The sequence below is a fragment of the Lactobacillus sp. C449L genome, assembly GCF_059900815.1.
This window is the reverse complement of the sequence record NZ_JBWXGA010000003.1, coordinates 57672-115342: the sequence shown is the minus strand read 5'-3', so window position 1 is coordinate 115342 and position 57671 is coordinate 57672. Positions and strand designations below refer to the sequence as shown.

Genomic DNA, 57671 nt, shown 5'->3' with positions numbered 1-57671 from the left:
AGACGAGGAATCATAGCAACCAGTGTTGACTTAGAGGAACCAGTTTTGCCAATAATGCCCAAAGTTTCACCAGGTTGAATTTCTAAGTTAATGTCATTTAAAGCTAAATTCCTATCACCCTGATTGTATTTAAAATTAACATGATCAAAAATGATCTCGCCATTAGTAACATTAGTTAGAGGTTTACGTGGGTTTTCAATCGATGGTCTTTCGTTAATTACGTCGGCAATTCTACGACCACTAGAAGCTGAAACAATTAGTTGCGTGAAAACCATCGCCAGCATGTTCAAACTATTTAAAACCGAGTTTGAATATGAAAACATCGAAATCAACTGGCCTGTCTGTAGACCGCCACCAACAACTTCTTTTGCACCGAACCAGCAAATCGCCAGGTTTGAAATATTTAAAAGGGCTACAACAATCATTGAATCAAGTGACAAGACTTTTTGCGCAGCTGTAAATAGTCTGTAAATAACCCCAGAAGCATTTTCAAAAGTTTTAGTTTGCGAATCTTCTTGAACATAAGTCTTAACTTCCCGAATGCCACGGATATTCTCGCGAACAACCTGATTCATCCGGTCATAGCCTTTAAATACTTTTGGCAAATAAGGATAAACTGTTCTTATAACCATACCGACCGAAATGGCAAAAATTGGCATTAAAACGGCAAAAATCAAAGACAATCTTGGACTAATAATCACCGACATTACTATGGAGACAATTAGCATCATAGGCGCCCGAACGGCAATTCGAATTAAGATTTGATATGCCATTTGAACATTATTAACGTCAGTTGTCATTCTCGTAACTAAACTGGAACTGGAAAAACGGTCAATGTTTTCAAATGAAAAGTCTTGAACATGGTAAAACATATCTTTACGCAAATTAGCGGCAAAACCAGCTGCAGCATGAGCGGATAAATAACTCGCTCCAGCACCTAAAACCAGTGAAATCGCTGTAAAAATAAGTAATACGATTCCAGTTTTGACAATATATGACATATTGCCTTTCATGATCCCGTTATCAATTAAAATACCAACCAGATAAGGAATCAACATTTCAATGATAACTTCACAAGTAACAAAGATTGGCGACAATATAGACTGCTTCTTATATTGCCTAATTGATTTACCCAGCGTGTTAATCATTCAATACCTCTTTCTACTCAAGTGAAAAAAGAAACTCTTTTATGCGCCAAAATATTTTAAAAAGGATAAACAGACTCTATAAGTCTATTTATCCTCATAAATACATAGTTATTTCATTATAGCGCTTTTCTTGACGGAAATCACTTTATTTGTTTTTCTGCGCCGGATTAAACACTGAACCAATAATTTGATAATGACGGCGGAATAACCAACGCGCTCCATATACCAAAGCCGCAATGATAATGTCATAAATACCAGGTAACACCGGGTTGATCATTTTGAATATCGGTAGGGCCAAGAGATACGAGCAAACAAGAAGTGCCAAAACAAGACCAACTATCCCTATAAGCAGTTTCGACCAGGGAATTTTTCGGCCTTTGCCGGCCGCCGGCATTACCCAGTCATTATACTTGACCATAAAGACTCCCATTGTAGCACCAATTAGTACTAAAGTAATAATTCCCATCTGATTATTTTGGGTTGCCTGAGGACTAAAAAGAGCAATCAGACCAAAAAGACCAACAAAAATTGCAATATAAAGAAGAGCACCATCAACTGCATATTGCCAAAATGGAATATCTGTTGCCGTTTTCACTTTTGGTTTCAGCATATCAGCTGCCTTTAATTTGGGAGACATACCATAAAAAGTAGTTGCTGGCTGCCCATGGCGCTGAGCAATAACTAAGTCGGATAACAGTTCATCTACTCGACTAGTTGCATCTGCTGAGCTCATCTTGCCTTGAGATTCGAGCTCTTTTTGAAGCCGATACACGTAATCAGAGTTTTTATTGCTAAGTTGCTGGCGCAGCTCTGCTGGTGCCATTTCCTTAACTTCATCTTCCATATTCTGGTCGGCAACTTTTTCTTTAAGTTTTTCTTGCTTATTAATATCGATTTTTGCTTGTTCTTCAGTATTTTTTTCTGCCATTATGTTTTCCTAAACGTTAAATCTAAATTCAATAATATCGCCGTCTTGTACTTCATAGTCTTTGCCTTCGAGGCGCAATCTGCCAGCTTCTTTAACCTTTTGCATAGTTTCATACTTGTCAAGATCTTGATATGAAACCACTTCAGCCCTGATAAAGCCACGCTCAAAGTCGGAATGAATAACACCAGCAACTTGTGGAGCTTTCATTCCTTCATGAAAAGTCCAAGCACGGGTTTCTGGTCCACCCGCCGTAAAGAATGTTCTCAATCCCAAGATGTGATATGCAGCTCGGATTAATCGATCAAGACCAGACTCACTTACTCCTTCAGCCTCCAAAAATTCTGCCTTTTCATCATCATCAAGACCAGCAATTTCTTCTTCGGTGGCTGCTGAAATTCCTAAACACTCAGCATTTTCGCTTTCAGCGTGTTTCTTAACAATTTGGAAGTACTTATCATCTTCAGGATTAGCCATTGATGCTTCAGCAATGTTGGCAACGTAGATAACTGGCTTATCAGTCAAAAGGAATAAACCTTTGACAATTTTCTCCTCTTCTTCGTTAAAAGTGATTGAACGAACAGCTTTACCTTCTTCTAAAACCGGTTTAATTTTTTCAAGAACATTATATTCAGCTTTGGCTTCTTTATCATTTTGCTGAGCAATTTTCTTTACCTTAGCAATACGACGATTAACGGCATCAAGGTCGGCAATCGCAAGCTCCAAATTTATGGTATTAATATCTTCTTCTGGATCAACTTTACCAGTTACGGAAGTAATATTGTCATCATCAAAAGCACGTACGACGTGAACAATTGCATCAGTTTGGCGAATATTTTCTAAAAACTTGTTACCAAGGCCTTCACCTTTAGAAGCGCCTTTTACCAATCCAGCAATATCAGTAAATTCAAAGGTGGTATGGACAATCTTCTTGGCTGGAATTAATTCTTGAATTCGAGCAAGACGTTTATCCGGCACTTCAACCATCCCAACATTTGGTTCAATTGTAGCAAACGGGTAATTGGCCATTTCAGCTCCAGCCTTAGTAATTGCATTAAACAAAGTTGACTTACCAACATTAGGCAAGCCGACAATCCCAGCAGTTAATGACATCTTTATCCTCTTCTTTTAATAAAATTAATTGTTATCTTGATTGACACCCGGATAGGCAATATCAGCTTTTGGTACGTAAAATTCGCTTTTTGCATTAAGTGGATCATTTGCTCTAGTCAAAACTCGTTTCAAATTATGTACAAATTTTGAACGCGGCATCATTACAATGTGCCCACACCCCATACACTTGAGTCGAATGTCAGCACCAAGCCGTAAAACTTCCCAATTATTGGTTTTACAAGCATGCGGCTTTTTCATTAATACAGTATCGGCTAAATTGTAAACAACTTCCTTACTCATCGAGGTCCACGCCCAATATATCAAGGATACGATTCAATTCGTCCACTGAAGAAAAACCAATTGACAAGCGGCCGCTGCCTTTTTTACTTTCAGAAATATTAACTTCTGAACCCAGCTTGTCAGCTAATTGATGTTCGCTGGCACGAATAAATGCTGACTTTTTCACCACTTTCTTGCGCGGTTTCTTCGTATTCAGGTTAGCTACCAGCGCTTCAACTTTACGAACTGGCATGCTTTCTTTAACAACCTGTTTAGCAACCTCATCTATCTTGTCTTTATTTTTCAGGCCTAAAAGCGTTCTTGCTTGACCCATCGACAAGTCACCGTGTTGTAATAGGTGTTTAGTCTTGCTTGGCAAAGTTAGCAAGCGCAAATAGTTAGCAATGTATGGGCGCGACTTACCCATTCGTTTGGAAACTTCTTCTTGCGTCAAACCTAAATTCTTTTGAAGCATCTCATATGCTTGGGCTTCTTCAAGTGGTGTTAAATCCTCACGCTGCAAGTTCTCTAAAACAGCAACTTCCATCATTTGGCTTTCGGTAAAGTCACGAACAATTGCTGGCACCGTGCTTTTCTTAGCCATTTTAGAGGCACGATACCGACGCTCACCAGCAATGATTTCATAGCCATTAACCGACTTGCGCACAATAATCGGCTGGAATACACCATTTTCTTTAATAGAATCGGACAATTCCTTTAAAGCTTTATCGTCAAAGTTTTTACGTGGTTGATATGGGTTGGGTCTAATTTCACTTAAATCAAGATCCTGAATTTCTTCTTCAGTTTCATCAGCTTTTGGTTCGTCTTCAAATAAAGCTTCAATCCCACGGCCTAATCCGCCTTTTCGCTTAGTTTCTTTACTTCTTGAGTCTCTTTCCATGATTCTTTAACACCTCCTTAGCTAAATCATCGTATACTTTTGCCCCCCTTGAATTCGGAGCATATTCCGTAATTGCTTCACCATAACTTGGCGCTTCAGCCAGCTTAGTAATACGAGGAATAATCGTTTTATATACTTTATCTGTAAAATACGATTTCACTTCTTTAACAACTTCGGCTCCTAAGTTGGTTCGGGCGTCAAGCATTGTTAATAGCACTCCCTCTACATCTAAATCCTTGTTAAAGTGCTTTTGAACTAAACGAATGGTATTAAGCAGTTGCGTCAAACCTTCCATCGCATAATATTCACTTTGTACTGGAATTAAAATTGAGTTTGAAGCTGTAAAAGCATTAATTGATAGTTGTCCAAGTGAAGGCGGACAATCAATAAAAATAAAGTCATAATCGCCACTAACAGTGTCAATGGCTGACTTTAGGCGAGTTTCACGCGCCATCATATTAATCAACTCAGTTTCGGCGCCAGACAAGTTAATTGTAGCGGGGACTATATCAAGCTTTTGGGTTGTGGTATGAAAAATCGCATCTTTCAAAGGAACATCATTAATTAGTACGCTGTATATGTCTTGATCAATTTCCGATTTCTCAATTCCTAAACCAGAGGTCGCGTTTCCTTGAGGATCAATGTCAACAATTAGAGCTCGATAGCCACGTTCTGCAATTGAAGCAGCTAAATTGATCGTCGTTGTTGTTTTACCAACGCCACCCTTTTGGTTAGCAACCGAAATTACACTTACCATATTTTCCATGCCTAACCTACTTTCTCTTTAATTCAATCGTAATCATATAGTCGTCAGGATTATTATTTTCCTTAACCTTGACCTTGATTCCTGATTCTTTTGCCAGCTTAACTGCACGCTTAATCGTATTGATTTGAACTTTCAAATCCTTTGGAATGCGGTTAACAGCACGTTTAGTCTTTTCTTCTTTATCTGCTTCTGACTGATTTTTGTTCTCAAAATAGCCATCAACATCTTTAACTATCTCTTCTGTGTCACTGACACTTAAATTATTTGCTAAAATCTCGTCTAAAACGCGGCCTTGGTCTTTTTGACTTAGCCCAACAAGGCAGCGCCCATGACGAGATGAAATTTCACCACTTGCCAGATAGCTTTGCACTTTGGGCGACAGTTTAAGCAGACGCATCTTATTTGCAACATAAGATTGTGATTTACCGATATTTTTGGCAAGCATAGTTTGCGTCAAATTATTAAGTTTCATCAAGTTAGTATATGCCTGCGCTTCATCAATTGGATTCAGATTTTCACGCTGTAGGTTTTCAATTAATGCCAAAGAGGCAGCTTGTGCGTCATCCATATTATTGATAATGGCCGGGATTTTTTCCCAACCAAGTTGCTTTGCAGCTCGAAAACGACGCTCTCCGGCGACTATCTCAAAACTTTCGCCTTGCTCACGTACAACAATTGGTTGAAGCAAACCTTCTTTACTAAGCGTTGAAGCCAATTCACGGATTGATTCATCTGAAAACTCGCGTCTAGGTTGATATGAATTAGGCACGATTTTGGTTATATCAATATCCTGAATTTGTTTATCTTTAGGAATTTCATCATGATGACGTAAAGAAGATAAAAATGACATATATAAGTCTCCCTGATTAATGAATTGGTTTGCGTTGTGGCGTACCCGCTTGGCGTGGATATTTCTTAGGCGTAGGCTTAACTTTTTGAACAAGAATTAAAGTCCGTTCTTCCTCGCTATTTGGCAATTGTAACTCTTCTGACTCTAAGACCTCACCACCCAACAAGCTAACTGCTTTTTGGCCGTCCTTTAGTTCATTTGCCGCTTTTGGACCCTTAAGTGCAATAAAGTGTCCCCCTTTTTTAACTAAGGGTAAACAATATTCACTTAAAACTGCCATATTAGCTACAGCCCTCGCTGTGACAACTTCAAATTGCTCGCGGTAGAGTGCGTTTTGACCAACATCCTCAGCACGGCCGTGAACAAGGGCCACATTTTCTAAGCCTAACTGATCAATTAACTTCTGCAAAAAAGTTAACCTTTTTCCTAATGAATCAACAATTGTAACGTTAATTTGTGGTTTCAAGATTTTAAGGGGAATTGAGGGAAAACCAGCACCGGCGCCAACATCACAAAGGTTGCTGCATGATGCAAAAACACTATCAAAAACAAATAGCGGCGTGATACTGTCCCAAAAATGCTTCAAGTAAACATCGCTTTCTTCAGTTATCCGCGTAAGGTTAACGTTTTTATTCGCCTCAATCAAACTGGTAAAGTATTGGTTAAATTGGTTGATTTGTTTTTTATTTACTTTAAAATTACGCTTTGATAATTCTTGGACAAATTGTTCAGGATTCATTTTTCACCCGTGGAACCTTGTTTCACACTCTATAAATTTAACGCTAAAAATGGCTTATTGTAAAGCCATCGTATCTCTTTAATTATGAAATATTTTTCGACAGCAGTCAAAGCCTAAATCTTTAAAATAAGCTATAATATCGTCAAAGGAGATATCCATGATTGTTACTTTAATTGTTCTAGCATACTTAGCTTTGAAAACATACCGCGGCTACCAAACTGGTTTTACCAAATTAATAATTAATTTGGTTTTTTCCGCTATCGTTTTTGTGGCAGCTATTATTTTTCAAAATCCTTTTGGAAATTGGCTCTTTGCCCAATTTACCGGGCAAAGTTCTCAAAGCAATCTATCGCCTAATGCCAGCTTAATGATTTTTCGTTTTTTGGCTTTCTTCATTATTTTATTTGTCGGCAAAATGATTGTTAAGATTTTTAAAAGTTGGTTTCCAAATAACAATCCTCATTCATCCAGTTTTGGAAAACTGTTAAACGGTGTACTAGGTGGTGCTGTTTCATTTTTTGCCAGTTATTTCTTTGTTTATATCATTTTGTCAATGCTCAATGCTTTGCAAAATCAATGGTTTATGCAGCAAACCCTCGATTCATCACTTTTGCGTTTTATCATATACAATACTCCCGGCTTATCAAATGGTGTGTTTAATTATATATTTAGTATCAGTCGAACTGCTGCCTAAGTTAATAAATTTAGTAAAATTTCAACTTCAGTATTAGCTATTATACTGGAGTTTTTTGATTGACTAATTAGTGCCCTTTTAGTCATTTTCATCATTAAAGAGCTAAAAATTGTTAACAAGTTAAACTTTTTTGTTGTAAACTATCCTTGGCAAGAATTAATTTTTAGAATTGAGAGGATAACGTAAATAAAAAAACAATTTTAAAGAGAATTATGACTCTGTCAGTAGCGCTTATCATAACGATACCAGTTTGCGCAGCTAATTTAATTTCTGCCGCTAATGCCGCCGAAATTGAGCAATCAACTCAACAAACTCCAGCAATAACTGATCAAACAACAGAACCAGCAACGGATAAACAAAGTCCAGAAGAAACTGCTGCTTTAAACGCCAAAAAAGTTAAAACTTTTAAAATTGCAATTGTTAAGAAAAATTACGGTATTTATCAAGGCAACTTTGAAAATAAGATTTCTAGCGCTAAGTACTTCCATAAAACTTTTAATGTAAATCGAACCTTTACTCGTAATGGCAAAAAGTACTACTTGATTAGCAAAAAAGGTGAAGAGCCAATTGGCTATATTAATAAAAAAGCTGTAGCAACACCAAATCAAGCTAAAATCGTTGATACTCCATACGTCAGCCAATACGTTCCCATTAAAGCCCCTTGGGGTTGCGCTGGTGCTTCAATGGCTATGCTTTTGGGATCACAAGGGCAAAAGATCAATGCCAATTTCTTAAAGAAAGTTCAGGACAACTTGCCAATGCAACCTACTAAAGGTAGACAAAAAGGCAATGTTTATACTGGAGCCGGTTTTGGCTATGTTATTAAACCTAGTGCTCTTGCAAAATACGCACGTACTTTTAAGACAGGAAAAAATGTAATCAACATTTCCAACAAAAAGCTCACCTTAAATGACATTAGAATGTATGTCCAAGGTGGCAAGCCAGTTTTATACTACGGATTTTCTTCGTACCAAAAACCTGGCGACAACGTCCGTAATCACTGCAAAGTGATTGTCGGTTATGAAAAAGGCAAGTTCCTTGTTTACGATCCCCTGTACTACTCAAAACATGATAGAAGCGGCTCCGGTGGCAAGAACATGAACTATGATCATGGTGCAATTGCATGGTTACCAAAATCAACTATTCAGGCAGAGTTTGACCACAAAGCTTTGACGATTAACTAATTTAAACATATTAAAACCCGAAGCAATGCTACATGCATAAATTCGGGTTTTTGTATCTCTATTTTAAAAAGCTACTTACTTGTTCATTTTTTTAAGCAACTAAGTAAGTTATTTAGTAAAGTTATCATATTCAACATGTTCGTCATCGTAGACAAAGACGGCGCCAATTCGATCTGGATCATCGTGCCAACCATCGATTGGGTGACCCGCAAAAAATAGCCGCTTGCATTCAATTTCTGCTTGAACAGAGTTTTTAGTGAAGGTAGTAATACCTGCCAAATCAGTTTCAACGGGATACCCAGTTCTTGGGTCAATTAAATGATGATATTTATGACCATCAACTACCAAGTAGCGTTCATACGTGCCGCTGGTAACAGCAGAACATTCTGAAACCATCACCGATGAAATGTTATTACCTCGAAGCTCTTTTGGATCCTGAATACCAACCGACCACTGACCGTTAGACCGTTTAGGTGAATCTCCAACTAGCAAAATATTACCGCCAAGGTTAATAATACCTGCATGAACACCATAAGCTCGCCAAAAGTCACGAATGCGATCGGCTATCCAGCCCTTAGCAATACCACCTAAATCGAGTTCCATTCCTCTTTCTTCTAAAAAAACAGTCTGATTTAAGTCATCAAAAACAACTTTTTCTGGATTAATCAGTTTCATATTTCTTTTTATCTGATCGTCAGAAGGTACATGTGCATCTTTAAAACCGATTGACCATAGTTTTACCAGCGGACCAATTAAAGCATTAAAACCAAAATTTTCTCGGCTTTCTTTCACTGCTAATTTGACCAAATCGTAAACGGCACTTGAAACTTGAACGGGATGTTCCCCAGCGGCATGATTTATTTCCATTACTTCCGAATGATCTCGATTTACTGTTAATAGATCTTCGTAGTGGTCAATTAAATCAAAGGACTCATTAATCACGGTATCATCGGTTGTCCCAAAAATTTGTAAAGTAATCGATGTTCCTAAAGCGTGATGCTGGCCAACTGCTTGCTCTAAAGCTAAATTTTCAATCATTTGTTTATTTTTCCTATTTTTCTAAATAATTTTCTTTAATCGTTTCTTTCATTTGCTCATCAATTCCTAAGGCTTTATTGATGTACGAATCAAGACTGCCATAATTTTCTTTAATCGTAATCAAACTTGTGTCAAAAAAAGAATTGGAAACCGAACCCAAAACGCGCATATTGGCACGAAATTTATCGTTTTCACTGGCTTGTTTAAAACCCTCATCGCGCGTAGCTCGGTAATTATTAAGCATTAGGTTTGAATAAAGATAGTCCTGTCTGATTACTTCCAAATCAACCCCTAAAATATGCAATAGCACGATTGTTACTAAACCAGTGCGATCTTTTCCTTCCGAGCAGTGATACAGCACCGTTTCATTTTTTGAGTCAGCAATTAAAGTAATAATTTGGTGAAAACTCTGCTGCGCTGCCTTTGTAAGTATATGATTGCGATATCTACTACACATTCTGCGAAAACCAGCGTATTGGTCATGGCGGTATTCTTCAAACTCTTTATGCAAATCAAGCCCGTTGCCACCGGTATTATCCTCGGCGGACAGCGGACAATTAAAATGTTCTACTCCAACAATTTTTTTATCAGGATTCTGTTTGCATTCGGCCGGTGAGCGTAAATCGATGATTTTTGTTAAACCATAGCTAAGTAAAAATTGTTCGTCTTCAGGAGTTATCTCACTAATATTGCCTGTTCTAAGTAAACGACGTGCTTTAACTTTTCTGTCATTAAAGCCGACATAACCGCCGAGGTCACGCGGATTACGAACAGATCTAATTGGTAAAACAACTGGTTCAGCCATTACAACACCTTTCCTACTTCCTGATAAAAATAACCGGATAGTAACTCCTATCCGGCTATTTTACTCTTTGCTAGTTAATCTAGCAAAAGATTATTTATTTGCTTGTTCAACAAACTTGAAGAAATTGTCCATCATGCCATCTAATTGCTTGATGGTGGCTTCATCAGTTAGTTCGCCAGTTTCCTTGTCAAATTTGCTTGGAGCTTGTCCAATTAAGACTTCGTTACCTGGCAGAACATTTGCACTCATATCAGGTGAAAGCAAAATTTCACGGATATCTTCTTGAGCACGTCCTGTACCTTGACTACCATAAGAAGCACCTGCTACTGCAACAGGCTTCATCTTCATAACATTAGGACCTGCGTGTGAGCCTAACCATTCAAGGCTGCTCTTCAATGCAGCTGGAATAGTATGATCATATTCTGGTGTTGTAATTACGATACCATCAGCACTTTTGACATCTTCAATCCAAGCTTTGATGGAATCATCAGCCATTTCCGTTCTGCAGAAAGGGGTTAATTGATCGATTTCTTTTACTTCAATATCTGCCTTGTCACCATATCGTTTAGCAATAAAATTTGCTAAAAAACGGTTGTAAGAAAAAGCAGCATTTGTACCAACAATTGTTAATAATTTCATTCTTGGTCCCTCCTACTTAGTAACTTGTGCGTACCAATCATCAACTTCATCGAAGAAGTGACCTAAGAATTCAATAGAAGACTTATCAGCTAAGTCACCATTTTCATCAAATTGTTTCGGTGCCGTACCCAACATAAATTCATCGCCATTAAAAATCTTAGCACCAAACCCTGGTGCAGTCATCAGGCTCTTCAAACGGCTCTGTGAGCGTGAAGCACCCTGAGGCATTGGAGAAGTTGACACAATAGCAACTGGTTTGCCTTTAAACGGATGGGTTGCACTTGACAACCATTCTAAAGCACTGCTCAACGCACTAGTTACCGAGTGCTGTTGCTCTGGCGAACCAATCAATACTAAATCAGCTTGTTCAATCTCTTTTGTTAAAGCTTGAATAGCCTCAGGTGCATCTTCACCTTCTTTAAACATTGGCAATCCTTTAACGGACGCTAGTTTAAAATCATACTTGTCAGCAAATTGCTTAGAAATAAACTTAAGCAATGCTTCATTAAACGAATTATTGGCATTTGAGCCAGATAATGCAAGAATCTTCATATAAACCACCTTTCAGGAAACTATTTTATTGTTTAATTATAACATAACTACATTTTTTAAACATAAACTTACAATTAAATTATTTCAATTTTCTTGAATACTAAAAAAAGCGGCCTCACAGCGCGCTAATTTAAGCTTTATTTTTTGTAGTTTTTTTCTTGGCTGCTTTTTTACCATTATCCGTTTCAAACAAAGAAACCGAGCTCGATTCACTCAACCAATCATTTATAATTGCATCATTAACTTGCGCGGATAAAACGTTAATAATCTGCGTACGCGAGAAATTTGCAATATCGTTAATAATTAGTGAAGCAATTCCTATAGTAGTAATCCAGTTGGCAATTACAATATTTCTGATTTTCTCATCAGTATTATCAGTTTCTGGAAATTGTTCTTTAAATTTAACAATACCTAAGCTAATCAGCGTATCAGAAATTACCTTACTGCCAAATTTCCCATCAACAAACATTGCCCGAAAGAGACTCTCATGCTCCTTAGCAAAATCAATATAAGCCAAATCCATGTCTATCATTGGATCGCCTTCATATTCCTTTTGCAAAACACTATCTTTCAAATTTTCAGCGATTTTGCGTAATACCTCAGTTCGAATTTCATCCATACTGCTAAACTCAAGGTATAGCGGCTGCGTTGAAAAGTGACCGGCTTTCGCAATGTTTCGAGCAGTTAAACTTTCGATTCCGTCCTTAACCACCATTTTATAGGCGATATTTAATATCTTATCTCGGCCTATTTCTTTTTTTCTTGCCATTTGTTCTTTCCTTAACTAACTCTAATAACTGCTATTATTATTTTTCAGCCTAAAATCGGGTTTACAAATAAATAATTATTCACTTTCACTATTTAGGAATTCGTCATAATACGACGAAACCATGTCAGTTAAGTCTTCTTTAGTTAACCCTTCCGAAGCACAATATGAGAAAAAAGCAGCAGACAAAATATATCCTCTTTCTTCATCATCTGTTAAATTATCAGAGAAGTTAATGTTTATACTGTGGTTTTTATAATCGGTTGCCAATTCAATTGATTTATCTTCTGGTACCTGGCTCATTGTTTTACCTCAACTTTATCCTTTTATTATTAACATCATACTAACCCATATCAGTTATATATCAATTATTCCGTTCCGAAAAGCCTGTTTATCCATAATCTCATACTATATATACGATAAAAATAATAGCTAAAAGGTTAAGTAATATTTTAAAAGGAAATTAGATTTTTACTTTCTAACAATTACTTGGATACATGTTTTGATAAAATAACAACTGAATATCTAATAACTAGAATAGTAAACTTATAACTGTTTTGTCAAGCATTTACTAGTTTTTAATTATAGAATATTAGGATTGTTTCCTTAGGAAAGCACTTGTTCAATATGAAAATAAGATAAATAGCTACTGCCGATAAATTAAAAATAACTATGAACTAAAAAGAAAAGCCCAATTAATCTAATTTTGACAATTGGGCTTTGACAACATTGTTATAAATTATGCTAGTCCAGAATGCAATTTAGTTATATTTTTTAGACATTTTACCGTCCATCATTTCATAAATGCAATCAGCATACTTTTCTAGTCGGGGATCATGAGTTACCAAGATAACAGCTTTATTGTAGTCTTTGGCTAAGCTCTTAAATAGCTGTCCCACTTCATCAACATTTTTACTATCAAGCGAGGCTGTCGGTTCATCAGCTAATAAGACCTCTGGATTAGCGTACAGTGCTCGAGCAATCGCTGCACGCTGTTGTTGGCCACCTGATAATTCGCTAGGGTATTTATTTATTAAATCCGTAATTCCTAACTGTTTTAGTAGCTTTTGCATGATTTCTTGTTTGATATTGCCTTGTTTTTTAACCCGATCAACTAATTCAAACTGTTCTTTAACAGTTAAAAACGGTACTAAGTTATAAGCTTGCAAAACAAAACCAATTTTATTCAAGCGCAGGCTATTGCTTTCTTTAAGAGAAATTTTAGCAATGTCTTGACCGCTAACAAATACTTGTCCAGAAGTTGGCTTTTGTAGCGAACCAGCGATTGTCAAAAAAGTGCTTTTGCCAGCTCCAGAAGGGCCCATAATTAAAACCACTTCTCCTTGATTTGCAACAAAGTTAATATTCTTGAGTGCTTGAACTCTCGCTGCACCCTTGCCATAAACCTTTTGAACTTTTTTCAATTCAATGACTGCCATCTTATTCTCCTATTGCTTTGGCTGGATCAACTTTTAAAATTGACCTAACTGGAATTAAACTACCAATAATACCTGTTAGCAGCATTCCCACTGTTCCACTAATAATAATTTCAGGCGTGAAATCCATTGGCACAGCAGCGGGAAGAAGTCTTGCTGTTACCCACATGGCAAATAAGCCAATCACTACACCAATTGCAACCAAAATAATTGATTGACTAATTGTTGCTCCTATTAGGGTACTGCTTGGAATTCCCTGGGCACGCATAACAGCATAATTACGCATTTTTTGCATTGTTAGGATGTATAAAAAAACGGCAATAATAATCAAGGAAATTACAAACAGAAATCCAATCATTAACTGAAAAGTCATGTTCTGAGCAGTATAGCCCGGAAGCTTATTGATAAACTGGTTAATCGGATAAGTTTTACTATTGGCATGTTCATAATCATAGTTGGAATTGCGAGAAATAAGGGCGGAAGCTTGCATTTCGGGCATTCCTTGCCGTAGTACTTTCCAACTTGCAAGCGTACCGTAAATAATTGGGGCAATGTTAATTTTGGCATTTTTGGCAAAACCAACTATCTTATATTCACGTTTTGAGCCGTTTAACTCAAGTTTATCACCGATTTGATATCCTTTTTCCTTCAGGGCTTGATCAGCAACCACTTCATTGTTCTTATGAGCCTTACGACCAGCAATAATTTCTTGATTGCGATAAATAAACTGCTGCTGCTTAACTCCTATAAACTGCGCAGAAACTTGTGAACGTTTTTTACTCTTGACTACAACAGGTGTCTGTCCAACAAGTGCTTCGTTCTTACCGACTTTGGCACCCTTAAGATCACTTTTGTTTAGAATTGACTGGCTCATGCTAATGTTAGCATTTTTGTTTAAAACTACCTGCTGAGCGTCCCATGATTTAATTGCCTGCGTATTTTCCTCAGCAAGTCCAACCGCTAAGGATGATAGAACGAATATTAAGTAGCTAATCAGAAAAATCATTAAAATAATTAAACCGTAGCGCAATTTTTCTTTTTTAATTTCTTTAATTGCTAAAAACACGAATTTGACTCCTTTTTAACATTTCTATATCCGCTTTAAAGTTCTCCGAATTGTGCCATGAATTTGAATCAATGGCACTTCAGTTTTTAAGTTCAACATAACTAGCACCATTTGGTAAAAAGGCGACGTAATTAGAATCTCACTATATAACATATGCATTTTAACCAGTTTGGCATACTTACTGCACGAAGTTTGCTCAACAAAGTTAACTGTAGTCAGATAAAACTCTTGTAGATCAAAGCTTGAGCCTAATTCCTCAAATTTATAAGCTTCCTGTATTGCATTTCTATATAAATATTAATTAAGTATCAGTTAAACCACTAAAATGTTCATAAAATAATCCGCGAAAAATCTTAGCTTCTTTAACAATATATGTCACTTAAGCTTTTGAAGAGGATAGCTCGGTTCAATGATGGAATCAAATAAAAAGCTCCCGTAAGAGAGCTTCTTTCAAAAAATTATTCAAAGGCCAAAAGACGATTATAGTAATTCGTGCGCGGCATATGATCCCGATACGAAATCTTTGCTAAAGCACAATTATCCATCGTTTCAAATGCATTAATGTCGCCATTTGAAAAATAGTGCGCAAACATCATTCGAATTAATGTTCCATGGCAAATTACTAGCACTTTTTTAGTTAAATACTTTGTCTGTATTTCATCCAGAAAATCGCCACAACGTTCGTTTAGCTCCGCAAAAGTTTCACCACTTGGCGCATATTTAACGTAAGCAACTGACGCCTTTCCCCACGGGTCAACTGCATCAGGATGCTCTCTACCTAATTTTGATAAGTCTTGTCCATCCCATTCACCAAAATTAAATTCAATTAAGCGATCATCGCAATTAATCTTCTTTTGCCCCTTAGTGAAGATTTGAGCAGTAGTCAAAGCTCTTTTCATTGGGCTCGAGAAAACTACATCAAATTCACTTGGGTCAAAGTTAAGTGCTGCCTTTTCAGCATATGCACGACCATCTTTATCGAGATCGTGGTCAAACAGAGCGCCTTGAATTTTTCCAGTCTTATTTAAATCTGTCAAACCATGACGTATAAAAACAATTTCCATATTCAACCTCATTTTTTAATATGCTTATTCTACTATTACTGACAGCTGCTTGCTAATGCCGTTTGAAATCGAATTTAGTTCTAAAGACATAGTTATCAGCGGTACTATCTTTTGACATGAATTCAAACCCAAAATCGTTGAACTGAGTTATTTCTTCTGGTCTAGTCAATTGATTTTCAGCAATAAAGCGCACCATTTCTCCACGAGCCATTTTGGCGTGAACTCCAACTGTTTTCCACTTGTCATTTTTTAATTCTTGGAAATCAATATTAATCATTTTTCGCTTCCCAGATAGATATGGAGCAATGCATTTGGAATATTCTTTCGAGGCAAGATTAATGACCACACCGTCTGCTTTAAAAAGATAGTTAGCTAGTTCATCACCCCAATAATGATATAGATTGGGTTCGCTAAAGCCTTTAATTCTATTTTTCATTTCTAAGCGATACGGACACACCCCATCAAATGGACGCAAAATTCCATATAGTCCCGATAAGATGCACACATTTTTCTGAATATAATCAAGTGCAGGCTTAGTAAACAGGTCAGGAGCCATGTACTGGTACTGAACACCAAAATACGAAATAACTGCTGGAGTTAAGTTGTTTTTTTGAGTTAAATCCAGTTCACTAATCTGCTTTTGGCCCTCTTTTGTTGTACGCTGGCTTGACTGCCAGATACTCTGTAATTCGTTAAAACTACACTGTTTGAGAAAACCAGCCAGTTCTTTTGCCTGTTTTAGAAATTGAGGATGTGATCTAACAGGAAATGATTCACAGTCGACCTTCATTTTCATTGCTGGCGAGATAATAATTTTCATTTTTATATTTACCGCCTTTTGGGTTAAACTAAATAAGAATAAGTACTGAGGAGAAAAACCGATGAATCCCGATTTTGCCATTATCCTAAATTTTAAACTAAAAAGCACTAAAGATGTAGATGTTGATTTTTTAGTAAAAACTGCCCGCGACGTTGGTGTTAGAGCTGTCGCCACTGATGCCCTGCAAGCTAGCTTTCAAAAAGCTTGTGCTAAGTACACGATTGCCTTGACCAAAAGCCAAGATGGTCTCGACCTAAAAGCTGATAATGTAATCAATCAAATGGTTAAAAAGCGCAAGAATGGAGAACAAATTTTTATTAATGTTCAAGTAAAAACTGACGGTTCACTTAATGAGATGATGCAAAAGATGCTTGATCAGATTAATAACTGGATGCACATATATGGACATGCTTTTAATGAAAGCGAGCCCTGCAAGCTCTCAATTCAGCCAGATAGTTTTGTTCTTCAAAATCGGCACATGAACTATCAAAAGTATGTTTTTGTGAAAAAGCCCCTTCCGCAACAAGTGGAAATTTCAGGTTTTAATACTGCACCTAACCGAGTTGAAATGATTGAAAAAAGGATTGAACCCGCATTTGATTATGATAATGGCAAAGTTACTATTGATTTATCAAAAATTAAAAGTGATTTTGAATGGCAAGTTATCAGGATTCAGGAGCATCGACCAGAAGATGACCTTATCGAAACCAAGTTTTAAATAAAATGCGCCTAGTAATACTTACTAAGCGCATTTTTTAATGTTCTTATTGTTTCAAATATTCTATTACTTTTGCAATTCCTTCTTCTTTTTTTCTTTGCGATATTTCGCTGTTTTTCAGAATATCAATTGCTTGTTGAACAATCGAATAAATTTGCTTGTCATTATCGTTATCAATTAACAAATAATCAAGCTTAAAGTAGGACTCTAAATCGGTCGTGTCATTTTCCTCCAGTGCTTTTTTAATCAGATAGCGAAAAATGATTTTTGTACTACGTGTCCTTTTACGTCTTTCTTGTCTTTTATCGTAAACTGGTAAAAATAAAGCAACGCTCACTGCGGCAATTTCTGCAAAAGCTGTTACCCACTCAGATAATGATCCTATCTCCATGTTCTCACCTCAAGATCCATTATACTATCAGCCAAAAAGACTAACACTTTTAATGCTAATAATATATTTTCACAGGGTAAATGCGGTTGCCTTATACACCAACTATTTTCTAGCTCAATTCGGTATAGCGAGTTAAATGAATATCTTTTTGAGCAATTTCATCACGAATACGTGGATCGCACAAGAAATCTACCTCTTGAGTTCGTGGAATAGTCAGACTGGATTGTCGTAGGATACTTTGGTCCAGAAAACCGGGATGACAGACCATCATCGGTACATCATTATTAGAAGAATTGAGAGCAAATTCTTCTGCGTCATCAAAAGTTTTATACGGATCATATTTAGGTTTCATACTATCCATAAAACTAACAACCGTAGTTTCTTTTTTAAATCGAACAGGATCTAAGTTCAAATCAAATGGCAACAATGGTAAATTATATTTATCAGCGACGATTTCTAGACCTTTTAGCAGATTATTGCTATATACAGCATGAGCTTCAAAGTAATCTGGTTTTTTACCAACTATTTTTAAGAAATATCTATACTGTGCTTCAATTTCAATGACAACTTCATTTAAATTAACTAGATCATGATCAGTCTGACGATATGCTTTAGAAGGTTTAAAATTACCTTCTTTTGTTACAAGACTTGGAATCAGTTTAGGATCCGTAATCGGTCTGCCCGCACAAATTACCGTATGCATACCAATATCAAAGTCCAAGCCTTTTAGCAAATCCAAACCATGCAAGGTATCTTTCATATTAACCATTACACCGACATTATTAATTATGCCATTTTTTATGCTCTCGTAGATACCATAGTTGACGCCTTTAGAATAGCCAAGATCGTCAGCTCTAATTATCATGTTATTCATTGCTGCTTCTCTCCTAATCTTTCTTTGGTTCAACACCAATAATGTATGTTGCAATTGCCGCCACTAATAATGCGATTACACCACTAATGACACCATTAATCAAATTAGCTGAGGAGCCACCAACATAGCCTGTTAAACACATAAAGTTAGCCACTGGAACAACTACATAAGCAGACACGTGAGTAACCGCTGCATAAATCCCACCGGCAAAGCCGCCGAGCATCATTCCCAAGAATGGTTTGCGATACTTAATGCCCAAACCATATAACGCCGGTTCAGTAACCCCACCAATAATATTTGCGATAAAATAGCTGAATGCCAATGATTTTTCCTTTTTATCTTTTAATCGTAAAGAAGCGCCTAAGCTCATCCCAGCAACCGCCATACTCGCAGCAATTGAGCCAAGCATTATGAAGTTGTCATGACCTGTTTGAGCAACTATTGTAATCATTGCACTAATCATTACTAAATGCATTCCAGTCATTACTAAAACTTCCCAAAATGCGCCAATTAGTCCAACTCCAATAATTGCAGCTAGTCCACCAAGTTGACCAAATGATATTATCCCCTTTGAAACATATTCACCTAAGAATCCGCCTAAAGGACCTAATACGCACAAAGAAATCGGTAACATTATTGCTATTGTTAAAGTTGGTGCAAAAATTGTCCGTAACGAAGCAGTTATATGCCTATTAAAGAAACGTTCTATGTAAGACATTATCCAAACAGATAGCAAAATCGGGACAACAGTACTGCCATAATTAGTTAAGTGCATTGGAATACCATAAACTGTAAATGGCTTTCCAGCTGCAACAATTTTTACTAATCCAGGATCTAGCATAATTGCACCAAGAAAAATTCCTAAAATTGGTGAAGTGTTAAATTGCTTTGCAGCTGTGTAACCAATAGCAACTGGAAAAAAGTAGAAACCCGCATCACCAACAAAAGAAAACAGTTGATAAAGATCACTATTAGTCGAGATTACGTTAAGCATTGTTGGTCCTAAAACAGCAACAAGCATCTTGAACATCGATGCAGCAATCAGCATTGGAATCAAAGGTGTCAAGCTACCCGCAATTTTATTTAAAACGGTATTACCAACAGATTTCCATGTCATCTTTTCATGTGCCTTATTTGCTTGATCAATATTTTCATTAATTGGAGCTGCTTCTGTCAAATTTCCAACAGCTACAACTGCATCATAAACTTCATTAACTGTCTGACCTATAATAATCTGATATTGCCCGCCGGAACGAGCCACACCAAGTACACCAGTAATGTTTTTAATCTCATCATCTTTTGGAACACTCATGTCTTTTAGATTAAAACGTAATCTAGTCATACAGTGAGTCACACTAACCACATTAGTTTTTCCTCCAACTTTTTGCACAATTCGTTGAGCCATATCTTGATAGTCTTTACTCATTTTTTTCTCCTTTTTTTTGGTTTGTCTGCGATATCATTCTTTGAACATAAATCATTAAATAAAAGACTTCGTCATCCGTACTAACTGTTTTTAATTTTTTATCAATCTGATTAACAATATCTACTGTACATTGATAAACTCTAGGGTAGCTCTGCTTGAAACTTGATCTAATCAATTTGCTTGATCCATCATCAATTTGTTCATTGCTTTCAACTCGCTTCAGGTAATATCTCAAATGCGTCACAAATCTGTTGTAAATAAACCCACTTCTATTAATTTCTAAACTAAATTGTTTTTCAATTTCTCTAATTGCTAATTCAGTAACAGAATTAAAACTTGCTTCACTTAGCTGCAACGTAGTTACTATCTGTGAGTTAATAAAGTGCATGGCAATTGCAATTTTTTCTTCTTGTGGCAGTTGAACATATAGCTTATCCTTTATTAACATCAAAGCCAGCTCTCCTATTTGATATTCATCAGGGTAAAACGAACGAATATCATAAGAAAAAGGATAGTTAACTTTTATATTATTTTTTGATCGCTCAATAGCAAAACTAATATGATCAGCCAAACTAAATAGAATGTTCTGATTCAGGTCATGCTTAAGCGTATATTGAGCTTTTTGAATAATTTCGGCACTCACATCTAAAATGTTCTCGGGAATTTCTTTCATCAACTTGAAATTATGTGTATCAATTCGATAAAAGGTCATCCTTATTTTGCTCAAATCAGTTAATTCATATGGAATTTTTGGAAAGCCTATTCCCTTACCAAATGCGACTAATTCATCATGATTTTGATCTAAGCAAACTGCCACGTTATTATTGATTTTTTTAATAACTCGCATTTTGCTCCTCTAAGTTTTATAAATGTCATTGCTTAATTATTTCGTCTTGTTCAGCTATTTGGTCGCCAAACTCTTTAACAATACTCCAATTTTGATGATCGGGGCCTAGCTTAGTTAGAATAACCATCGTAGTTAAATCTACTTTTTCATCATTTAAGGCTTCACGATCAAGTTTAACAAGCACTTGTCCTCGTTTGACTTTATTACCTTGTTTTACTTCAGTCGTAAATCCTCTCCCCTGTAAGTTGACTGTATCAATTCCAATATGAAGCAAGATTTCATCACCATCATCGGTAATCAAGCCAACTGCATGCTTACTTTCAGGTAAGGAAGCTACTTCCGCTTCTATAGGAGCATAAATAGTATCTTCTTCATTATTCAATTTGACTGCAAAACCATCACCCATTAGTTTTTGTGAAAAAACAGGGTCATTTACATCGTTAAGATTAATTAATGTGCCTTTAGCTGGTGATGTTATTTTGAATTTTTGTTTATTCTTCTTTAAAAACCGAAACAAAATTATCCTCCAAACAAAAATACTCCTTGAAACACTACTAATCAGAAAGTACGCAAAATACTTCGTCTAATGGTAATGCCTCAAAGAGTAACAATCCACTTTTAATAATTTATATGTATATTATACCTAATAGTTTATTTTATGCAAGCGCTTTTTAAATCGATTTAAATACCAAACAGTTCTCTTTTTAGTTTTTAATTGCCACCTTCAGCTCTTGACTTATAGGTGCCTTCAGTAGTGTTGATTACCAGTTCTTCGCCTTCTTTGATGAAGTCTGGAACTTGAACAACTAAACCAGTTTGCATTGTAGCTGGTTTGCCTGAACCGGTAACAGTTGCCCCCTTGATACCTGGCTCAGTATGTTCAACTTTCATTGTTACAGTTGCTGGAAGCTCAACTCCCAGCAATTTGCTATCGTTAGCAAACTCTAACTGAACTTCAATATTGGGCATCAAGTAAAGTCGGTCGTCACCAAGTTGCTCACTTGAAACTTCATATTGCTCATAGGTTTCAGTATCCATGAAAGTATAAACGTCACCTTCATTATAAAGAAATTGGGCTTTTTTCTTAGTAATCTCAACTAATTCAACCTTTTCCGTTGGGCGCATTGTTTTGTGCACCACAGCACCACTTTCAATATTACGCAAATCCATTTGCATAACAGTGTTGCCTTTTCCTGGTTTATGGTGATTAGCCTTCAAAACGCGAATTAATTTTCCATCTTGACTAAAAACCATACCTTTTTTCAAGTTAATTGCCTGTACCATGTTTTTCTCCTTTTAAATCATCAAAATTATCTATGTCAAAAGAATTGTCGCTGGAGGCAAAGCAAATTTTTTAATTAGTAATAAATAAATCTTGTTCATAGTGTTTAGTATAGCAAAGTTACTTCCGAGCCGATACAGAAAATTAGCTAACTTGTACAACGGCTTAAATATAGAAGGCTAGAACTGTCGCAAATAAATTTCATCAATACGATGACCGCTAGCTTTATGCAAAATCAAGCTAGCGCGCTGCTTTGTAGGCGCAATGTACTCACGTAGGTTAACTAAATTGACCATCTGCCATGTATCTTGCGCTAAGCGCAAGGCATCCTTACGTGGGCCATTAGCCATTTCATAATAAAAATTATCTGGATTATTCTTATTCAGTTCTAGTACGCGAACAAATCGCTGCATAAACCATTTTTCAATCAGATCTTCTTCAGCATCAATATAAATTGAAAAGTCGAAAAAATCACTGGTCACAATGTGCCCATTTGTAGGTAATTGTAAGGTATTAATTCCTTCTACGATTAAAATATCAGGCCGCTCTACATGACCGTATTCACCTGGTATTATGTCACTTAGTTCTTGAGAATATAATGGATAGGCAATGTTTTCCTTACCAGCTAGCACATCTTTAAGAAAGTCTCGAAGTAAGTTCATATTGTAGCTTTCTGGGAAACCTTTGCGGTCGAATAAGCCACGTCGCTTTAGTTCATCATTGGGATAAATAAAACCATCCGTTGTCATTAAGTGCACCTTTAAATTCGCAAAAGTTCTACTAATTAAAACCTGTAACAGCCGAGCGGTAGTGGATTTACCAACAGCAACAGAGCCTGAGATGCCAATAATAAAAGGTGCTGCAGTTACTTTTTGGCGTAAAAACTCACCTTGCTTTTTCTGCAATGCACGCTTTTCTTGATACACTAAATAAAGGTAATTAATTAAACTACCGTATATTTCCTGAACATCTGTCAGGTTAATTACATCCCCCAGCGACTTAATGCTTGCCAATTCTTCTTTAGTGATTTTAACTGGATCATTAGAAGAAAATGACGCCCATTCGTCGCGCTTAAACCGCAAGTAATTCTTCATCTTAAGCCATCCCTTAGTTCATTTTCTATTTATTATAAAGTATAAAATAAAGCTCCTAAGCGTAATTTTCCGACTGTTAACTAAAACGTAAGAAACAAAAATTCTAAGGCTATAGCCACGTCGCTATGTTTTTAAATTGCTATTGTAATAATTAAAAACTCGTGCTTAACCGCACGAGCTTTTTATAAATCGTAATACATCATAACGTGTTTGACGCCTGCCTCAGTGAAAACTTCTCCTTGAGTTTGGTAGCCTAAATAATCATAAAAAGGCTTGGCCTGCATTTGCGCGTGGCAGTATAATCGCTTAACACCATTTTTCTTGAGATAATCATGTACCTGATCCATCATCGCCGTCCCTAAGTTCTGACCACGTGCGTGCTTGCTGACCGCAACCCGGCCAAGCATCCACTTGCCATCTTCTTCAAATATCCGGCAGACAGCTAAAGCGTTAGTCTTTTTTGGATTAAGCAGAAAAACTTGAATGGCATCTAAATCTTGATCATCAAGTTCAGGAGCCGTAATTTTTTGTTCGGTAACAAACGTGTCAATTCTTAGACGCGCAATACAATAAACTTCTCGAGCCGTCATATCGTCAATTTTCTTAAAAACAAATTGTTTTATTTCAGGCACAATAATTCACCTACTTTTCTTCAAAAGTTTGTTTGTCAACTGCTAATAGTGGACTTTTTTCTCCAGTATAAATCACATCAAGCTTATACATTGCTCGCGAAGTAATCGTATAAACCAGCTGGGTTTCATCAACGCGATGGTAAGTTTTCTTTGATGCATCCCACATAATAACCGCATCAAACTCCAGCCCTTTAGCCAGGTATGAAGGCACAACCAAAGTTCCTTCAACAAGACGCTGATTAGCTGTAGCAATTAACGTCACTTTAATATTCCTTTTGTTTAGATTTTCAAATACTTGTTTAGCGCTGTTAAGGTCTTTAGTAATTACTGCCGTAGTCAATTTTTGCTGATTATTATCCCGTAATACTTGATTTAACACTTCTATTGCTTCACTATCATTATTACGTTTCCAAATAACCGGCTTGGGTCCTTGGCGATTGAATGATTCAATTTTTTCACCTTGGCGTAAAACTTGTTTAGTAAAGTTAGTTAGTTGCTTTGTCGAGCGGTATGACTTAGTCAACTGAACAACATCAGTTTTGTCGTGATCAAACAAACTACTAATTTGTTTTAGTAAACTTCTGCTTTCATCTTTGGTAAAAATAGCCTGGTTCAAATCACCTAGCATCGTGAACTTAGCACGTGGGAAATTATACTTAAGGTAACAAATTTGAAAAGGCGTGTAATCTTGAATTTCATCAATAAAAACATAGCGCATCTCAAAGTCAACATGACGACCGGTAATTAGGTCGTAAAGATATAAATAGGCGGAAACATCATTTATATGCATATAGTGCTTTAAGAAGCTTTCTTTGACGCTCTCAATATGTTTTCCCCAGTCTTCTTCACTAACTCCCCATTTGCCAAGATCCGTCATTTTGGGAACCGTACGCAAAAAATTCAGATATTGCGCGCGCATGTTGATAAAATTATTGCGCCTAATCTGTTGGAATACTTTATTTAAAGCCTTGATAACTATCTTACGACTTAAAAATCGTTCTTCTTTTTCCTCAGAATCAAATTCCTGATCTGGGCGATCATAGAGCTCATTTAGTTGCTCTTGGTTCAAACTTTGAATTGTATCTGCAACCCAAGCCTTTTTACTCTCAGAATTAATTTTACGGTTGAGCAGCTTAATCAATTCTTCACGAGTAGCATCGATGCGATTGCTTAAACTGTAATTAGCGTTAAAAGAATAATATATTTCACTGATTTTTTCTTTTTCAAAAAATGGTTTCTTTTTATTGCGAAAATAAATATTTTTAAAAATTACTCCGCCTTGATTCAAGTGTTTAGCATAGCGACTTAATAAATCAAAAAAAGTAGTTGAGTCTTTAAACCGACTAATGGCTGTGTCGGCCGCACTATCTTCAAACTGATCAAATAAGTTTTCCACTGTCATCCCGGGCAACCGGCGCGAAGCAAACTGCCAATAAGTCATTTGAACCATATTTTGTTCACCCATTTCCGGCAGAACATTCTTAATGTAATCATTAAAAAGCTGGTTCGGGCTAAACATAACAACATCACTACTAGTCAAATTTCCTCGGTAGCGATATAGTAAATATGCAATGCGTTGTAAAATAGCAGAAGTTTTGCCAGATCCTGCTGCTCCCTGCACAAATAGCAAGTCAGCACTGGTATTTCTGATGATTTTATTTTGCTCGCGTTGGATTGTAGTCACAATTGACTTCATCTGCGTACTAGATTTTTCGCCGAGAACTTCTAAAAGCATCTGATCACCAATTGACTCATTGGTGTCAAACATATTCACGATTTGCCCATTTTCAATCATGAACTGCCTTTTTTTAGTCATTTCAACGGTAATTTCACCTTCAGGTGACATGTAAGAAACTTTGCCAAGTTTACCGTCGTAATAGATAGAAGAAATTGGTGCCCGCCAATCATAAATCAAAAAATGATTGTTTTTGTCGGCAAACGAGCCAAGACCAATATATATGGTCTCAGGCTTTTGGTTATTTTCTTTAAAATCAATCCGGGCGAAATATGGCTTTTCTTCTAATTTTTGTACCGTACTCAGCTGCCTAGCTTCATGTTGCCAGGCATTTTCTCGTTCATCAAGTAATTGCTGTTGCTGATGAATGGACAAAGCTGTTTCCATCGAGGTAGAGTAGCCATCATAATCTAATTTAACGTCATCAAAAAAGTGAGAATTAAGGTTTTTTGCTTCACCCTCAGCAGACTTAATTGATGAAGATAATTCTGCTTTTTTTGCCCTAATCATTTTTAAGATTTGATCAAGATGCTTTTGCTCAATTTGTTTATCATTCATCGCGTTTGTCATAAAGTCACCTATTTTTCCAAAACTTGCATACTATTTTAACATGAAATCGGATTTATATATAATTCTTGGGCTTATTTGAATATTTTGAAGATAATTCATGATTTTAAAAGTGTTTGCGTTTATAATTGAATTGACGGGACGTGAGTATTTACTGATTATCTTTTATAAAGAATCGGAGCTACTAGATTATGAGTAAATTTCGTTGTTTTTTAAATAAATTGGCCTATTCAGTAATTGCAGCAATTGCAATTAGTAGTTATACTGGTACTATTGCCAACAGCTTTTTATCGACAGGTGCAACTAGCCAAATCGTTTATGCAAAAAAAACGAAGATTCGCAAGGAAGCGGTTGAAAATGCCAAAACATCAGCCAACTGGCGCTGGAAAAAACCAAAAGCAACCGTTTATGTTAACTTAAAAGGAAATCGTAATCTTACTTCGGCCACTAACGCGGCAATTGCAGCTTGGAATGACACCGGCGCCTTCACTTTTACCAAAACTAAAAACAAAAAGAAGGCTGATATTACAATTGGACAAGTGTACAGTCCCAATATTGATTACGCCGGCTATACTACACTTCACTATTACGTGAGTTCCGGATTCCTAATTTCGGCCACTACCAAACTAAACACTTATTATCTTGATAACCATTCAACTTATCATTATAACCGGGAACGAATCATAAATACGGTTGAGCACGAGTTAGGACACGCTTTAGGGCTTAAGCATAATACAGGAACCTCAGTTATGTATCCTACAGGATCAATTTTTTCAATTCAACCAGATGATGTTATGGCAGTCGAAGCGTTATACAAAAACTAAATCTATTAAGAATACGAGCAAATAAGCAAATGAAGAGAATATATATTATTCGGCATGGCCAAACATACATTAATCGCTACAACAAAATGCAAGGCTGGTGTGATACGCCATTAACCGAAAGAGGAGTTAAAGAAGCCGAAACAATCGGTGAAACATTGAAAAGTGTTCCTTTTGATATTGCTTTATCAAGTGATTTAAAACGCGCTAGCGACACTTGCAATTTGATAATCGAACGCAACATTAATCATAATGAAATTCAACATCTTGCCAGTCCACTATTTCGTGAACAATTTTACGGCTATTTTGAAGGCATGGACATAGACATGAGTTGGCAAATGATTGGTGGTCCCCATGGCTATAAAAATCACTACGATTTGTTTAAGAATGAACCACTCGACACAGTCAAAGACTGGATTAAAGAAGCCGACCCATTCCATGATGCTGAAAATGCCAAAGAATACTGGGAAAGACTTAACCAAGGCTTAAAACTAATCACGCAGCTCGATGGAGCTGACAATATTTTACTTGTCACACACGGCTTTACCATTCGCAGTATCGCAGCTAAATTCAGTGACTACGACATTAACGAAGGTCCTCGCAACGCCTCAATTACAGTTATGAATATGACTGATAAGCTTAAAAAAGTTGTTTCTTATAACAAAATGGAAATATAAGCTTTGCTAATAGCAAATATAACTGAACTAATTTAAATCACTTGTTCTAAAAATCAAATTAAAGCCCACTCACTAATTAGGTGAGTGGGCTTTAATTTGTATTTTTCCTATTTTAACTACTCTCTTTAAAATTTACTTTTACTATTTTATTGCTATAATTATTATTAGTATTAAAAATGGAGTCAAAAAATGAAAAAAAAACACCGTATTATCAATAAACTAATCTATGCTATATTAGCGGCAGTAACAATCGGCAGTGCCTATACGGTAACTGATACTAGCACTTCATCTACTGCTCCTAATCATGTTGTTTCGGCAAAAAGCACGAAGCACCGACGATGGAAAAACGCTAGAGCAACTATTTACCTGGATTTAGGTAAAAATAAGGATTTAATTGCTGAAACAAATGACGCTATTAAAGCTTGGAACTCAACTGGTGCTTTTACCTTCGTGAAAACCAAAAAGAGATCTAAGGCTAAAATTGTCGTAGTTCCTTGGTATAATACAAAAACTGATTATTCTGGATACACCACTTGGAATTACAGTCTAAAAACCAAATTAATGTATAATGCGGTCATTCAACTAAATCAATACTACCTGCAAAACTATGCAAATTCGGAAACACTGACTTCCGATGATTGCGTTAACTTAATCGAACATGAATTAGGTCATGCAATTGGTCTTAACCATGTTACTAACCAAGACTCCGTGATGAATCCTACGGTTAAGTGCTCTATTCAGGCAATTGATATTAAAAACGCTAAAAAGATTTATCATAAATAATTTTTCTTTACGTAAACTGTAAAAAGACTCTTAACAACGAATTATCATATTTGTTAAGAGCCTTTTTCTTTGTTTTTTGCTTGTATTATTTGATTTTGAATGAATTGCTTACCTTACCGTTTGTCAGTTCTTCTGTCGCAATCGGCTTTTCAGGATTATGATTCTTGTCAACTGTTATTTTTCCAGCAACGCCGTTAAAATCTTTGATTTTAGCTAAGTTGGCCGCAATCTTGGTCGAGTCGTCTGATTTACCCATTTCGATTGCTTCTTTAATCATGTACACGGCATCATAAGCTAAAGCAGAAAATGTGGGAGCTTCTTCATGATAATGAGCCCGATATGCTTTCATAAATTTCGCAGCAGTTGGATCTTTTGCTGCTACTCGAGTCGAAAACGGTGTTGTATAGAAAATTCTTGAAGCATTTTTAGCACCAGCAATTTGTGCAAGTTTAGGGTCAGCCATTCCGTCACTACCAACAATTGGTACTTTGATACCCATTTGACGAGCTTGCTTGACAATCAAACCAACCTCAGTATAGTATCCCGGAACATAAATTGCATCCACATTTTTGGCTTTAAATGAAGTTAAAACTGCATTGAAATCCTTATCGCCTGCTGAAAAAGTTTGGCTATCAACAATTTTTCCTTTAAATGCATTTTTAAAGGCTTTCGCTAAACCCGTACCATAGTCACTGGAATTATCCGCAAATACGGCAACACGCTTTGATTTTAGCTGATCAAAAACAAATTTTGCAGCACTACCGCCTTGAAAATTGTTCTGATAACAGGCGCGGAAAACAAATGGTTGAACTTTACCATTCTTTTGCATGGTATATTTGGGATCTGTTGCTGAAGGACTGACACTTGGGACAGAGGCTTTAGTGATGTTAGGAATTTGTGCTGTACCAGCATTTGTAGTGGCTGGTCCGACAATAGCTGCAACTTTGTCCTTAGTAGTCAATTGAGAAGCAACCGAAGCCGAAGTAGCTATTGCCGTCTTATTATCCCTGATAATTATCTTAATCTTTTTCTTATGGCCATTAACCTTGATTCCACCGGCTTCATTAATTTCATGAACTGCTAGCTGAATTCCCTGCTTTTCAGACTCGCCATATCCGGCAGCTGCACCAGATAACTCCATGTTTACACCAATTTTGATAGTACCATTATCTTGCTTGGTCCCTGAATTGCTACTGTTTTTAGCAACACTGCAGCCTGCAATCATCATTGCAGCTGCTCCCAGCGTGACAGCGCTCATCACTTTTTTGGCAATTTTATTCATAATCTTCTCCTTCTAACTAACCTTTTTAAACTATTCAATGGCTATAAAAAAACCCCGTTCAACTTAATGAACGAGGCACAGATTAGTTATTGGTTAAGCCCCATTCATCAAGACGCAAATAAGGGCTTAACTTAAATAAATTACAAATTGCAATTCACAGCTAAGTCCTTCTTGACAACAACAAGGCTAACAAATTTTGAGTTTTAGTTACTTCAATGTTTATTTTATTATTAATATTTTTGTTTTTCATTAAAACATCCTCCTCAAAATTTAATTTTATGTTTAGAATTATATGCTTGCTTTGTTTTGATGTCAACCCTAAATCTAAACTATGGAAAATAGTGAAAAAGGCTAACTTTTGTTTTGGGTTTCAATTAACCACCAAAATATACCTTTTGTACTTCGGAATTGGCTAAAAGATCCTGACCCGTACCAGTTAGTTGAACTGATCCAGTCGCAAGAACATAACCACGATTGGCAATTGAGAGAGCCTGTTTGGCGTTTTGCTCAATCAGAAGAATAGTCGTGCCTTTTTGGTTTAACTCTTTTATAATCGTAAAGATATCTTTAATAAATAGAGGTGATAAACCCATTGATGGTTCATCAAGCAGCAACAATTTTGGCTTAGCCATAAGAGCACGTCCGATTGCTAACATTTGCTGCTCGCCTCCAGACAAAGTTGCAGCGTCTTGGTTTTTGCGCTTTTTCAAAATTGGAAAACGAGCAAAAATTTCTTGATAGCTTTCTGCAGCTTCACTACTATTCTTTTGCAAAAAAGCACCCATTTGTAAATTTTCCATGACGGTCATTCCGGCAAAGATATGACGTCCTTCAGGAACCTGAGAAATCCCATCCATCACAATTTGCGGTGCTTTTTCGCGTGTGATGTCTTCTCCCTGATAAATAATCTGACCTTCTCTAGGCTTCAGCAAACCGGAGATGGTTTTAACAATGGTGGACTTGCCAGCACCATTAGCTCCGATTAAGGTAACAATTTCGCCTTCATTAATTTCAAAGCTAACATTTTTAACCGCTTGAATAACACCATAGTTAACAGAAAGATCTTTCACTTCTAGCATTGCCATCTAGTCTTCACCCTCTCCCAAATAAGCCTCAATTACTTTCGGATTTGACTTAATTTCTTCTGGAGCACCAGTAGCAAGTAACTGTCCTTGATCAAGCACATAAATGCGCTCCGCTAAATTCATTACCAATGACATATCATGTTCAATTAATAATACCGTAATTTGAAATTCTTTTTGAATGCGTTTAATAAGATTAGTCAAGTCGGCAGTTTCTTCGGGGTTCATTCCCGCCGCTGGTTCATCTAAAAACAAAACCTGAGGATGTGTAGCCAGTGCACGAACAATCTCTAAACGTCTTTGGGTACCATATGGCAAGTTTTTAGCCAGCGTTGATTCATGAGCAGTTAAGTTAAATATCTCAAGTAACTTTTCAGCAGCGTCTCGCATTTCTTTTTCCGTCTTATAAAAACTAGGTAAACGAAAAACCGTTGTTAAAAATCCTTCTTGATACTCATTGGTCATTGCGGTAAGTACATTATCCATTACGGTTAAATTTTTAAACAGGCGAATATTCTGAAAAGTTCTTGACAAACCTAAATCAGCAATCTGGACAGGGCTCTTACGGGTCAAGTCGTAGCTTTTGCCTTTAACTTGTAAATCAATCTTGCCACTGGTTACTTTAACCATACCCGTGAGAAGGTTAAATAAAGTGGTTTTACCGGCACCATTAGGGCCAATTAGAGCAACTAATTCATGATTGTCTAAGTATAATGAAACGTCATCAACGGCAGTTAATCCGCCAAATTTACGCACTACATGCTCAACTTGCAATAAATGTTCCATGCTCTAGCCTCTTTCCTTTTTTCCAAAATGTCTGGTCAGATTTTTTAATGAAAACTCCCAGTTGCCCAGAAGGCCAGAAGGCTTGAAAATCATAATTAAAATCAGCGCAATAGCATAGATAACCATTCGCAGCGCACCAAAATTCTGTAAAACAGTATCAAGGATGCCAAGCACAATTGCAGCTAAGAAAGTTCCAGTCATACTACCCACTCCACCTAAAACAACTATTACTAAAATCGAAATAGATTCCATAATCCCGAAATTTGTTGGTGAAATAGTTTGTATGTACGAAGCCTGCAAGCTACCCGCAATTGCTGCAGTGGCACCACCTAAAACAAAGGCTGCTAACTTCCATTTAGTAGTATTAATTCCCATTGCCTCAGCAGCAATTTCGTCTTCACGAACTGCCTTGATTGCTCGACCATCGCGTGCTCTAATAAAATTCAATAAAACGACTGTCGTTACACAAACCAAGATATAAACTGTTGGCCATGAACACAGTTGCGGAATATTGAACATTCCGGCCGATCCACCCGTAATTTTTAAATTATTAATTATGTTACGAATAATTTCAGCGGCACCTAATGTAGCGATTGCCAAGTAGTCCCCTTTAAGCCTAATAAAAGTAGCCGTGCCAATGACACCTGAAATAATAACCGCAATTACAATTCCAATTAGCATTGAAATTAAAAAGCCGAGTTCATCACTCATATACTGAGTAATAATTGCCGTAGTATAGGCTCCAATTGCCATAAAACCAGCATGTCCCAGTGAAAATTGACCACTAAAACCAATAATCAGATTCAATCCGGTAGCCAAAATAATGTTAATTCCAATTGCAACCAACATGTTCTCAATAAAATCATCAATCACGCCAACCATAATCAAAGTATTGATTAGATAAAAACCAGCGATCATAATTGCTGTCCAAGATAAAATGTATTTCCAATTTGCTTTCATTTTGCCACCTAGACCTTTTCCTTAGTATTTTTGCCAAAAATACCAGCAGGTAAAAAGAGCAAAATTACAATTAAAACAAAGTAGACGACAGCATCTTTATACGCAGATAAGCCGATAGACTGAAAGAAAGTTTCCAAGATTCCGATTAAGAAGCCCCCTAAAGATGCACCCGGGACAGAGCCAATTCCACCTAAAACAGCGGCAACAAAAGCTTTGATGCCAGGAGTCATTCCCATTAACGGATCAATTTGGTTATAGTACATTCCAATTAAAACACCTGCAGCACCAGCAAGAGCTGAACCTAGAGCAAAAGTGAAAGAGATTGTGTGGTTAACATTAACACCAACCAATTCAGCGGCATCAGGATCAACTGAAACAGCTCGCATTGCCCGACCCATTTTGGTGTTTTTGATGATAATTTGTAGTAAGACCATCAAAATTAAAGCCGTTGCTAAAATTAGAACTTGGATATTAGAAATTAAAATTCCACCTACGTTATAGTTAACCTGCTCAATAACCTGCGGAAAGCTGCGGGCATTGGAGCCGACAAGGTATGACATACCGTTTTCCAATAGAAATGAAACTCCGATAGCGGTGATTAAAACAGCGATACGCGGTGATTTGCGCAACGGCCGGTAAGCAAAATACTCAATCACTACGCCAGAAATTGCACCGACTATCATTGCAGAAAGTAAGGCAATAATGAAGTTAAAGTGCCATAAACTAATTGCATAATATGCAAAGAATGCGCCTAGCATGTAAATATCACCATGAGCAAAGTTAATTAACTTGATAATGCCGTAAACCATGCTATAACCTAATGCCAGCAAGGCGTATATTGAGCCTAGCGACAGGGCGTTTATGATTTGCTGTAAGACTGTTTGCAAATTTGATCGCTCCTTTGAATAAATCTGCTAATTGAATCGGTTTGAATTACTCAATACTGTATGAATTAGTAATCTTACCATTAGTCATTTCTTCAGTGACAATTGGTTTTTCAGGGTTGTGTTCTTTATCGATTGTAATTCTACCGGTAACGCCCTTGAAGTCTTTAATCTTAGCCAAAGCTTCGGCAATCTTAGCTGAATCATCTGATTTTGCTAATTCGATTGCTTCTTTAACCATGTACACGGAATCATATGCTAAAGCAGAAAAGGCTGGAGCTTCTGAGTGATAACGTGCCTCAAATGCTTTCATAAACTTAGAAGCAACTGGATCTTTAGCAGCTACACGAGTTGAAAATGGAGTGGTGTAGAAAATCTTCGTAGCGTTTTTCGGTCCAGCAATTTGTGCAAGCTTAGGATCAGCCATACCGTCTCCACCAACAATTGGCACATTGATTCCCATTTGACGAGCTTGCTTGATAATTAAGCCAATTTCAGTGTAGTAGCCTGGAACGTAGATTGCATCAACGTTCTTTGATTTGAATGAAGTTAAAACAGCGTTGAAGTCTTTGTCACCGGCTGAATATGTTTGACTATCTACAACTTTACCTTTGTATGTTTTCTTAAATGCCTTAGCTAATCCAGTACCATAGTCACTAGAGTTGTCTGCATAAATTGCTACTCGCTTAGCTTTCAGTTTTTGCGTTACAAACTTAGCTGCACTTTCGCCCTGGAAGTTATTTTGGAAACATGCCCGAAAGACATATTTTTGTACTTGACCGTTTTTCTGCAGAGTAAATTTTGGATCGGTTGCTGAAGGACTAACACTTGGAACTGCCGCTTTAGTGATATTTGGAATTTGAGCAGTACCGGCGTTTGTCGTTGCAGGTCCAACAATTGCTGCAACTTTATCCTTGGTGGTTAATTGCGATGCAACTGAAGAAGAAGTTGCAATTGATGACTTATTGTCTCGCATAATCAACTTAATCTTCTTCTTATGTCCATTGACGTCGATTCCGCCAGATTTGTTAATTTCGTTAACAGCTAATAAGATACCCTGCTTTTCCGCGTTACCGTAACCAGCAACTGAACCAGACAGTTCCATATTGACACCGATTTTAACAGTATCCTTATCCTGCTTGGTACCGGAATTGTCGCTGCCGTTTTTGGCAACTGAACATCCGGCCAACATCAAAGCTGCTGCTCCCGCAGTGAGAGCACTCATCACTTTTTTGGTAAATTTATTCATTCTCTCTCTTCTCCTCTTTAACACATGCCTACAAAAAACCTCATTCAACTCGATGAATGAGGTTTAAGTTAGTTATTAGTTAAACCCCATTATCAAGACGTAAACAAGGGCTTAACTTCTACAAATTACTATTTGTAATTTACTTTGGCTAAGTCCTTTTCGACAACAAGGCAATAATTATATTTTGAGCAGCAACCAATTTAACTTTTACTTGTTTATTCGTATGTTCAATTTTCATTAAAGCTGCCTCCTCAAAATTTAATTTAATACTTAGAATTATAAGGATTAAGTAAATACATGTCAAGAAAATTTTACTGTTTTTCTAATCAATTTTGCTTAAACTAACAGAATATATTATTTAAGTTGCATCAAAATAGAATAATCATAATATTATGATAGAAAAATCAGATTTTAAATTACTGATATTACTTTAAATATTCATGTGATGTTTTTAACTTTATGGTAAAATAGGATAGGATGATAGGAGGCAAAAGATGTTTGCAACGGTTTTTTATTGGATTATAATTGCTGCCACCGGATTATGGGGAACATGGTCAGCTGTCTGGTCAATCATTTATATAATTAAGCGTGAAAATGGAAACTTATGGATTTTTGCAATTATCAATGCTCTGGTTTTAGGTTTGCTAGGATTAGTTGACTTAATTTATAGCACTGAAGGAAATCAGTGGTATTGGTTTGCTTCTTCGCGAACAGATATCAGTTTTTTGGTTTATGTGCTTTGGGCTTATTGCGTTCTTGTTATTTTTCAATTTATTTGTGGCTTCACTCGTAGGCCAAAAAAGGCATAATAATTATTTTATCTTGCTCAGCTCATCATGATTGAGCTGAGTTTTTTAATTTCACCGATTTTTTATTAACTTGCACTTTCAATTGCGTAAACTAATATTTCCTAGTTAACATTTCTTGTACTAAACGCTTTATTTCAGAACACTCAACGTATTTTGCAAAATATTTATTTAAAATATCTAGGGCTTGGGTTGTAAACTCATTTGCTAAATCCTGCGCGTATTTTATACCACCAAGATCGTTAACTAATTTATCAATTTTAACTAGTTGATCAAAAGATAACTTTTTCCCAATCTTAACTAGATTCTCTAACTCGCCTGTTTTATCTTTTTTTAAGGCAAATATTAAGGGACCGGTATAGACCCCGTTTACTACATCTAGCAACACTGGTTTTTTAAATTCATCTTCAGTTGCCGTGTAATCTAAAATATCATCACGTAACTGGAAAGCCTGACCAAACAAAAGCCCCACTTGTTGCGCTTTTGTTGCTAATAGTTTACTAAGTCCTCCTTCAAGTGCACCAATATAGCAAGCATAGCCAAAAAGGCTAGCAGTTTTCCCACGAATTTGCTCCAGATAATCTTGCTCTGTAATTGCAAGGTTGTATTCATTGCTATACTGTAGAGTTTCGCCTGATAAAATTCTCTGCATTGTGCCTCCATTAATGCGCATATTTGTAATCCGTGATGTGTTTTCACTAAGTAGCTGTAAAGAAAGGGCAAATAAATAGTCGCCTGAATATAAGGCAATTGTTTTACCAAACTTAGCCTGAACAGATTTTCTTCCACGCCTTGTACTAGAATTATCAACAATATCGTCATGAATTAATGTTGCATTATGCAGAATCTCAACGGAACTAGCAATATTATAAATTCTCTGCAAATTTTGTGTTTCTCCCATTTCACCAAAGAGAATTACAAAACTGGGACGTAATTGCTTACCAGGCAAAGAAAAGGCGTATTTAAGTGCTGCACCTAATTCTCCTTTCGGTGAAGTTATGTTTTGACAAATTATCTTTTGTACCTGTTCTAGTTGCTTTTCTAACTTCGTCATACTAATTTCCCTTGCCAATCATGTTTTTAATAAAACTAAATGCCCCAACATAGTGCAGAAGAAAACTACTAATTAGACCAACCAACATTCCAGATATTATTCCGAAAACTGTTAACAGTGGCAGATACAAAAAAAGAGATTTACTCTGTGAAAATGCTACAGCAACAACCAGTTGACCAAAGTTGTGGCTCACGCCTCCAATAATCGATACACCAACTAAACTGAGAATTTTTGGCACCAAGGGCAAAAATAGCTTCATTAGGAATAAGCTTAAAAAAGAGCCTGCTGCAGCATATAAAAAAGTTCCAGTTCCGCCAGTCATTAATGCGCTTAAAACAAGCCTAAGAAATGTGAGCAAGCAGCAATCTTTAAATGGCAAAATCGCTAAAGCTACTAAAGTAATTATGTTTGTCAACCCTAATCTTGCCCCTGGAGCAAAGACAAATGGAGAGGGTAACATCTGCTCAACAATACTAAGAATAATTCCCTGAGAACATAAAATTCCTGTAAATACATAATTTCTTAGATAGTTATTTGCTTTATTCATTACTGTCATCTTTAAGTTCAACTAGAAATTTGTGTGGCAAGCAAACAATTGTTTCTTCACTCTTGCTTTTCCACCCTTCTTTAACACATATTTGGTCTTTACAATTTGCATCAATTATTTTAATTTTATGGTCTTTCACCTGAATCACATTAAGCTTGTTGCCATGCCGATATTTCCAAATTACATCATGATCTAAGGGTAACTTTTTTACCTGCCGATTATTAACTTTAATTATAGCAGTAACACTATTACTTACTTTCTTTGGCGATAATAAAGTGTATAAGGGAACAAAACTAGCAATCAATAAAATTATAGTAACGAGCAAATCGCCTGGTTTTATATGTTTACCTTTCATCATAAAAAATCCTCATTGACAAATTAAATTAAAAAAGGCTTATAGATTAGACTATAAGACCTTTTAAAAATCTTATCATTAGTTCTTTATCCCATTTTTATCAACATGATAAATAGGCTTTAGAATGCCGTAACGCCATTTTGTAAGTTTGTTTTCCAGCCATGGCACAAACCACATGTCCAAGCCAAATGATCTACCAGAACCATTCATAACTGCCAATGCTGCAAAAATCATCCATACATTTACCCAGTAGTTCATTCCTGATAAGCAGAAGATAGCTACAAATACTGCACTCATCCCACCAGCTAACCATGTACAAAATCCTAAAACCAACATAATCCCAAGAGCAATTTCAAGACACGTCATAGTTTTTTGCGCCACCAATGCCGCCTCTTTGTTGGGAATCAAAACCTTAGTCATTGCTTGTACCCAACTTGGCATTTTTTCAAAAACCGCCATAGGTGAATGACCATAATCATAGTTTAAAGAAAATAGTGCCGGAGCAGCGCTAGTTGCTGCCTTTCCACTAGCAGCTGTAGTTGCCGCAGCTTTCTGTGAAGCACCACTAGTAGCAGCTTGTATCAACCACGGAAATTGCAATTGTAATTTATCAGTAAACCATGAGCCACTGCCTTGGACCTTATACCAGCAATCTATTAACCACATCATTCCTAGATATATTCGTAATGGTACTGTCCACAGAACATTGCCATATCTATTAAGATTGCCGCGCCATAATGTTGGTCTCTTAACTCTGAACCATTCATCCATCACATAGTGGAAAAGATAATGACCTGAGTATATTTCCATGAAATAGATCATGTCAACAATATCTTTCATCAAAATAGCAAAAAAACCACTTAAATGAAAGGTATTGACTAAAGAAGCAACACCCCAGGCTGGGCCCAGTGATACCATAAATCCTGAATAAGTACCCTTGAATTTAACAAGCTCACCAGTATTAATTTGATTATAGATATTTCTTAGTGCACATTTCCCAGCAGATTCAGCACCCTGAACCACTTGTGGTTCACCACGACCACTTCCGTCAGTGTCATATAACGCAACATCTCCAATAACATATATATGGGGATCAGTTGGAATTTGCGAATACTCATTAACTATTATTCTGCCAGCTCGTCCAGTTTCAAAGCCAAAGTCTCTTGCGGCATCAACAGCTTTAACACCAGCAGTCCAAATTAGGGTTCTAGTTGGAAAAGTGGAGCCATCTTTAAGATCGACATAGTTTTCGTGAACGCCGACCACACCAGTATTAGTCTTAATTTCAACGCCCTGTTTTAAAAGATACTCCTCGGCTTTTTTAGCATCAGAGCGGTCAAGCATATTCATGACCGATGGTGCCATTTCCATCATAGTGATCTTAATTTCATCCTTCGGCAAGTTATATTTCTTAGCTAATTCACCACGCCAGGAATTTAATTCACCAGCCATTTCCGTACCGGTAAACCCTGTGCCTACAATAACAAAATTTAAATACTGCGCTTTCTTCTTAGGATCACGTTCCTTTGAACCCAAGTGTACCATCAAATCAATATGATCACGAATTTTTTCAGCATCGTCCAGATTGCCTAAAGTATAACCATATTCTCTGACTCCAGGCGTTCCAAAATCATTTGGCTGCGAGCCAATAGCCAAAACAACATAGTCATAAGGATAGACACCGTTATCAGCTACTACTTTTTTATCAGACTGGTCAATTTTCGTTACATTATCAGTTACAACATCGACATTTTTCCTACGGGAAAATAAACGCTGCAAGTCATATTTAAGACTTTTCGCTTCCACGCGATTAGCCGCTACTTCATGTAGCGATGTCATCATCGTCATATAAGGATTTTTATCAATCAGTGTAATTTTAACATCTTGTCTTTTTAACTTTTTGGCAAGATGCTTAGTCGTATAGAGTCCGCCGAAGCCTCCTCCAATCACAACAATATTTGTTTCAGCCACTTTAAGCACCCCTTCAAGAGTAATCACTTTACGTACTTATTATACTAAACTTTATATACTTGGTAAAGTGGCTTATTTCACAAACATTTATTTAATACTATTAATACGCTTTCTTTGCTATTTTATCAATTTTTTAAAATAAAATATTATTATTGCATTACTTAATTTACTATTTTATAATTTAACTAAGTGAACTATTACACAAATTCTATTGTTTACTAATGAGGGAGATATTTATGAAACAAAATAAAATTATTTATAGTACAGCTATGTTAGCTTTGTCTACTTTGTTGTTAGGCGCTTGTTCAACAACAGCTAGTAATGAATCTTCAAACAATTCTAAACCCAAGGAAAGTAAAGTTGCTAAGAAAAAAATTCCTAAGCAAATTGCTGGTGGTGAGTTAAAAGATGGCGACTATAAATTAGTAGAAGATAATTATTCCAATGGCTACCGATTAAAAATGGCAATGACCGTTAAGGAAGGTAAAGTAACTAATACTAGCTACGATTACGTTAATAAAGATGGTAAGTCAAAAGCAAATGACTCTAAGTATGAAGAACAAATGAAGAAGTACTCTAAAGAAAAAATTGGACCAAAAGAGTTTATTCCTCAACTACAAAAATCATTTGCTAAAAATGGAGCTAATTCAGATGGAATTCAAGTCGTATCCGGTGCGACTGGCTCAAGCATGACTTTGAAGAACTATGTTAACCAGCTGACTCAAGCAGCACAAAATGGTAAAACCGGAACTATTCATATCAACAATGATAAAAAGATGAAAGACGGTACTTATAAGCTAGAAGAGCAAAATTACAGCCATGATTATCGTCAAGTATTTACAATGATAGTTAAAAACGGCAAAATTAGTAAGTTCAAATACGACCAAATTAACAAGAAGGGTATTTCTAAAACCCAGAACTCTTCTTACGAAAAGCAGATGAAAAAAGTTAATAAGATTGGACCTAAGGAGTACATTCCAAAATTACAAGAAGAGTTTTTAAAGTCAAAAGGTAATACTGAAAAAGTTCAAGTAGTATCTGGTGCAACAGAATCTTCTAATTCTTTCATTGCATACGTTAGTCAGTTAATTAATGCTGCTCAAAAGGGTGACAGCGGAACAATTAAAGTAGATAATATTGTTTATCAAGAATAAAGTTCAATCAATTTAAAAAGAGAGGGACGTTTAAGCCGCTCTTTTTTGTTAAGGAAATTAGAATGAATAAACAAATTTGCAAGATTCTACTAATAATAGAACTATTATTAGCTGCAACTAATTTGACAGCTTGCTCGACACAAAGTAAACACTCTGAGCCAACAAAAGCTGAAATTACAACCAAACCAAGTTCTGATACCAAGTTTTTAATGGGAACAGTTTGCACAATTAAAATATATAATAAAAATAAGCGGAAAGCGTTACAAGCTGGATTTGACCGAATATCAACACTAGCAAAAGAAACTACTGTTAATCAAAAAGGTAGTGAAATAGACAAAATTAACCAAAATGCAGGTATTAAGCCAGTTAAAGTAACACCAACAATTTACAGAATGTGTAAAGACGCTTACCATTACAGTAAAGTATCTGCAGGTACTTTTGACTTTACCATTGGACCAATTACGAGCTTATGGAGAATTGGCTTTCCCGATGCACACAAACCAAAAGCAAGTACGATAAAAAAACGACTTTCCTTAGTAAACTACCGCAATGTTGTATTTAATGATCGAAGACAAACCGTTTTTCTCAAAAAACGTGGTATGAAGCTTGACCTTGGAGGAATGGCTAAAGGCTTTATTTCTGATGAGATCATGAAAGTACTAAAAAAAGAAGGTGTAACTAGTGCCATCATTGACTTAGGTGGTAATGTTTACGTACTAGGAAAATCACCAACAAACGGTGGCAGTTGGTCAGTGGGAATTCAAGATCCTAAAGCCGGTCGTGGAACAGCAATCGGATCACTTCCTGAGCAAAATGCTACAGCAGTAACTTCTGGAATTTATGAGCGCTATCTTAAAGTTGGCAATAAAATATATAGTCACCTAATGAATCCTAAGACTGGTTACCCTTGTCAAAACAACCTATTAAGTGTAACAATTATTGCCAAACGATCAGCAACTGGCGATGGCTTATCCACTGCTGTCTTTAATCGTGGACTAAAGAAAGGATATCAATACATTGAAGATCAGCCTGGCACAGAAGCAATCTTTATTACTAAAAAGAAAAAAGTATACATTACTTCAGGACTTGCAGGCAAATTCAAACTATTCTCAGACAGTGGCTACCATTTAGCCAAAATTGAAACAGTAAATTAGCCTAAGAAGGGAAAATAAAGTGAAAGCCCAAAAACAATATAATCGCTTCACGATGACTGACTTTTTTGAATTAGTGCGTCTTAATACCAAATTAAACAGCTTAATGCCTTACTTATTAGGTGTGCTATTTGCGTGTTTTTGTTTTCATACATTTAATTGGGAAAATTCCCTGATTTATTTAATTGCTCAAGGAGCAATTGCACTTTTTGTCACAGGCTTTAATAACGTTCAAGACTATCGTCTTGCTAAAAGTCAGAAATATCAAAAAGAGCACAACTTAATTGGTAAGCGAAATCTATCACCTAAAACATCTTTAATAGTGATGCTTATGTTGCTTTTTATCGCTGGAGTTTTAGGCATTTGGCTAACTATTCGAACTAATCTTTTTATTTTATTGATTGGAGCTCCGGGACTTTTCGTCGCAGTTTTTTATACCTATGGACCAGTGCCTTTCTCGCGAGTTCCTCTAGGAGAAATTCTAGCTGGCCTATTTGAAGGCTTGGGTATAACGTTTTTGGCGGTTTATATTAATGCCCCATTTTCTCAACTAGCAAGTTTATCTTTTAACTGGCCAAAATTTTCATTGACTGGTAATTTAGCTAACTTATTGATGGTACTTTGGATTGCTCTGCCCCAAGCTTTTTTTAACGCTGCTACAATGCTTGCTGACAACACTTGTGATTTAAAACAAGATTTGGAAAATGGCCGCCATACCTTACCGTCATATATTGGTGTTCCAAAATCTTTAAACCTTTTCAGCTTCTTAACTCTATTTCCATATGTAATGGTTCTTGTTAGTGTAGTTCTTAAGCTCTTACCTGTATGGCAGCTCTTAGTGCTCATAACTCTACCAAAACTATTGAAAAATGTTCAATCTTTCAGAAAAAAACAAACTAAAGATATAGCCTTCTGGGTGGACAAGGATAATATTAAACATAAAATACCAACTACCTTTGACTTGGCTCCACAGAATTTATTTTGGTTTCAATTAATGCAAGTCTTTGCATTGATTATTGGAATTTTATTTAAATAAACCTTTACTTGACTTTAAAAGCTAAAACCATTTAAGTTGCAGCTTTTAGGTCTGCTTAGTTATCTTTATCAACTTAAAACAATTTTTTCATACAGCTTAACTGTTAGCAGATAGTAAAAGAGATAAAGAACAATAAAGATGGTAAAGGGAATCCAAATTCGACTATATGGATTACCAAAGAATACTCTAAAAAGTTTTAGACCAAAGAGAACATCAATTACACCAAGAACACCTGGCAGTAAAAACAGCATACCTATTTCACTTTTAATTGAGTCTTGCAAAGTCTGACTGCGCACACCCATTTGATAAAGCATTTGGTAGCGCAGCTTATCACTTGCAGCGCCACTTAGAACTTTAAACATTAATGTCGAAGCAAGCATTGCCAAAAAAGCGAAACCTAAGAAAAAGCCCATGAATTCAAAACCACTACTAAAATTACTAATTTCTTTATAACTAACTGGTTTACTGGAATTATATATGTCAGTATATTTAGTATTTTCTTTTAACTGCTGATCTTGAATTTTTAGCAAAAGCGGATAATCTTTTTCAAAGTTCTTAACAATTATCAAAGAGATAAACTCATGAGTACCCTTTTGCCTCAGCCATTGTGCCTTTGACATAAGTTTGATTTTTTTAGAAAATCCATTCGGAACAAGTGCGCTTAACGCAATGTTCGCTTTAGTATGGGGCTTGTCTAGTTCTTTAGTCGACATCGTCTTTACTTTATATTGCGGTAAATTATTTTTTAAATAAAATTGCACGCTTTTAATTGGTTGACTTGAAAATTCGTCTACCATGAAATAAATGTGCCCTTTATTTTCTTTATAATGGTACGTTTGCTTGCGCGCAATACTTAATTTAGCAACCTCATTTTTTACCACCGAAGATTTGCTAACAATCGTCGTGTCATAATAAGTACTGTCTTTTACCTGATCTTTTAGCGAATCAAAATTGAGTCCAACCGTAATTGCTCCAAGAGCTAAAGCAAACAGCAGGGAAATAACCGTTAAAATTTTAGTGTAATCATGCAGGCGAAACTTGAGCTGTCCTAAAGTGAACATGCGAATCTTGTGATAAGAAAAGCTCTTTCTTTTAATCAAGAAATTAATAATCACGCTGAAAAAAGAATTAAAAGTAAAATATGAGCCAAGAACGATAGTAAAAAGTGCTGCTGGGATAATGAAAAAGATCATTCCTGCCGATAAGTTCATAATGAAATAGCCAGCACCTAGTAAGACCACCCCGAGAACAGCTTCGATAGTATAACCAGCTGGATGCGAGTTGATTTTAACGGGATTTTGGTCTTCTTTGAGTAAACTAATCACTTGCGTATGTGTTAGCTTACGAACATTTCGCAGTGCGCCTAAAAAGAACATTATAATAAAGAAAATAAACGTCCATAAAATCGCTCTTGAAAAAATCACTTGAAAGTGAGAGACAGCTAAATTCAACTGAGTTATTAATAAGTGCGAAACTATGGCGGTTAATCCAAATCCTAACAAAATTCCTAATGCAGTTGCTACGATACCGGTAAGCAAAGTTTCGCTAAAAATTAACAGACCAATTCGTGAACTTTTTGCCCCAAGGGACATGAACATTCCGTAGTCATGTTTGCGCATGCTTAATAAAAATGAATTGGCATAGGTCAAATAGACAAAAGTGATAATCACTAATAAAACAATTCCAAAGCCAAACGTGAAATTAAGATAATTGGTTGACGAGTTAACATCTTTTGAAATAAATGCGGGATTAATCGCAATTGTCAAAAACATATAGAAAACCATACTGGCTACTGTCAACCCAGAAAATAAGACCAAATAGTCTTTTAACCGGCTCTTAACTCCAGTTAGTGATAACTTCCAAATCATGATTCTTACCCCCTATTCAAAAGTGCCAATACGGTCAATTAATAAGTGGTAAAATTCTTGTCTTGTCAGCTTGTTTTTAAGTAGCTGTTCACCTATTCTGCCATCTTTAATAAACAAAATTCTACTGGCAAAACTAGCAGCAAGTGGATCGTGAGTAACCATTAAAGTAGTGATACCATCATTTTCATTTAGATCAGCCATTGTATTAAGTAGTTCGCGCGCACTCTTTGAATCTAACGCTCCAGTTGGTTCGTCCGCCAGCAATATTGCTGGCTCATGAACCAAGGCCCGAGCCGCTGCAACTCGTTGCTTTTGACCACCCGATACTTCAGCTGGGTATTTATTGAGAATCGCTTCAATACTCAACCTGGTAGCAATTTTTTCAACCAGTGGATCAACCCGACCAGTTGAAATACCCTGTAAAGTCAATGGTAAGGCAATGTTCTCTCGATTAGTTAGATTTTCTAGTAAGTTAAAATCTTGAAAAATAAATCCAATTTGTTTACTCCTAAAATCGGCCATTTGGTTGGCATTCAGAGTGCTGTTATCTTCATGATTAATAAAAACATTACCCGTAGTTGGTTTGTCTAAAGTTGACAAAATATTCAGCAGCGTTGTCTTGCCTGAGCCCGATGCTCCCATGATTGCAACAAATTCTCCTGACCCAACGGCAAAGTCAACACCTTTAAGTGCCTGGTATTGTTTCTCACCTTTTTTACCATAAGTTTTAGTAACTCGATCTACTCGTAAAATTTCTGTCATAGCCTTTCCTCTCTTTATATATTTATGTACTATTTAACTAATACACTAATATAATATTCAATTTTTGTCAAACTAAAATAAGCCCTTTTTGATAAAAAGGCTTATCAATCGTCAATTGCTATACGAACATCTATCAATTGAGAATATTTAACTTTTTAAAAAGGCAGTAGTTAGCTTAATCTGCTCATAACAGTCTTTAGCGGTGTCACAATGACTGGCGTAATAATTGCTGTGAAAAGTGCTTCAATTATTCCATTCATCCCGAGTGTAATAATCAAGACTTCAATTAAAGGTGTCCCACTAGCAAAATTGCCCATATAACTAATTATGCGATTCGGATTACCCATAAAAATCAAACTAGTTAAAGCAATTACCAAAATCGTATTAGTCAGAGAAGTTACTGCACCGGCAATTGCGTATCGGGCTGGCGAAGCAGTGCCTTTAGTTTGAAAACCAACTCTTCCAATTAAGCCCGGCAGCAAACCAGCAAAAATACTTGGAATAAGTGAGATAAAAATATTTTGGAACAGGAGCAGACTAATCATATCCCCGGGTTGTGTGTATGCTAAAAACAGGCGCAAAAAGCCCCAAAAAATCCCAAAAAAAGTACCCGCAATTGGTCCCATCAATGTTGAATACACGGCAACCGTCAATGGAACTGTTGTAATTGCTGGCAATCCTGGCAAAATACGAATATAGCCAATATTGGGAACAAAAGTCTGCAATAAAAAAATGGCCACAAATAAAGCAGTAATTGCTAAATCTCTAGTTTGCTCTCGATGCATCTAACTTCTCCTTAAACAACATTTTGTCATTATATTGCTAAACTCTTTTAGTCGCAAATAATCGCTCCGAATACTATCAGAATAGGCAATACTGGGTTAAGCAAAAGCTATATTAGATTACATTTAAAACTATTATTTGTCCAATCGAGACCCGTTTTCAAAAAATGTTCTAAACTGCCTTGCTTCATCAATTAACTTTTCTTCGTTATCAACTTGTGACAATTTATAGCCGACAAAGTATGGCGAAGCTGAAAAACGCGCAATTAACTTGGCACAAATGCCGTCATTTTCTCGCGGGTAAAAAAACAGGTTATATGAATCGCAACGCCCATTAGACAATACCTGAAGCATGTATTTTGCACCGCTTTGGATCCAGTCTGCCCACAAGTTTTGAGCAGAATTTTTTTGTAAATTCACATTTAATTCAACATAGCCTTGAATGGGGTGAGTTGAAACATTCACCTCAACATTGTCTTGGTTAAAAAGAGTAATTCCTGTGAAATTTGCTTCTGAAACATATTGGTAACCGTCCTGTTTTTTTAGTCCGACAATTTGCATATGAGGATGAACTAATGAACCTCCAGATTGAGGCCCAAAATTCTTGTACCATAACACAGACTCAAACTCACCTTGTTTATTCATTTTCCTAAAACAAGCTAACGCAAAGCTCATTAGTTTCCGGTTGTACTCGGGAGAATAGGTTGTAATATCGCCACTGTGGTCACTAGATTCAATTAATACCGTTTGCAGTGTATCACGCAGCGTTGGATACTTGTTGCGCAGCCAAATCATCTTGCCTTGGCGTTCATAAATATCACTTAAGTCAGCGGTTAAACAAAAAGGACAACCCAAGTTGTTCTTTACTTTACGATAGGAGTTAGGTTTTTCTTTAGCAATATTAATATCAAAAACAAGTGGATTATTATCCATGGCGAATCCTCCAAAAAGTGCTCTTCTTAACTATTGTATTTTACTAGCACAACAATAGATGATAAACTGAAACCGCAATTATTTTTTTAAAAAGTAATATACAGTAGGTAAATATATGCAATCAAGAGAAGACTTAAGAAAACACAATAGCCGAAATAACCTTTACTTAATTATTATCGGAATTGTTTTAATTTTAGCAGTTATTTTAGGTATGGTTTTATATAATCGCCACATTGAATCGCAAAAAGAAGCAAAGGCTTTCGCCGTTGATCATTTTAATCCTAACGTAACCATTTACGGTGTCAACGTCGGAAATCTCACGGTTAATCGCGCAACAGCTAAAATTAACAGCCAAGCTAACAACATTGTTACACTCGAAAACGGTAAAGTCTCAATTGAGCGCGATCCAAGTACTAGCACAATTGACAAGCAAACTGTTGCCAATTACTTTGATAAACAGCACACTACGATGCCTGATAAACGAAATTATACATATCGCTACAAAGCCTTAGACAGCGCCAATAAAAAACTGCAAGCTGCTAGTCAAGCTACGATTACCTATCAGGTGGCTGGCAAATCATACCAACTAAAGGCAAAGAATATGCTTAACAAAGTTGTATTTGAAAACGACAAGTATTCTTTTGTTGATTCTGAAAACCTAGTAGCTGAACTTAACAAAATTGATAAAGAAGTTTCAACGCTTCATAAAAGTTACCAATTTAACGTGCCTACTAAAAACAAGGTTAAGGGCAAAGAAATTACTATAAAAAATGAAAGCTATGGCTGGGGAGTTCACGTTAAAAAAGCTCAAACGGCAATTGAGCAAGGCTTTTTAAACGGCAAGAAAATTCTTGATGGTGCGGACTATATCTATGGTTTAGGCTACAGTACTTACGGCCTTGGATATGGCAAGACCAATCATGGTATTGGCGAGGACTATATTGTTGTCTCCTTGAAGCGGCAAGAGCTCTGGGTTGTCAGAAAAGGAAAACTGGCAGTTCATCTAAAAGATGTAGTTACTGGCACCAAAGACGGCACCAAAGGAAACAAAACCCCAATCGGCGTTTGGTATGTCGAATATAAGCAGTCTCCGGCAACATTGCGTGGACGCAATAGTGATGGCTCTAAATATGCCTCTCCAGTTAAATATTGGATGCCATTCACTTTAACTGGATGCGGTTTTCACGATGCTGGCTGGCGCGGCGACTGGAGTAAAACAGCATACTTACGCGGCGGTTCTCATGGCTGTGTCAACATTAAGCCTAATGAAGTTAAACAAGTTTGGAAAAATGTAATTAAACACGAAGCAGTTATTGTTTATGATTAAACTAAAAAGCACTATCCTCTGCGGAATAGTGCTTTTTTCTTATTTTACAAAACTTGTTTAACTGCTTGATTAACAGCGTCTTTTTCACATTCGACTAAAGCAACTTTAGTTGCGATTACTTTGATATCCATGTTTATTTCTCGGCCAAGTCCAGGCTGATTGATTTTTGGTTCAAAGAAATCTTGGAATTCCTTCAATCTATCTGCTGTATGGAAAACTCTCGCGGTAACAGTAATAAAGCTAGTGAATTCCATATCACCACCAACAGTTTTTTCCAGCCATGACCAGTCATTACGTAGCCAGTCCCAAGCAGCTTGCTGACCTTTTTGATTTAGCAAAGTGCGAACATACCAGTTCCGTAAATCTTGTGGTTTAATCACATCTGCATTTTCAAAGCTATCAACAATCTTCTTGATATCTACAGAGTCCTTGGTTGAAGTAATAGCTATCAGAAGGTCTTGCTTGTAGTACGGATCAATCGCAGCTTGATATTCTTTAACTAAGCGTTCAGTAAGAGTGGAGTTGCCATAGTTTTTAACTTCATTCATTAAAACATATGGTCGAGTTGCAGCTTCAATTTTCGCTAAATTTGTTTCATTTTCAATAAAAATCTTGTGACCTGCCTCAATTACAGCAGGATTTTCTGCATAAAGTGCTGCGGAGATTTCATCTGGACGAATTAACAAATCATCCGCACTATCAGTATCCCTTGCTTGCCAACCCAAACGCGCTACTTGTTTTTCAGATAGCTTATTAGTAAGTTCTTTTAAATGTTTTTCTTCATCTGAATCAGGCTCAGTAAACTTGCGCAAGTCAGTTGCAGCACTAAATAATGCACCAATGACAATGTTTGATCGGGAATCAGCAAATTTTGGTAATATCGGGACAATTTTCGCATACGAAATCTGGTTGCCCTCTGCTAAAAGCCCTAGGTCTTGCAACAGCTGCAGCTGGTCAACCGGCTTTAAGTTATCAACTTCAGCCATGATATCATTCATCAACTTTTCGTCGTAGTTCGCAATAAAGTGTGATGTATTACCGACATTTACGCGCAAAGCGTGACCTGTTTGATTGCGCAATTTCTGATAGTCACCAAGGTCGATTTCTCGCTCGGACATAATTTGCGGTGCTGCAAAGTTGGCATTTAGTGGAATAGCCCATTTACGGCCAGCTTCTTTTCCTTCTCCGATGAAGAATTGCTTTTGACTCAAAATTAAGTGGCCTAGTTCATTAACCTTGACATTAACTACAGGGTAGCCAGGCTGATCAAGCCAAGTATGCATAATTTTGCCAATATCTAAATCAGTAGTCGTAGACAATGCGTTCCACAGATCATCACCAGTCGCATTGCCAAACTTATGGTGATCAAAGTAGTATTTAAGCCCTTGGCGCAAAGCTTCATCACCTAGTAGTGCCCGTACCATGACTAACATCCGCGAACCTTTAGCATAAACAATAGCACTATCAAAAATTGAATCAATGTCAGCTGGGTGTTCTACTTCAACGTGAACTGGCTGCACACCATCAGTTGCATCCCGCATTAAAGCAGATGGTACTTCTGAAATTTGGTATGCATTGTCCCAAATATGCCATTCCGGTTCTAAAGCATCAACTGAGACATATTCCATCATATTGGCAAAACTTTCGTTTAACCACACATCATCCCACCACTTCATTGTTACTAAGTCACCGAACCATTGGTGAGCTAATTCGTGGGCAATAACTGTGGCAACATAGGCTTTTTGTTTAGCTGTGGCATTATCAGGATCAAGTAAAATTGCTGCTTCACGATAAGTTATCAGACCCCAGTTTTCCATTGCACCAGCTGAAAAATCTGGTAAAGCTAGTTGCCAAGAATGTGGCAGCGGGTATTTAGTTTGATAAAATTCCTCATAAAACTCAATTGCGCGTTTAGCAATATCTAAGGCAAAATCCAACTCTTTTGGCTGATGAGCTTTAGTCGCAAAAACACCAACTTTTACACCATCTTTAGTACTAGTTTGTTTAGATTGTAGTTCACCAAAAGCAAAGGCAATCAAATAACTGGACATTTTAACGGTCTTTTCAAAGTAGTGCACACCGTTTTCAACTTTAATTTCTGGCATATTAGCTAAAGTTGTTTCACCAGCGTGCTCATCGTACTTAAGGGCTAAAGAGAAGGTAGCCTTAGCTTCTGGCTCATCTACACAAGGAAAGGCTTGGCGAGCAGCAGTCGTTTCGAACTGAGTACCAATTATCTGCTTTTTAATACCATCTACCAGATAATATGACGGATAGATACCCATCATAGTGTCTGTCAACGGTGCAGTGTAAGTAATTTCAACCTTTACACTGCCGGTTTTGCCTAGGTCAATTTTAATCGCTTCTTCTTCATTACTTACAGTAAATGGAACTTTTTTACCATCACACTTAACGGACAAGATGTCCATGTACTTCTGGTTAACTAAAACCTGTTCTTCAACAGCCTCACCCGTAATGGTCGAGGTGCCGTTAATCGTTTTATTTTCACGATTAATATCTATAAATAAGTCATAGTGATCAGGCTGGAAAGTTTCATAAAAATGTTTTGCTGACATAATTTTACCTCCTAGAATAGTCGTCATAGTAAATTCTACCAAAACTAAGTGAAAATAACATTAATACCTGATTGTAAGAGTTGCGTTTCAATTCTGTAACAGCAATGAAATATTGATTGTGTAGTATAGCCTTAGTAATAAAAGACAAAAATTAATGGGGAATGAATAAATTGAATAAAAGCAAAAGTAAGAATTTTATAGGTAAATTAGTCGCGGCGCTTGCGCTTTCTTTTGGTTTTACACTAATTACTCAAACTACTAACAGTCAATCAACTACCCACACTGTTCAAGCTGCAAAAACTCTATCAAAAGCAGAACGTGCTGCCAAGAACTGGATTGCAATGAAAGAATCTGGTGGCAACTACAATGCTAGAAACGGTGTTTGTTATGGCAAATATCAGCTAAACATTAATTACTTGCGCGGTGATTACTCCAAGAGTAACCAAGAAAAAGTTGCCGACAACTATGTATACGGTCGTTACGGCTCATGGGTTAACGCCAAGAACTTCTGGTTATCACACCACTGGTATTAAAAATTACTATTCTAATTCTTTTCCATAATTAACAAAACAGGTTAGCAAAATAGCTAGCCTGTTTTTGGCTGCTGTTAATTTTTCACATAATAAAAAGCCACATTTCTTTTAAAAATGTGGCTTTTCTAACCAAATTATTTATGCCCTGTGTCTTAACAAATGAGCTTTAGCAGGTTCGATTTTTAACCAATTGACCAAAAATGCAAAACCAAAAAACATTACCGCAACAATTGCAACGGAAATCATTATCCCATTGCTGCTGTTAAGTGAAATCGTCTGTTCGTCTTCTAACAAATGACTTGACTCATTAACTTGATTGCACAATCCAAAGAATAACATGATTAGACTGCTCAAAGTTAGTAAGCCATTAATTGCTGTTAAAACCTTTATTTTTGTTAGCTTCAAAAAATCATGTCCTTTCTTTCGGTATAAATACATGACATTATATACCCCTAGAAAGTAAATGCAACAGTTTTGCTTAAAACACTGAATATGTCCGCTGAAAAATTAGGTTAATTACCATTCACTAGCAAGCCATTCTTGAGCCAATTTAAACCAATGTGCGGCATGCGGATTTTCTTGCCATTCCCTGCCCTTGACTATCATATCTTTTCTAGCTAATGAAAAACCGTGACCACCAATATTAAAAATATGTACCTCGCACGGAACTCCTTTTTCATTAAGGGCAGCAACATACTCCAAAGTATTTGAAACGAGCACAACAGGGTCATCCCAAGCATGAAAGATAAATGTTGCTGGCGTTTTTTCGGTCACACCGAGAGCACTGTTTTTAACAAACTGGTCGTCTGGAACCATGTCTTCTTCATCTTCTGGCACATCAAAACCAATTTTATTTAAATTAATTAAAGGATAGCCCAGAATCGTTTTGTTTGGTAAAACTTCTTTGCTGTCAAAGGCAAAATCTTTTTGATACTTAGGTGAATTCGCCATGCTGTTGGCAAAACTGGCAACATGACCACCAGCCGAAAAACCAATTGTCACTATTTTTTCGGGATCTATCTGGTATTCGTCAGCGTGATCACGAAAGTACTTAACTACTTTTAAAACATCCAAACCAGCATCAGGATAGATTTCACCCTCATCTTGAACAAGATTATATTCCATTACCACACTATTGAAACCGCAGTTATTAAAAGCAAGTGCCACTGGTTCACCTTCACGTAAAGATAAATGGTCAAAGCTACCGCCAGGAATTACAATTGCTAATGGATGCCTAGGCGTAATCAAATCACCGATTGAAGCTAATGCATAAATATGAACTTTAAACTTGCGACCATTAAAGTTAGTTAATGTTAAATCTTTTACCTTCATTTTTTCACCTCACGTTTTGTCATACTTTTTGTTAGAAAAGCAGTTGATAATGGTACCGTTAATAATACACCAATCAGCGAATACACAATAATTAGTGCTTCGTTAACAAACAGCTTTTCATTCACAATCTCGCCAAAAGTATAATTTAGCCTAATATACCATAAAAATAACGAAAGAAAGCTACCAAACATACCAAATAAAATGGTATTCATTGCTGTTCCTAAAACATCGGTACCAATTTTTGCGCCACTGTCGAGTAAGTCTTGATGAGTAATTTCCGGATTGTGCTTTTTTATTTCAAGTAAACCCGAACTCATTGCCACCGCTGCTTCAGCAACTGCACCTAATGTTGAAAAGATTGCCACTGCTACTGCAATAAGTGGGTAACTTAAGCCCGGCATTTGAGAAAGGCCCACCAGTATTTCACCCGCCTCTGGCCCAAGCCCTGCGGCCTGAGCTAACCATTCAAATCCTAAAATCAAAACCGCTACTATTAAGCAAATAACTAAAGACGAGTAAAACGAGTTTTTAGCTACTTGATAATCATGTGTCCCTAGAAAAATAATTGTTACCAATTTTAGCGGAATGAAGATTAAGATTAAAAGTGGAATATTAATCCCCCATGAAATTAATATTGCCAGTAAAATCAATAAAAGTGTATTAATTAACACACTAAAGAAACTGCGAATTCCAGTTTCACCGCCAACAACTGTCATTAAAACTGCTAAAACGATGATTAATGCCATTAGGGTGCTCAACTTTTAGGCCTCGCTTTCCACTTCTGACCTTCTAAAAACAATAGACTACAGCCAGTCGCAAAAACAACTGTTAAAACAATGCCAATAGCAGAAATTACACTCTGGGTTACTCCTAGTGATAAAGTAAACCCAAAGGTCGATCTCAAGGTATTGTTATCACGTAAATAAATAATAGTTAGTGGTAAAGCTTCTGACATAAAAATCAACACTAAAACGTTAATTAGTGGTCCCATAATTTCTTGCCCCATTGTCCGTCCGCTTTCGATTAACTGTTTGGCACTTAAGTCTTTTTTAGTTTGGACTAACTCGTACAAGCTAGAAATAATATCAGTTGCTTCATCCATAACTGCACCCAATATTCCTAACAAAGTTTGGGCCAAGAAGATACCTCTAGGATCCTGGGTAGCATAATCACCGGTTTCATACTTAATTTCCGATTCACCAGTCAAGCGCATAATAATATAGCAAAGAGCAAATGAAACAAAAACGCCAAGCAGGGTTGCCGCCCAGGTTACCAACATTTTTTTATTGAAGCCTTGCACTATTAGCAAGCTAAAAAATGAAAAGACAATATCTGCCAAACCAAATAACAAAACGATGTATGAACCGTTGAGTTTAATGTCGGTCATAATAACAAGATAGAATAGTACCCAGCTAAGAGCCATTGAGGCAATCAGCCTAATTGCATCTTTACCGGAAACTGCAATCATTAAAGTTGTCATCACCGTCAGTGCTAAAACTAATACCCAGTCTCTTTTGGGAGTTTGAATTGCGGGATCATTGTGTTTAATATTTACAAAAATTCGTTGTCTCGCTCGAAACTTCTGTGTAATCAGCTGCGACGGATAATAATAATTGACTGTTTTAAAGGTCCGCCCTTTATATTCACCTGACAAAACTTTTAGATGTAAAACTTGCTTTCTAGTTTCGTCCTTGTTGTCATAAACGTCCTTACTTTTTTCCACCAAAGTATCCTTGATTGCGGAATCTGTGATAACAGCCACATCATGTTTAGAATAAATGTCGGTCGCAAAATACGTGCAAGTAGTTAAAATCAATCCGATAATAAACGCAATTATTGCAAGTAAGTAGCGTCCTTTAATTTTACTCAATTTAATCATTCCTAATCTATATTTGTTTACTTTACTCCAAAAAGGTTACTAATAGCTATAAAATTTGCCTAAGTTTAGAATATTTTGTATTAACAAAAACGACTTTATTGCAAAAGTCGTTTTTATTTTTACATATCTAAAAATCGCTGCCACCAGTGCGTTTTTTCTGGTTCCAGCTGCATGTCCGTTAGTGTACGGTGAACATTAGCAGTCGCGTTTTTGGTGGCGTTCTCCTTGGCCTTGGTCAAAATTTCGTCATGGACTTGATCACGTGACTTCTTCTCATCATTTACAACCTGGGCCCGCTTTTCGGCAGCAGTAAGTGGCTTTTCAACTGAAAAGTCAGCCGAAATATCATCTATTTCCGGCAAATCAACAATTTCGTCGCCATCATCTGTAACAATACCTGAAATATCGGGCAGACTGGCAAAATTGTCCTTGCCTTTAGTGTTTTCTATTTTGCTTTGTTTTTCTAGTAATTCCTTATTTTGCTTTTCAATTCGATTAAGTTGCTTTTGCAATTTTTCCAAAGCAGAATTTTGCTGCCCAATAGTCTGTTGCAAAGCATTAAGTAGCTTCATCATTTGCGGAGCACTCATTACCTCTTGCTTTTCATCCTTATCGGCTGCGTCAGCTCCTGATTGAACTTTGCTTGTTTGCGCACTGACGGCAAAAATTTGTTGGGCAGCCTCTTGTAAGGTTAAACCATTTTCATGGGATAATTTGTGAAAATCCTTGAGATCCTGAATATCCTTTTGACTATATAAACGGGCTTTTTGCCTAGTTCTGGCATAATAATTAGGCTTACCCGTCACTTTTTCAATAATCAGCGAATACTTACGCAAAGTTGCAACACTAATTTGCAGCTCCTTGGCAGTTGCAGCCGGGGCGATTAATTCTTCAAAATTATGCTTATCTTCTTCAGTCATTAAATTACTCCCAACACAACCTAATTAACCAATTTTGTGTAACAAAGTTTTCTTATGTTCATAGCGCTCTTGTGCCTTTTCAATTAAGCGCGTAATTAAATCTGAATAAGAAATTCCTACCTCTTCAAACAGTTTCGGATACATACTGATATTAGTAAACCCTGGCAAAGCATTAACTTCCGTTAAAATAATTTGATGATCACTTGCACGTAGGGTTGAATCTATCCGCGCCATGCCACTACATTCAGTTACTTGATATACTTTCAAAGCATTTGATCTGACTTTTTCAACAATCCCACTTGGTAAGTCAGCCGGAATCTGTAAAGTGGTCGTTGAATCATCATCGTATTTGTTTTCGTAGCTATAAAAAGTGCCCTTAGCATTAATAATCTGACCAACTCCAGAGACAAGTGGCTCATCGTTACCTAATACCGCAGTTTCAACTTCAGTGCCTGAAATTGTTTCTTCAATTAAAACCTTATCATCATATCTAAAAGCATCAGCTAGAGCATCATTAAATTCTTGTTCATTGGTAACATGATGCACACCAACTGATGAGCCCTGATTAGATGGCTTAACAAACAAATCGCTACCCAGCTTTTGACTAACTTTTGCGTAATTGCGCTTGTCATTATTTTCATTATTATATTCAAAACGTTTGATTGAAATCCAGTTAGCAACCGGAACACCAACTTGTTGGGCCAAAATTTTGGTAAATTCTTTGTCCATCGTTACGGCAGCAGATAGGACATCATCCCCAACAAATGGTTTGTCTAAAATTCTAAATAGCCCCTGTAGACAGCCATCTTCGCCCAAATTGCCGTGAACAATCGGGAAAAAAACATCGGTTTCAGGTAAATTGGCCAGTTCACTCAGATTCGAAATATTAGCAACTTTATGTGGGTTCTCAACTGTATGTTTAGGATTATCAAGCACTTTTAATGACTCTGCTTCACTAGCTAAGTAACCATCGTTAGTAATCCATATGGGATGGACATCAAACTTGTCTTTATCAATAGCATTATAAACATTGTGGCCTGACATAATAGATACTTCATATTCAGATGAATTGCCACCAAAAATCAGACCAACTTGAGTTTTTTTAGTCATTATTTTCTTACCTCTTAATCATGTTTCTAGTCTTTAATTATACGGCATTAAATGGCGTATAAATGCGAAATTAGCCGAATTTTAGAAATATTTTTTATTGTAACATTAAAATTTTAAAAATATACGGCCTTGTATAATTTTGTGCAAGCTTGTTTAATAGCAATTTGTTTTTATTAATTCGTTTCCCAACTAATTTTATATAACTTATTAATTTTAGTCGGATGTTTAAGCGGATGGGCAAGACAAAAAGACTGATGATAAGCGACGGTTAGATATACTTTATTATGGCCAACAACTTGAATGCCCTCAATTTCTGTATAATAACCCGTGATTTCAAGGGCAGCTACATTAGTTAAGTCAACTAGTTCCCAGTTAGCAGGGTTCATTTCTCCCCACGGAATTTTAACAATTTTACGGTCTAAACCAGTGATATCTCCTACAGGTTGACTGGAAACATAAATAACAAGTTTGTCCTGATCATTACTGATGCCAAAACCCTGAAGAGAACCAATTTGTCCTTTATAACCGGATAAGTTTGGAATCATAAATGCAGCAACGCACTGAACATCAGCAATATCAACATTTGTATTCTCAGATGCCGCACAGTCTAAAGCAGCATTAATTTCGTCAAGATAGTAAAGTGCAAAGTAGCCATTGTATTGATTATCACCATATGCAATTAAAAAGTACTGATAATCAG

Annotated in this window: 61 protein-coding genes (2 of these 61 cut by a window edge); 12 read left to right on the top strand and 49 right to left on the bottom strand. The window is 36.5% G+C overall.

The annotated features are described in order from the left end of the window. The 8 genes from AC2JF9_RS06255 to rsmG form a co-directional block, all read right to left on the bottom strand. On the bottom strand, nucleotides 1-1148 hold the 5' portion of the coding sequence (locus AC2JF9_RS06255; RefSeq protein ID WP_500726059.1) for an ABC transporter ATP-binding protein. 577 nt of this gene lie to the left of the window's left edge; only the first 1148 of its 1725 coding nucleotides appear in the window; it begins with the start codon at nucleotides 1146-1148; the stop codon falls past the left edge of the window. 145 nt (nucleotides 1149-1293) lie between these two features. Next, on the bottom strand, nucleotides 1294-2076 hold the full coding sequence (locus AC2JF9_RS06250) for a DUF1129 family protein (protein ID WP_500726057.1): 783 nt from the start codon (nucleotides 2074-2076) through the stop codon (nucleotides 1294-1296). Between the two features lie 9 nt (nucleotides 2077-2085). Beyond that, on the bottom strand, nucleotides 2086-3186 hold the full coding sequence (gene ychF / locus AC2JF9_RS06245; protein WP_500726055.1) for a redox-regulated ATPase YchF: 1101 nt from the start codon (nucleotides 3184-3186) through the stop codon (nucleotides 2086-2088). A gap of 24 nt (nucleotides 3187-3210) precedes the next feature. Then, a complete protein-coding gene (locus AC2JF9_RS06240) occupies nucleotides 3211-3486 on the bottom strand; it encodes a DUF951 domain-containing protein (protein WP_500726053.1) in 276 nt (91 codons plus the stop codon). Continuing rightward, nucleotides 3479-4366 carry a ParB/RepB/Spo0J family partition protein gene (locus tag AC2JF9_RS06235; RefSeq protein ID WP_500726051.1) on the bottom strand — a complete coding sequence of 296 codons (888 nt, stop codon included), beginning with the start codon at nucleotides 4364-4366 and terminating at the stop codon, nucleotides 3479-3481. Before AC2JF9_RS06235 ends, AC2JF9_RS06240 begins: the two co-directional genes overlap by 8 nt. Continuing rightward, complete coding sequence (locus AC2JF9_RS06230) at nucleotides 4344-5123, bottom strand: ParA family protein (protein ID WP_500726212.1); 780 nt, start codon at nucleotides 5121-5123, stop codon at nucleotides 4344-4346. The genes AC2JF9_RS06235 and AC2JF9_RS06230 overlap by 23 nt, the downstream gene beginning before the upstream one ends. Nucleotides 5124-5139: 16 nt before the next feature. Then, nucleotides 5140-5982, bottom strand: coding sequence for a nucleoid occlusion protein (gene noc, locus AC2JF9_RS06225; RefSeq protein WP_500726049.1), 843 nt, complete (start codon nucleotides 5980-5982; stop codon nucleotides 5140-5142). A 16-nt stretch (nucleotides 5983-5998) separates the two neighbouring features. After that, nucleotides 5999-6721: a 16S rRNA (guanine(527)-N(7))-methyltransferase RsmG gene (gene rsmG, locus AC2JF9_RS06220; protein ID WP_500726047.1), complete on the bottom strand. Its 723-nt coding sequence runs from the start codon at nucleotides 6719-6721 to the stop codon at nucleotides 5999-6001. A 157-nt stretch (nucleotides 6722-6878) separates the two neighbouring features. Between rsmG and AC2JF9_RS06215 the strand changes: the two genes are divergently transcribed. Together AC2JF9_RS06215 and AC2JF9_RS06210 are read left to right on the top strand one after the other, a co-directional pair. After that, nucleotides 6879-7415, top strand: coding sequence for a CvpA family protein (locus tag AC2JF9_RS06215; protein ID WP_500726043.1), 537 nt, complete (start codon nucleotides 6879-6881; stop codon nucleotides 7413-7415). A 212-nt stretch (nucleotides 7416-7627) separates the two neighbouring features. After that, complete coding sequence (locus tag AC2JF9_RS06210; RefSeq protein ID WP_500726041.1) at nucleotides 7628-8599, top strand: C39 family peptidase; 972 nt, start codon at nucleotides 7628-7630, stop codon at nucleotides 8597-8599. Nucleotides 8600-8707: 108 nt separating this feature from the next. On the opposite strand, the gene AC2JF9_RS06205 is transcribed toward AC2JF9_RS06210, so the two are convergent. From AC2JF9_RS06205 to yaaA, 10 genes are all read right to left on the bottom strand, one after another. Beyond that, nucleotides 8708-9637 (bottom strand): FAD:protein FMN transferase, encoded by a 930-nt coding sequence (locus AC2JF9_RS06205; protein ID WP_500726039.1) that lies wholly within the window; start codon nucleotides 9635-9637, stop codon nucleotides 8708-8710. 13 nt (nucleotides 9638-9650) lie between these two features. After that, a complete protein-coding gene (locus tag AC2JF9_RS06200) occupies nucleotides 9651-10442 on the bottom strand; it encodes a tyrosine-protein phosphatase (RefSeq protein ID WP_500726037.1) in 792 nt (263 codons plus the stop codon). Nucleotides 10443-10532: 90 nt separating this feature from the next. Next, nucleotides 10533-11081, bottom strand: a complete 549-nt coding sequence (locus AC2JF9_RS06195) for an NADPH-dependent FMN reductase (RefSeq protein ID WP_500726035.1) — start codon at nucleotides 11079-11081, stop codon at nucleotides 10533-10535. Between the two features lie 12 nt (nucleotides 11082-11093). After that, complete coding sequence (locus AC2JF9_RS06190; RefSeq protein WP_500726033.1) at nucleotides 11094-11633, bottom strand: NADPH-dependent FMN reductase; 540 nt, start codon at nucleotides 11631-11633, stop codon at nucleotides 11094-11096. A 130-nt stretch (nucleotides 11634-11763) separates the two neighbouring features. Then, nucleotides 11764-12402: a TetR/AcrR family transcriptional regulator gene (locus tag AC2JF9_RS06185; protein ID WP_500726031.1), complete on the bottom strand. Its 639-nt coding sequence runs from the start codon at nucleotides 12400-12402 to the stop codon at nucleotides 11764-11766. A gap of 75 nt (nucleotides 12403-12477) precedes the next feature. Next, entirely contained in the window at nucleotides 12478-12702 is a 225-nt protein-coding gene (locus AC2JF9_RS06180; protein WP_500726029.1) for a hypothetical protein, read from the bottom strand. A gap of 458 nt (nucleotides 12703-13160) precedes the next feature. Then, a complete protein-coding gene (locus AC2JF9_RS06175; RefSeq protein ID WP_500726027.1) occupies nucleotides 13161-13838 on the bottom strand; it encodes an ABC transporter ATP-binding protein in 678 nt (225 codons plus the stop codon). A 1-nt stretch (nucleotide 13839) separates the two neighbouring features. Further along, entirely contained in the window at nucleotides 13840-14901 is a 1062-nt protein-coding gene (locus AC2JF9_RS06170; protein WP_500726025.1) for an ABC transporter permease, read from the bottom strand. 458 nt (nucleotides 14902-15359) lie between these two features. Beyond that, nucleotides 15360-15965 carry a histidine phosphatase family protein gene (locus tag AC2JF9_RS06165; protein WP_500726022.1) on the bottom strand — a complete coding sequence of 202 codons (606 nt, stop codon included), beginning with the start codon at nucleotides 15963-15965 and terminating at the stop codon, nucleotides 15360-15362. A gap of 52 nt (nucleotides 15966-16017) precedes the next feature. Further along, entirely contained in the window at nucleotides 16018-16785 is a 768-nt protein-coding gene (gene yaaA / locus AC2JF9_RS06160) for a peroxide stress protein YaaA (RefSeq protein WP_500726020.1), read from the bottom strand. Between the two features lie 61 nt (nucleotides 16786-16846). Here yaaA and AC2JF9_RS06155 point away from each other — a divergent pair, with 61 nt between their 5' ends. Continuing rightward, nucleotides 16847-17503 carry a hypothetical protein gene (locus AC2JF9_RS06155; RefSeq protein WP_500726018.1) on the top strand — a complete coding sequence of 219 codons (657 nt, stop codon included), beginning with the start codon at nucleotides 16847-16849 and terminating at the stop codon, nucleotides 17501-17503. A 46-nt stretch (nucleotides 17504-17549) separates the two neighbouring features. Here the strand turns inward: AC2JF9_RS06155 and AC2JF9_RS06150 are convergent, their stop codons facing one another. The 9 genes from AC2JF9_RS06150 to helD form a co-directional block, all read right to left on the bottom strand. Then, nucleotides 17550-17894, bottom strand: a complete 345-nt coding sequence (locus AC2JF9_RS06150; protein WP_500726016.1) for a hypothetical protein — start codon at nucleotides 17892-17894, stop codon at nucleotides 17550-17552. A gap of 109 nt (nucleotides 17895-18003) precedes the next feature. Next, nucleotides 18004-18768: a ChbG/HpnK family deacetylase gene (locus AC2JF9_RS06145; RefSeq protein WP_500726014.1), complete on the bottom strand. Its 765-nt coding sequence runs from the start codon at nucleotides 18766-18768 to the stop codon at nucleotides 18004-18006. Nucleotides 18769-18781: 13 nt separating this feature from the next. After that, a complete protein-coding gene (locus AC2JF9_RS06140) occupies nucleotides 18782-20194 on the bottom strand; it encodes a PTS transporter subunit EIIC (protein ID WP_500726012.1) in 1413 nt (470 codons plus the stop codon). Next, a complete protein-coding gene (locus tag AC2JF9_RS06135; protein ID WP_500726010.1) occupies nucleotides 20187-21041 on the bottom strand; it encodes a PRD domain-containing protein in 855 nt (284 codons plus the stop codon). Before AC2JF9_RS06135 ends, AC2JF9_RS06140 begins: the two co-directional genes overlap by 8 nt. A 25-nt stretch (nucleotides 21042-21066) precedes the next feature. Continuing rightward, entirely contained in the window at nucleotides 21067-21558 is a 492-nt protein-coding gene (locus AC2JF9_RS06130) for a PTS sugar transporter subunit IIA (RefSeq protein WP_500726008.1), read from the bottom strand. 194 nt (nucleotides 21559-21752) lie between these two features. Next, entirely contained in the window at nucleotides 21753-22325 is a 573-nt protein-coding gene (gene efp / locus AC2JF9_RS06125) for an elongation factor P (RefSeq protein ID WP_500726005.1), read from the bottom strand. Nucleotides 22326-22502: 177 nt separating this feature from the next. Further along, nucleotides 22503-23417, bottom strand: a complete 915-nt coding sequence (gene coaA, locus AC2JF9_RS06120) for a type I pantothenate kinase (protein WP_500726002.1) — start codon at nucleotides 23415-23417, stop codon at nucleotides 22503-22505. Nucleotides 23418-23599: 182 nt separating this feature from the next. After that, nucleotides 23600-24007 carry a GNAT family N-acetyltransferase gene (locus tag AC2JF9_RS06115; protein WP_500726209.1) on the bottom strand — a complete coding sequence of 136 codons (408 nt, stop codon included), beginning with the start codon at nucleotides 24005-24007 and terminating at the stop codon, nucleotides 23600-23602. A gap of 52 nt (nucleotides 24008-24059) precedes the next feature. Next, nucleotides 24060-26354, bottom strand: a complete 2295-nt coding sequence (gene helD, locus AC2JF9_RS06110; RefSeq protein WP_500726000.1) for an RNA polymerase recycling motor HelD — start codon at nucleotides 26352-26354, stop codon at nucleotides 24060-24062. A 188-nt stretch (nucleotides 26355-26542) separates the two neighbouring features. Between helD and AC2JF9_RS06105 the strand changes: the two genes are divergently transcribed. The 3 genes from AC2JF9_RS06105 (at nucleotide 26543) to AC2JF9_RS06095 (ending at nucleotide 28632) form a co-directional block, all read left to right on the top strand. Beyond that, nucleotides 26543-27175, top strand: a complete 633-nt coding sequence (locus tag AC2JF9_RS06105) for a matrixin family metalloprotease (protein ID WP_500725998.1) — start codon at nucleotides 26543-26545, stop codon at nucleotides 27173-27175. Nucleotides 27176-27204: 29 nt separating this feature from the next. Then, nucleotides 27205-27849, top strand: coding sequence for a histidine phosphatase family protein (locus tag AC2JF9_RS06100; protein WP_500725996.1), 645 nt, complete (start codon nucleotides 27205-27207; stop codon nucleotides 27847-27849). A 189-nt stretch (nucleotides 27850-28038) separates the two neighbouring features. After that, the gene (locus tag AC2JF9_RS06095) at nucleotides 28039-28632 is read left to right on the top strand and encodes a matrixin family metalloprotease (RefSeq protein ID WP_500725994.1); all 594 of its coding nucleotides are present in this window, start codon (nucleotides 28039-28041) and stop codon (nucleotides 28630-28632) included. Nucleotides 28633-28717: 85 nt separating this feature from the next. On the opposite strand, the gene AC2JF9_RS06090 is transcribed toward AC2JF9_RS06095, so the two are convergent. The 6 genes from AC2JF9_RS06090 to AC2JF9_RS06065 form a co-directional block, all read right to left on the bottom strand. Next, a complete protein-coding gene (locus tag AC2JF9_RS06090; protein ID WP_500726207.1) occupies nucleotides 28718-29917 on the bottom strand; it encodes an ABC transporter substrate-binding protein in 1200 nt (399 codons plus the stop codon). A gap of 371 nt (nucleotides 29918-30288) precedes the next feature. After that, nucleotides 30289-30999, bottom strand: a complete 711-nt coding sequence (locus AC2JF9_RS06085) for an ABC transporter ATP-binding protein (protein ID WP_500725992.1) — start codon at nucleotides 30997-30999, stop codon at nucleotides 30289-30291. Next, nucleotides 31000-31782, bottom strand: coding sequence for an ABC transporter ATP-binding protein (locus AC2JF9_RS06080; protein ID WP_500725990.1), 783 nt, complete (start codon nucleotides 31780-31782; stop codon nucleotides 31000-31002). 3 nt (nucleotides 31783-31785) lie between these two features. Then, nucleotides 31786-32742 carry a branched-chain amino acid ABC transporter permease gene (locus AC2JF9_RS06075; protein WP_500725988.1) on the bottom strand — a complete coding sequence of 319 codons (957 nt, stop codon included), beginning with the start codon at nucleotides 32740-32742 and terminating at the stop codon, nucleotides 31786-31788. 8 nt (nucleotides 32743-32750) lie between these two features. Further along, nucleotides 32751-33629: a branched-chain amino acid ABC transporter permease gene (locus tag AC2JF9_RS06070; RefSeq protein WP_500725986.1), complete on the bottom strand. Its 879-nt coding sequence runs from the start codon at nucleotides 33627-33629 to the stop codon at nucleotides 32751-32753. Between the two features lie 46 nt (nucleotides 33630-33675). Next, the gene (locus tag AC2JF9_RS06065; RefSeq protein ID WP_500725984.1) at nucleotides 33676-34875 is read right to left on the bottom strand and encodes an ABC transporter substrate-binding protein; all 1200 of its coding nucleotides are present in this window, start codon (nucleotides 34873-34875) and stop codon (nucleotides 33676-33678) included. Nucleotides 34876-35369: 494 nt separating this feature from the next. Here AC2JF9_RS06065 and AC2JF9_RS06060 point away from each other — a divergent pair, with 494 nt between their 5' ends. Next, nucleotides 35370-35684 (top strand): hypothetical protein, encoded by a 315-nt coding sequence (locus AC2JF9_RS06060; protein ID WP_500725982.1) that lies wholly within the window; start codon nucleotides 35370-35372, stop codon nucleotides 35682-35684. 91 nt (nucleotides 35685-35775) lie between these two features. Here AC2JF9_RS06060 and AC2JF9_RS06055 read toward each other — a convergent pair whose 3' ends face one another. The 4 genes from AC2JF9_RS06055 to AC2JF9_RS06040 all read right to left on the bottom strand — a co-directional run bounded on the left by AC2JF9_RS06055 (nucleotide 35776) and on the right by AC2JF9_RS06040 (nucleotide 39608). Then, on the bottom strand, nucleotides 35776-36735 hold the full coding sequence (locus AC2JF9_RS06055; protein WP_500725980.1) for a polyprenyl synthetase family protein: 960 nt from the start codon (nucleotides 36733-36735) through the stop codon (nucleotides 35776-35778). 1 nt (nucleotide 36736) lies between these two features. Next, nucleotides 36737-37282 (bottom strand): Gx transporter family protein, encoded by a 546-nt coding sequence (locus AC2JF9_RS06050; RefSeq protein ID WP_500725978.1) that lies wholly within the window; start codon nucleotides 37280-37282, stop codon nucleotides 36737-36739. Continuing rightward, entirely contained in the window at nucleotides 37275-37640 is a 366-nt protein-coding gene (locus AC2JF9_RS06045) for a NusG domain II-containing protein (protein ID WP_500725976.1), read from the bottom strand. The genes AC2JF9_RS06050 and AC2JF9_RS06045 overlap by 8 nt, the downstream gene beginning before the upstream one ends. A gap of 75 nt (nucleotides 37641-37715) precedes the next feature. Beyond that, complete coding sequence (locus AC2JF9_RS06040) at nucleotides 37716-39608, bottom strand: FAD-dependent oxidoreductase (protein WP_500725974.1); 1893 nt, start codon at nucleotides 39606-39608, stop codon at nucleotides 37716-37718. 236 nt (nucleotides 39609-39844) lie between these two features. Here AC2JF9_RS06040 and pplA point away from each other — a divergent pair, with 236 nt between their 5' ends. The 3 genes from pplA to AC2JF9_RS06025 all read left to right on the top strand — a co-directional run bounded on the left by pplA (nucleotide 39845) and on the right by AC2JF9_RS06025 (nucleotide 42949). Then, nucleotides 39845-40762, top strand: a complete 918-nt coding sequence (gene pplA / locus AC2JF9_RS06035; protein WP_500725972.1) for an extracellular electron transfer flavoprotein PplA — start codon at nucleotides 39845-39847, stop codon at nucleotides 40760-40762. A 62-nt stretch (nucleotides 40763-40824) separates the two neighbouring features. Further along, nucleotides 40825-41916, top strand: coding sequence for an FAD:protein FMN transferase (locus AC2JF9_RS06030; RefSeq protein WP_500725969.1), 1092 nt, complete (start codon nucleotides 40825-40827; stop codon nucleotides 41914-41916). Nucleotides 41917-41935: 19 nt separating this feature from the next. Continuing rightward, nucleotides 41936-42949, top strand: a complete 1014-nt coding sequence (locus tag AC2JF9_RS06025; protein WP_500725967.1) for a UbiA family prenyltransferase — start codon at nucleotides 41936-41938, stop codon at nucleotides 42947-42949. A 68-nt stretch (nucleotides 42950-43017) separates the two neighbouring features. Here AC2JF9_RS06025 and AC2JF9_RS06020 read toward each other — a convergent pair whose 3' ends face one another. From AC2JF9_RS06020 to AC2JF9_RS06005, 4 genes are all read right to left on the bottom strand, one after another. Continuing rightward, complete coding sequence (locus AC2JF9_RS06020) at nucleotides 43018-44817, bottom strand: FtsX-like permease family protein (protein ID WP_500725965.1); 1800 nt, start codon at nucleotides 44815-44817, stop codon at nucleotides 43018-43020. Between the two features lie 12 nt (nucleotides 44818-44829). Then, nucleotides 44830-45579, bottom strand: coding sequence for an ABC transporter ATP-binding protein (locus AC2JF9_RS06015; RefSeq protein WP_500725962.1), 750 nt, complete (start codon nucleotides 45577-45579; stop codon nucleotides 44830-44832). A 170-nt stretch (nucleotides 45580-45749) separates the two neighbouring features. After that, nucleotides 45750-46364, bottom strand: coding sequence for an ECF transporter S component (locus tag AC2JF9_RS06010; RefSeq protein WP_500725960.1), 615 nt, complete (start codon nucleotides 46362-46364; stop codon nucleotides 45750-45752). 132 nt (nucleotides 46365-46496) lie between these two features. Then, entirely contained in the window at nucleotides 46497-47294 is a 798-nt protein-coding gene (locus tag AC2JF9_RS06005) for a DUF4931 domain-containing protein (RefSeq protein ID WP_500725958.1), read from the bottom strand. Nucleotides 47295-47409: 115 nt separating this feature from the next. Between AC2JF9_RS06005 and AC2JF9_RS06000 the strand changes: the two genes are divergently transcribed. After that, complete coding sequence (locus tag AC2JF9_RS06000; protein WP_500725956.1) at nucleotides 47410-48621, top strand: L,D-transpeptidase family protein; 1212 nt, start codon at nucleotides 47410-47412, stop codon at nucleotides 48619-48621. 44 nt (nucleotides 48622-48665) lie between these two features. On the opposite strand, the gene AC2JF9_RS05995 is transcribed toward AC2JF9_RS06000, so the two are convergent. After that, nucleotides 48666-51197 (bottom strand): M1 family metallopeptidase, encoded by a 2532-nt coding sequence (locus AC2JF9_RS05995; protein WP_500725954.1) that lies wholly within the window; start codon nucleotides 51195-51197, stop codon nucleotides 48666-48668. Between the two features lie 161 nt (nucleotides 51198-51358). Between AC2JF9_RS05995 and AC2JF9_RS05990 the strand changes: the two genes are divergently transcribed. Continuing rightward, nucleotides 51359-51730, top strand: a complete 372-nt coding sequence (locus tag AC2JF9_RS05990) for an aggregation-promoting factor C-terminal-like domain-containing protein (protein WP_500725952.1) — start codon at nucleotides 51359-51361, stop codon at nucleotides 51728-51730. Nucleotides 51731-51868: 138 nt separating this feature from the next. Here AC2JF9_RS05990 and AC2JF9_RS05985 read toward each other — a convergent pair whose 3' ends face one another. From AC2JF9_RS05985 to AC2JF9_RS05955, 7 genes are all read right to left on the bottom strand, one after another. After that, nucleotides 51869-52135 carry a hypothetical protein gene (locus AC2JF9_RS05985; protein WP_500725950.1) on the bottom strand — a complete coding sequence of 89 codons (267 nt, stop codon included), beginning with the start codon at nucleotides 52133-52135 and terminating at the stop codon, nucleotides 51869-51871. Between the two features lie 111 nt (nucleotides 52136-52246). Then, nucleotides 52247-53062 (bottom strand): alpha/beta hydrolase, encoded by an 816-nt coding sequence (locus AC2JF9_RS05980; RefSeq protein ID WP_500725948.1) that lies wholly within the window; start codon nucleotides 53060-53062, stop codon nucleotides 52247-52249. Next, nucleotides 53059-53820 carry a YibE/F family protein gene (locus tag AC2JF9_RS05975; protein WP_500725946.1) on the bottom strand — a complete coding sequence of 254 codons (762 nt, stop codon included), beginning with the start codon at nucleotides 53818-53820 and terminating at the stop codon, nucleotides 53059-53061. Before AC2JF9_RS05975 ends, AC2JF9_RS05980 begins: the two co-directional genes overlap by 4 nt. Continuing rightward, entirely contained in the window at nucleotides 53817-54932 is a 1116-nt protein-coding gene (locus AC2JF9_RS05970) for a YibE/F family protein (RefSeq protein ID WP_500725944.1), read from the bottom strand. Before AC2JF9_RS05970 ends, AC2JF9_RS05975 begins: the two co-directional genes overlap by 4 nt. Nucleotides 54933-55060: 128 nt before the next feature. Next, on the bottom strand, nucleotides 55061-55861 hold the full coding sequence (locus tag AC2JF9_RS05965) for a transcriptional regulator (RefSeq protein WP_500725942.1): 801 nt from the start codon (nucleotides 55859-55861) through the stop codon (nucleotides 55061-55063). 24 nt (nucleotides 55862-55885) lie between these two features. Then, on the bottom strand, nucleotides 55886-56971 hold the full coding sequence (locus AC2JF9_RS05960) for a D-alanine--D-alanine ligase family protein (protein WP_500725940.1): 1086 nt from the start codon (nucleotides 56969-56971) through the stop codon (nucleotides 55886-55888). A gap of 173 nt (nucleotides 56972-57144) precedes the next feature. Next, nucleotides 57145-57671, bottom strand: the 3' portion of a protein-coding gene (locus tag AC2JF9_RS05955) for a helveticin J family class III bacteriocin (protein ID WP_500725938.1). The gene runs 511 nt beyond the window's last position; 527 of the gene's 1038 nt are visible here — the last part of the coding sequence; its start codon lies off the right edge, out of view — the gene reads right to left on this strand; the stop codon is at nucleotides 57145-57147.

What these genes read in the sequence shown, in the direction of transcription:
- AC2JF9_RS06080 (WP_500725990.1), bottom strand. Translation starts at nt 31,782, where the DNA reads ATGGAACATTTATTGCAAGTTGAGCATGTAGTGCGTAAATTTGGCGGA.
- AC2JF9_RS06235 (WP_500726051.1), bottom strand. Translation starts at nt 4,366, where the DNA reads ATGGAAAGAGACTCAAGAAGTAAAGAAACTAAGCGAAAAGGCGGATTA.
- AC2JF9_RS06210 (WP_500726041.1), top strand. Translation starts at nt 7,628, where the DNA reads ATGACTCTGTCAGTAGCGCTTATCATAACGATACCAGTTTGCGCAGCT.
- AC2JF9_RS05965 (WP_500725942.1), bottom strand. Translation starts at nt 55,861, where the DNA reads ATGACTGAAGAAGATAAGCATAATTTTGAAGAATTAATCGCCCCGGCT.
- AC2JF9_RS06060 (WP_500725982.1), top strand. Translation starts at nt 35,370, where the DNA reads ATGTTTGCAACGGTTTTTTATTGGATTATAATTGCTGCCACCGGATTA.
- AC2JF9_RS06140 (WP_500726012.1), bottom strand. Translation starts at nt 20,194, where the DNA reads ATGAGTAAAGACTATCAAGATATGGCTCAACGAATTGTGCAAAAAGTT.
- AC2JF9_RS06055 (WP_500725980.1), bottom strand. Translation starts at nt 36,735, where the DNA reads ATGACGAAGTTAGAAAAGCAACTAGAACAGGTACAAAAGATAATTTGT.
- AC2JF9_RS06135 (WP_500726010.1), bottom strand. Translation starts at nt 21,041, where the DNA reads ATGCGAGTTATTAAAAAAATCAATAATAACGTGGCAGTTTGCTTAGAT.
- AC2JF9_RS05960 (WP_500725940.1), bottom strand. Translation starts at nt 56,971, where the DNA reads ATGACTAAAAAAACTCAAGTTGGTCTGATTTTTGGTGGCAATTCATCT.
- AC2JF9_RS06030 (WP_500725969.1), top strand. Translation starts at nt 40,825, where the DNA reads ATGAATAAACAAATTTGCAAGATTCTACTAATAATAGAACTATTATTA.
- AC2JF9_RS06105 (WP_500725998.1), top strand. Translation starts at nt 26,543, where the DNA reads ATGAGTAAATTTCGTTGTTTTTTAAATAAATTGGCCTATTCAGTAATT.
- AC2JF9_RS06095 (WP_500725994.1), top strand. Translation starts at nt 28,039, where the DNA reads ATGAAAAAAAAACACCGTATTATCAATAAACTAATCTATGCTATATTA.
- AC2JF9_RS06075 (WP_500725988.1), bottom strand. Translation starts at nt 32,742, where the DNA reads ATGAAAGCAAATTGGAAATACATTTTATCTTGGACAGCAATTATGATC.
- AC2JF9_RS06200 (WP_500726037.1), bottom strand. Translation starts at nt 10,442, where the DNA reads ATGGCTGAACCAGTTGTTTTACCAATTAGATCTGTTCGTAATCCGCGT.
- AC2JF9_RS06185 (WP_500726031.1), bottom strand. Translation starts at nt 12,402, where the DNA reads ATGGCAAGAAAAAAAGAAATAGGCCGAGATAAGATATTAAATATCGCC.
- AC2JF9_RS06190 (WP_500726033.1), bottom strand. Translation starts at nt 11,633, where the DNA reads ATGAAGATTCTTGCATTATCTGGCTCAAATGCCAATAATTCGTTTAAT.
- noc (WP_500726049.1), bottom strand. Translation starts at nt 5,982, where the DNA reads ATGTCATTTTTATCTTCTTTACGTCATCATGATGAAATTCCTAAAGAT.
- AC2JF9_RS06180 (WP_500726029.1), bottom strand. Translation starts at nt 12,702, where the DNA reads ATGAGCCAGGTACCAGAAGATAAATCAATTGAATTGGCAACCGATTAT.
- AC2JF9_RS06175 (WP_500726027.1), bottom strand. Translation starts at nt 13,838, where the DNA reads ATGGCAGTCATTGAATTGAAAAAAGTTCAAAAGGTTTATGGCAAGGGT.
- AC2JF9_RS06015 (WP_500725962.1), bottom strand. Translation starts at nt 45,579, where the DNA reads ATGACAGAAATTTTACGAGTAGATCGAGTTACTAAAACTTATGGTAAA.
- ychF (WP_500726055.1), bottom strand. Translation starts at nt 3,186, where the DNA reads ATGTCATTAACTGCTGGGATTGTCGGCTTGCCTAATGTTGGTAAGTCA.
- AC2JF9_RS06050 (WP_500725978.1), bottom strand. Translation starts at nt 37,282, where the DNA reads ATGAATAAAGCAAATAACTATCTAAGAAATTATGTATTTACAGGAATT.
- AC2JF9_RS05980 (WP_500725948.1), bottom strand. Translation starts at nt 53,062, where the DNA reads ATGAAGGTAAAAGATTTAACATTAACTAACTTTAATGGTCGCAAGTTT.
- AC2JF9_RS06240 (WP_500726053.1), bottom strand. Translation starts at nt 3,486, where the DNA reads ATGAGTAAGGAAGTTGTTTACAATTTAGCCGATACTGTATTAATGAAA.
- AC2JF9_RS06215 (WP_500726043.1), top strand. Translation starts at nt 6,879, where the DNA reads ATGATTGTTACTTTAATTGTTCTAGCATACTTAGCTTTGAAAACATAC.
- AC2JF9_RS06065 (WP_500725984.1), bottom strand. Translation starts at nt 34,875, where the DNA reads ATGAATAAATTTACCAAAAAAGTGATGAGTGCTCTCACTGCGGGAGCA.
- AC2JF9_RS06115 (WP_500726209.1), bottom strand. Translation starts at nt 24,007, where the DNA reads ATGACGGCTCGAGAAGTTTATTGTATTGCGCGTCTAAGAATTGACACG.
- helD (WP_500726000.1), bottom strand. Translation starts at nt 26,354, where the DNA reads ATGACAAACGCGATGAATGATAAACAAATTGAGCAAAAGCATCTTGAT.
- AC2JF9_RS05995 (WP_500725954.1), bottom strand. Translation starts at nt 51,197, where the DNA reads ATGTCAGCAAAACATTTTTATGAAACTTTCCAGCCTGATCACTATGAC.
- rsmG (WP_500726047.1), bottom strand. Translation starts at nt 6,721, where the DNA reads ATGAATCCTGAACAATTTGTCCAAGAATTATCAAAGCGTAATTTTAAA.
- AC2JF9_RS06020 (WP_500725965.1), bottom strand. Translation starts at nt 44,817, where the DNA reads ATGATTTGGAAGTTATCACTAACTGGAGTTAAGAGCCGGTTAAAAGAC.
- AC2JF9_RS06005 (WP_500725958.1), bottom strand. Translation starts at nt 47,294, where the DNA reads ATGGATAATAATCCACTTGTTTTTGATATTAATATTGCTAAAGAAAAA.
- AC2JF9_RS06230 (WP_500726212.1), bottom strand. Translation starts at nt 5,123, where the DNA reads ATGGTAAGTGTAATTTCGGTTGCTAACCAAAAGGGTGGCGTTGGTAAA.
- coaA (WP_500726002.1), bottom strand. Translation starts at nt 23,417, where the DNA reads ATGAAGAATTACTTGCGGTTTAAGCGCGACGAATGGGCGTCATTTTCT.
- AC2JF9_RS06045 (WP_500725976.1), bottom strand. Translation starts at nt 37,640, where the DNA reads ATGATGAAAGGTAAACATATAAAACCAGGCGATTTGCTCGTTACTATA.
- AC2JF9_RS06195 (WP_500726035.1), bottom strand. Translation starts at nt 11,081, where the DNA reads ATGAAATTATTAACAATTGTTGGTACAAATGCTGCTTTTTCTTACAAC.
- AC2JF9_RS06165 (WP_500726022.1), bottom strand. Translation starts at nt 15,965, where the DNA reads ATGGAAATTGTTTTTATACGTCATGGTTTGACAGATTTAAATAAGACT.
- efp (WP_500726005.1), bottom strand. Translation starts at nt 22,325, where the DNA reads ATGGTACAGGCAATTAACTTGAAAAAAGGTATGGTTTTTAGTCAAGAT.
- pplA (WP_500725972.1), top strand. Translation starts at nt 39,845, where the DNA reads ATGAAACAAAATAAAATTATTTATAGTACAGCTATGTTAGCTTTGTCT.
- AC2JF9_RS05990 (WP_500725952.1), top strand. Translation starts at nt 51,359, where the DNA reads ATGAATAAATTGAATAAAAGCAAAAGTAAGAATTTTATAGGTAAATTA.
- AC2JF9_RS06250 (WP_500726057.1), bottom strand. Translation starts at nt 2,076, where the DNA reads ATGGCAGAAAAAAATACTGAAGAACAAGCAAAAATCGATATTAATAAG.
- AC2JF9_RS06145 (WP_500726014.1), bottom strand. Translation starts at nt 18,768, where the DNA reads ATGAATAACATGATAATTAGAGCTGACGATCTTGGCTATTCTAAAGGC.
- AC2JF9_RS06150 (WP_500726016.1), bottom strand. Translation starts at nt 17,894, where the DNA reads ATGGAGATAGGATCATTATCTGAGTGGGTAACAGCTTTTGCAGAAATT.
- AC2JF9_RS06205 (WP_500726039.1), bottom strand. Translation starts at nt 9,637, where the DNA reads ATGATTGAAAATTTAGCTTTAGAGCAAGCAGTTGGCCAGCATCACGCT.
- AC2JF9_RS06155 (WP_500726018.1), top strand. Translation starts at nt 16,847, where the DNA reads ATGAATCCCGATTTTGCCATTATCCTAAATTTTAAACTAAAAAGCACT.
- AC2JF9_RS06000 (WP_500725956.1), top strand. Translation starts at nt 47,410, where the DNA reads ATGCAATCAAGAGAAGACTTAAGAAAACACAATAGCCGAAATAACCTT.
- AC2JF9_RS06100 (WP_500725996.1), top strand. Translation starts at nt 27,205, where the DNA reads ATGAAGAGAATATATATTATTCGGCATGGCCAAACATACATTAATCGC.
- AC2JF9_RS06010 (WP_500725960.1), bottom strand. Translation starts at nt 46,364, where the DNA reads ATGCATCGAGAGCAAACTAGAGATTTAGCAATTACTGCTTTATTTGTG.
- yaaA (WP_500726020.1), bottom strand. Translation starts at nt 16,785, where the DNA reads ATGAAAATTATTATCTCGCCAGCAATGAAAATGAAGGTCGACTGTGAA.
- AC2JF9_RS06085 (WP_500725992.1), bottom strand. Translation starts at nt 30,999, where the DNA reads ATGGCAATGCTAGAAGTGAAAGATCTTTCTGTTAACTATGGTGTTATT.